The sequence below is a fragment of the Spiroplasma endosymbiont of Aspidapion aeneum genome (genome assembly GCF_964031045.1).
GTDB lineage: Bacteria > Bacillota_I > Bacilli_A > Mycoplasmatales > Mycoplasmataceae.
This window is the reverse complement of sequence record NZ_OZ034994.1, coordinates 1,095,758-1,153,428: the sequence shown is the minus strand read 5'-3', so window position 1 is coordinate 1,153,428 and position 57,671 is coordinate 1,095,758. Positions and strand designations below refer to the sequence as shown.

Here is a 57,671-nt window from a genome sequence, read left to right as displayed (position 1 = left end):
ATAAGGATTTTTGTATTAGTTATAGTGGTATTTCTAATTGAATTAAGGTTTCTAAGAAAATGTTTCTATTAAAATAATTAGAAAAATTGCCAATGAAAGCCCAAATGTTTTTAAAACCACATTCAGAATAAGAAAAAAACATAATTTATCAAAAAAACATAACAAATTTGTTAATGACGATTTAGTAAAAATGATTTATAACACACCAAATGTAATTAGTTTTGATGGAACAAACATAAAGATTTTCTTAAAGGATAAAAACTCATCTAAAAAATTAAATTGTTTAATATCTTATATATGAAAAAACCAGAAAGTTCTTGCTTCTAAATTTGATAAGAATGAAAATAGTAATAATGTAATTAAGGTTTTTGAAAATATATCAACATTCGCAAAAACAATAATAAAAAATTAATAATTCAACCAGATCGCGTTAGCGATTTTGCAAATGAAAATATTTTTAACTTTGTAAAGTGTAATAAACAAATCACACATTTAATGTCTAAAAAGGGGTTCAAACACAATTCTCCAGCAAAAAGTTATATGGTTGAATAAAACAAAAATTCATAAAATCATTATTTGGAGATAAATTTAAAAACCTTAATCGTTTCTTAAATAGATTTGAAAAGTCCATAAAACATTGAAATTTCATGAAAGAAATAAATTATAATATAAGTAGTAAAAATAAAAAAAACAGGTGTAATTCAGTACACTGAATATACTTTGTCAAGTATACAAAATGTTTTTTATAAATTTAATGTCATTTCTTCTTGGAAATGGCATTTTATTTTGGAAAGGTAAATATCTGCTGGGGTATGTCCATTGCTTTTGATAGTTATTCTTTAACGTATATATTCATCAACAATCATACAAACATCTGAAAATGTTTTTTGATATAAAACATGTTTATACTCAGTTTTTAATTGAGAAAAAAATGTTTCTGCTGCAGCCTTATCAATAGAGTTACCCGGTCTTGATAATGAGATAAATAAGTTTTCTCTTTTAGAAAATCGTCTAATTCAAATTGAAGTATATTGATAACCATTATCACTATGAATGATTTTTGGTTTACTTTTATCGTGATATTGTTGAGCTTCTTTTCACGTATCCATATAAAGTTTGTTATCGTTTCTTTCAGATACTTTGTATCCAACAATAAATCCAGTTTTTACACCCTTTAAAATACTCAAGTATGCAAATTTATTACTATATTTTATATAGGTAACATCAGTTACTCACAATTCATTTTTTTGGTAAAGGTCTCATTGACTATTAACAATATTAGTATAGCCACTATTACGTTTTTTAATCTCAATTGATTTTTTAAATCTTTTTTAATTCTTATCTTTGATTTTAGGCCTAGAATTCTCATATATCTTGCTATTTTAGACTGACTAATTTGAATTGTTCTATTTAAAATGAATTTTATTCGTGGAGAACCATACAAACCATTGTGATAATTAAAAATAATCTGTATTTTTTTAGCCAAGCTTAAATCAAAATCTATTTGATACTTTCTTTTTCCATTTTTGATCCAGCGATAATAAGAAGCTATTGTTATTTTTACGATTTTGCACAATTCATAAATTTTATGTATAGTTTTATATTTTTCAATAAATTCATATTTATTGAAAAATATTTTTTTTTGGTGTAAGTTTCTCATCATCTCATCAAACTTTTTTAATATCTCAAGCTCCAACTCTTTCTTTTTAAGTTGTTTATTTAATCTAGCAATTTCAATGTCTTTTGGATCTTTAATAGTTGTTAATTTTATCCCCATGTTTTTAAATTTACCAGTATTATTTTCTAATGCTTTTTCTCCATAAATTTCATAATTCAAACACCATCTTCTCACAGTGTGATATGAGACATCATTTTTCTCAGCTAAAACTCTAAATGTTAAACCCTGATCAAAGTGCTGCTTGACAATTATTAATTTTTGTTCCTTTTTTAGAATATTTGACTTGTTTTCTTTTAAATTTGCCATAATAAAAATCTCCTACATATACAATAATTTTATCTCAAAACTAAACCAATTTTTAGAAATTGCTTTTTGTTTTTTTATTATTGTATACATAAGAGATTATATTCACATTTAAAAAAATTTATTTTTCTTTTAAATAATAAAAAATTCTATTTATGAACAAAATTTATTTTTTGTCCAACCAATAGAATTTTCATAAAATTATATTATTTTAAATCAATTGAAGCGCCTAAATCCATCAGTGATTTTTTCATCGTTTCAGCTTCTTCTACTTTTACATTTTCTTTTAATGTAGCTGGCAATGTTCCATCAACTAATTTTTTAGCATCCATTAATCCTAATCCAGTAATTTCTTTTACAGCCTTAATAACCGCTACCTTATTCCCTCCAGGGTTTGTTAATAAAACACTAACCTCTGATGGTCCGGCAGCAGCATCTGCAACTCCTGTTTGTGCTGCGACAGCTGCGACAGCAACAACTCCAAAATGGTCCTCTATCGCTTTAACCAAATCATTTAGTTCTGTTAATTTCATTTCCTCTAATGCCTTGATAATATCATCTTTTGATAATGCCATAGTATATCTCCTTCTTTATTTTTATTGTGTGCCCTTCATACTTATTGTTTTACATTAGTCTGTTTTTGATTTTGCAACTTCCTTCATTACAAGCATTAGCTGACGTAATGGGTAAACGAGAGCCGATGCAAACATTGAGTACAATTCATCTCTTCCAGGAAGATTGGCGATTTCATTTATTTCATCCGTTCCCATTATACGACCCTCAAAAATTCCCGCTTTTAATAATAGATCTGGATTTTTTTTGGCAAAATCTGCAACTAATTTTGGTGCAGTTATCCCATCTTCCTCTGAAAATAAGAATATGTTCTGATCTGTTAAATAGTCATGAAGCCCCTCAATTTTTAGTTCATTTATTGCCCTTTCAAATAATGAATCTTTATAAACCTTAATATAAACATTTTTCTCACGAGCATAATTTCTTAAACTATCTATTTGTTGTACAGAAAGATTGGTATATTTAGCTATAACAACTCCCTGACTTTTTTCTATTCTATTTCTAATATCTTTTACAATCTCTGCTTTTTTAGCATGAGAAGGTCTTGTATTGGTCATCTATTTCCTCCTTTTAATAATAAGTGCAAAAACAAATAAAACCTTGGGTGTTTAACCAAGGTTTAGATCAAAAATAAATTACAATAAAATATAATCTATAAATATTCATCCCTCGGCAACAAATTAAGGTATTTCCTGTTGCTTTCTTAAGTATGATAGCATTATTATTATACCCGCTTTAAATTTAAAATGCAATAAATAAATGTAAAATAATTTGATAATAAATTTTTATTGTAATAAAATATAGTATAATTAATTTTAGAGTTTATGAAAAATATTGAGAAAAAAGAAGTAAATTACAATAATTCAAATAGAACTTGGCATGTGGCCCAAAGATTTTTTACATCTCTAGAAAAATTAGGGAATAAGAGACATTTTAAAGCAATGCGCTTAACATTCACAACATTAGTGCCAATTTTAATAATTGGTAGTATTTCAACGTTACTTTCGCAATTGTTATTTGGTTCTTCGCCAAAAGAAAGATTTTCATTAATTGGATTAATATGCAGAATATGTGGTAATTCGTGAGATGATGTTGATTTGCTTATATCCAACCAAAATACAAAATGATATAAAATACAGCATATACTAACGTCGGTGTTTAGCATTATAAACACAGCAACAATAGGTATAATTTCAATTTATTTTGTTTTTTTATATGGGTATTATATATCAGAACTAAAAGGTAAACACAAAACTACTAATACAGTTATGATAGGGTTTGTATCATTATCAAGTTTTGTTATTTCAATCATGGGACGGCTTAATTTTTTTATGGGTGTAAACGGATTATTTTCGGCACTAATAACCGGAGTTATTAGTGTTGAATTATTTGGCTACCTAACCTCTAAACAAATTTTTACATTTAATTCTACAGATAATGACAATCTATTATTTAAATATCTATCATATCTTATCCCAATGGCGATAACATTATTGATTATTTCCGGAATCAATTTGATTTTTTTAGGTATAGCTATGGCATGACCAGAGACATTTCAAATACGTAGTTCATCATATGGAAGTAATAAATTTGATATATGAGATTATTATGATAAAAAAATAGATGTAGATAATTTTTTGGACTATGCAGCAAATAAATACAATTTACAACTTGAGGACCTAACTATATTGCCAAAGAACAATTCTCAAGCATGAAAAAATATTATAAATAATTTTGGAACTAACAATGAATCAATCTCTGCGTGATTAAATGACTTTGATAAATTTTCCACACCTACCGGTAAGAAAATATTTGCCCTTTATATATTTGATCAAAAAAAACCAGAGTTATTGGGTTCGGGTGACCTTTCGTTGTTAAATATAGATATAAATAATATAAGTATAATTTATAATATTTTTACAAATATTAAGTCAGGCAATGATGAATTATACATATCTATTACTAACACAATAACTTCTATCCCACCTTCGTGTTTTGGTTTATCAGCTTCAATATTTTATGTTTTCAACCATTCATTATCTTTTATTAGTGAATTTAATGGAAATTTTGGTTTGGCATTTACTTATATTATATTAATCTCATTGTTTTGATTTTTTGGAATACACGGCTCTAATGTCACTGCTTCAATTTTTGAAACAATATGATGGAATAGTTTAATAAATAATACTAATCAAGGAAATATTGGAAACTCATTAAATACTAAAGACAATAATAATTTAAAGATATTTACAAAACCATTTTTTGATTCATATGTAAACATTGGGGGTGTGGGTTGCACATTATGTTTGCTTATTTGTCTCCTAGCATTTTCAAAAAGAAAAGATGTTAAGCGGATATCTAAATATAGCATTGTTCCATCCGCTTTTAACATTAATGAAACAGTAGTTTTTGGGGTCCCAATCGTTTTAAATGGGGTATTCTTTATACCGTTTATAACTGCCCCAATATTTGCTATGATAGTGGGTTATGTTGTAGTTGGGCCCCTTCATCTTGTAAATGTTGCATATACTTCAGCACCTTGATCAATGCCTTGATTACTTCAAGCTTTTGTTGTAACGGGTGATTACCGCTCAATTATTTTAAGCATAGTAATATTTATAATTGCCATTTTTATATGATTGCCATTTGTTCTGTTAGACAATAAACTTTATTTAGAAAATTTAAAGGAAACAAACCCAGAAGAATATAATCAAATGATGAGATTAATGAACGACTATGAATATAGACAACAATTTTATGAAGAAAAGTTGTTACAACAATTACTTGAAAAAGAGAAAGCAAGACAAGACAAGGAAAGAGTAAAATTTCGGCAAAGAATGAAGAAAAATAAACAAGAACACAAGCGTTTTATTAAGAAAGCAAGGTCATCCGTTACCATAAAAGAAGAAGGGTTAGAAATTACCACCGACTCTGACAACCCCCACCGGTAATAAAAAAAGCAATGTATAGGCTTTTTGAATACAATCTCTTATGTATACAATAATAAAAAAACAAAAAGCAATTTCTAAAAATTGGTTTAGTTTTGAGATAAAATTATTGTATGTGTAGGAGATTTTTTATTATGGCAAATTTAAAAGGGAACAAGCAAATATTATAAAAAAGGAACAAAAATTAATAATTGTCAAGCAACACTTTGATCAGGGTTTAACATTTAGAGTTTTAGCTGAGAAAAATGATGTCTCATATCACGCTGTGAGAAGATGGTGTTTGGATTATGAAATTTATGGAGAAAAAGCATTAGAAAATAATACTGGTAAATTTAAAAACATGAGGATAAAATTAACAACTATTAAAGGTCCAAAAGACATTGAAATTGCTAGATTAAATAAACAACTTAAAAAGAAAGAGTTGAAGCTTGAGATATTAAAAAAGTTTGATGAGATGATGAGAAACTTACACCAAAAAAAATATTTTTCAATAAATATAAATTTATTGAAAAATATAAAAATATACATAAAATTTATGAATTGTGCAAAATTGTAAAAATAACAAGAGCTTCTTATTATCGCTGGATTAAAAATGGAAAAAGAGAGTGTCAAATAGATTTTGATTTAAGCTTGGCTAAAAAAATACAGATTATTTTTAATTATCACAATGGTTTGTATGGTTCTCCACAAATAAAATTAATTTTAAATAGAACAATGCAAATTAGTCAGTCTAAAATAGCAAGATATATGAGAATTCTAGGCCTAAAATCAAAGATAAGAGTCAAAAAAAGATTTGAAAAACCAATTGAGATTAAAAAACGTAATAGTGGTTATACTAAGATTGTTAATAGCCAATGAGATCTTTACCAAAAAAATGAATTGTGAGTAACTGATGTTACTTATATAAAATATAGTAATAAATTTGTATACCTTAGTATTTTAAAGGGTGTAAAAACTGGATTTATTGTTGGATACAAAGGATTTGAAAGAAATGATAACAAACTTTATATGGATACATGAAAGGCAGCTCAACATATCACGATAATAGTAAACCAAAAATAATTCATAGTGATAATGGTTATTAATATACTTCAATTTAGATTGGGATATTTTTTTAAAAAACCTATTTATCTTATTATCAAGACTAGGCAACTTTATTGATTAAGCTAATTCAAGAACATTTTTTCTCAATCAAAAACTGAGCTAAACAAGTATTATATAAAAAAACATTTTTGGACTTTGTGTTTGTTGATGAATATATATTATTATAATCGTGAAAGAATAAGCATCAAAAGTAATTAAATACCAAGTATACCTTTATAATTACAAAAAAAATGCCATTTTTGAAAGGAAATGACATTAAATTTATAAAAAAACTTTTTGTATACTTGACAAGCTTATTCAAAAGTATAATCTATGCTTCTTTATTAAAAAAATATTAACTTAATAATTATGGTAATAATAAAAATTGTATAGCATATTAAAAAACTAAATGCTATTATTTTATTTTTAAACTCTGGTTTATACCCGTTTATTGAATTAGATAGTTTGAAACAAAATCATATAATAAAAGGAATTAGAATTAATACTGCCAAAAAAATAATTAATATGTTTCACATTTATTTTTAAAAGATTTTTATTAAATCTTCAGCTTTCCTATACATACTAAATTCCTCGGTTATTTCATAAGTTTCTTGAAACTCGCGTATATTGGTCAAAACACCATTAACTCTAAACTGACTAGGTGAATGAGGATCAGATTTAATTTGTGATAAAAGAGCATCCTTTTTAGAGATAACTCTTTCTGCCTCCGCAAAATATTCAAAAAACATTTTATAATTTAGATTATTCTTTTGTTTCTTAGCAACACGAAGCGCAGCGGTTAAACCAACTAAATCTGCTATATTTTCACCAAGTGTTAATCTTCCATTTACTTTTGAACCGTGTATCTCATAATTTGAAAATTGCTGTACTAACTTTTCTGAAAGTTCAGCATATTTTTTATAATCATTTTTATCTCACCATTTTGAAAGATTGCCTTTTTCATCATATTCACACCCTTGGTCATCGAATGCATGAGATATTTCATGACCAATAACAGAACCAATAGCGGCATATTTTTTTTCTATATCAAATTCATCAGAATAGAATGGAGGCTGCAGTATGCCAGCTGGGAAACAAATTTCGTTAGAACTTGGATTGTAATACGCATTTACAGTCTGAGCATTCATAAACCATTTTGCTTTATCAACGGGTTTATTTAAATCCTTAATTGCTTTATCAAATTGTCATTTAGAAACTGACAAAATAGTATTAAATATTGTTCCACCATCCTTAATTGATTTTATTTCTAATTCAGAGTAATCTTTTCAAACATCTGGGAAACCGATTTTAATTGTCAATTTATCTAATTTAGTATTTGCTTTTTCCTTTGCCTTTGAGCTCATTCAATTATTATTATTCATCATTTCCTTATAGTCTTCGATAATAAGATTTGTCATCTTTAATACTTCATCTTTTTTTTCTTGTGAAAATCATTCTTTTACAAAGATCTTTCCAATCACATCACCTAGTAGCGATTCTGTAATATCATAAGCTGAATCTCTTTTCTTTTTAGGTTTTTTAATGCCAGTAAAAACTTTAGAAAACTCAAAATTAATTTTTCCAACCTTATGCAACCCGTACATACCGGCAATATCAACAAGAAGCATTGATATTAAATAGTTTTTAATTTGTTTAAAGGAAAAATTTTTCAATGTTTTATCTAAGTTATTAAAATATTTAATTTCTGCAATAGAAACAACTTTTTGATTATCAATACCCAAAGTTTTAAATATTTTATTTCACTCAAAAATAGAGGATATATTTTTTATATCCTTAGTTTTTACAACGTTATATGTAACATAGGGATCTCGATATTCTTCGTTTTTTAATATATTTTCCGCCAAGGCTTTTTCAATCGCATGTGTATCTGAAACCCTTTCAGGAGTGTATAACCCAAATACAGACAACATATCTTTTAAGTATTTAAAATATGCAGTTCGTATTTTTTTTGTTTGTTCATCATCATCAAAATAGTAATCTCTGTTTGACATTAATAAACCATCAGATTCAAGATAAACAATATTTTTATTACTATCTTTTGCATCTGGGTATACTCCAAATGATATCAAGAACCCTTGGTAAAGGTTTTTAAAGTAGTGAATATATACATCTGTTAGTTCTTCCATGCTTTTTAAATCAAGAATTTTACTTAAATCTAACATAACACTATTAACTATTTTATTTTTTTTTGGTTTACTCTTCAGAACCAAATCGAAAAAATTATATACTTTATTAAATTCAACATCACTATAGATCCTATCTTTGCTAAATATTAATTTCTTTAACTTTTTTTTATTTTCATCGCTCAATTGATAATAACTTGCTCATCGTGAATGACCCTTTGGTATTTTTGCCTTCTTGAAATAATTATAATTTACATGATTATAAAAATCATCCAACATATTAGGTTTTATTTTATTCATTTATCCTCCGTTTTTATTAGAAACATGGGAAACATCTATTATCTTTAAAATAATTATTTTTTGATAAATTATTATAATATTATTTAAAGTATTTGGTTTTAATTGTATTTTATTATTTTTTATAATAGAAGATTCCCATTAAGAATATTATATTGTAAAAACATGTTGTAGTGCGATATTATTACATTAAAACCACAACAATATTGTAATATATGCGTTATATATAGTATGAATAGAAACTATTTGAAATTTTTATTAAAAAATAGGCAAAAGTGCTTGACTTAGTCATTATTTTTGTCTAAAATCTATATACATATTGCTTTGTATTTTGAGGGGGAAAATAAATGAAAATAAAAAAAATTGGGCATAATAAGGTTATACGTCATGATTATGCAAAGGTTTCAAGTGACCTGAGGCTTCCCAATTTAATTGACATACAATTAAACACATTTGATTGATTTAAGAAAAAAGGGATTCAAGAAGTGTTTGATGAGATATTTCCAATTGCTACAAATGATGAAAATTTAATTCTAAGCCTTGATGACTGAGAGTTCAGGGAACCAAGAATATCTGCTGAAAAGGCAAAAACTGAATCTAAGGTTTTTGATGCTCCAATATATTCAAATATATCATTGTCTATAAATTTGGAAAACCACCAAATATTTAAGGAAAATTTTGAAGGTATTACAGATTCAAAGAAAATTGTAAAGGCTTATTTGGTTGAACAAGTTGGAGATGAGGTTAAATTTAAATCTGAGGATAAAAATTCGTTGAGATATGAATATACTAGTAAAATTACAGGAGCAAAACCTGAATTAATTGAAATTAAAATTATTGATGAGACTGCTGAATATATTAATGTAAGCGCCTATCTTCATAAACAAGGTGAAGTTTTTTTTGGTGACATACCCATGATGACAAAACGAGGGACCTTTATTATAAATGGAAGTGAAAAAGTTGTTGTTTCTCAATTGGTTAGATCACCAGGGAGTTATTTTAAACATGAAATTGATAGAAAAACAAGAGAAAATAAATACCATGCTGACATAATTCCATCAAGAGGAACATGGTTAGAATTTGAGATAGATGTTAAGAAAATATCTGAAACAAAACCATCTACATGATTTGGAGTTAAAATAGATAAATCCAAAAAAGTTAACTTCACAAAATTTTTAACAGCTCTCGGATTTAAAAGCGGTGATGTAATAAAATTATTCAATAATAATAAGAACGTTATTGACTCATACACACAAGATAATTTATCAGGGGATTTTGATAAAGATTTTTCATCTACAATAACAGATCTATATAAAAAAATTAGACAAGATGAAACAGCCACAGCTGAAGGGGCGTATCGCTATATTGCTGCCTTATTTTTTGATAAAAGAAAATATGACTTGACAAATGCTGGTAGATTTAAATTAAATCAAAAACTTGCCATGAGAGACAGAATTATTGGAAGAATATTGGCTGAAACTATTAAGGATGTCAACGGAAAGGTATTATTTAAGAAAGGTTCAGAAATTACAAAAGATAATTTTCCCATTTTAGATGAAGCATTAAAAGCTGGAGCAATGGTTCATAAAATAAGCAATAGTGTAACTATCTTAGATAAAGATTACCCAGGTGAAGAGACCAAAGTTCATAAAATTTTAGTCTACTCTGATAATTTAAACAAAACTGATGAAAGCATAATTCCAATTATATCAATTTGCCACGGTATAACAGAACAACACCTTACTAATAGCGATATTTTTGCAACCATATCTTATGCTATGAATTTAGTTGATGGGATTGGTGAAGAAGACGATATAGATCACCTTGGAAATAGACGTGTTAGAACTGTGGGAGAATTATTGCAAAATCAATTGCGAATTGGAATGATTAGAATTGAAAAAAATGCTAAAGAAAAATTAACTACCTCTTCCCCTTTCAAAATGAGGTTATCAAATATAATTAATAATAAACCACTAACAGCTGTAATTGGTGAATTTTTTAACCTTTCACAATTATCACAATTTATGGACCAAACAAATCCATTAGCTGAATTAACAAATAAAAGACGTATCACAGCTCTTGGTCCTGGGGGATTAAGTAGAGATAGAGCGGCTCTTGACGTCCGTGACGTCCATCCGAGTCACTATGGTAGAATTTGTCCAATTGAGACACCGGAGGGACCTAACATTGGTCTAATTTCCAATCTTTCTACATATGCTGAAGTTAATGAATATGGTTTTATAGTCACTCCTTATCGTAAGGTTAAAAAAGGTAGAGTTATAGAAAACGAGTATGAGAAATTAACTGCAGACCAAGAAAAATATTTTGTTGTTGCGCAGGCAAATATTAATATTGCTGAGGATGGTACAATACTAGACAAAAATATTGTAGCTCGTTTTAAAGGCGGAGACATTATTGTCTCTCCGGAAGAAGTTGACTATGTTGACGTTTCTCCAAAACAAATCGTTTCTATAGCAACCTCTTGTATCCCATTTTTAGAAAACGACGACGCAAATAGAGCGTTAATGGGTGCAAATATGCAACGACAAGCTGTGCCGTTAATAAACCCTGATTCACCAATTGTTGGAACAGGGGTAGAATATGAGGCTGCAAGAGATTCTGGACAAGCAATAATTTCAGGATGAGACGGAACAATCGAATATGTAGATGCAAAAAAAATAGTTATAAATACTAAAAAAGATGGTAAAAAAACAGAACATTTAAATATTTTTGAAAGATCAAATAGTGGTACAAGTTTAACTCATATACCGATTGTTAAAATAGGTGACAGCGTCAAAAAGGGACAAATTCTTGCAGATGGTCCTTCAATGGACAAAGGTGAATTGGCTCTTGGTCAAAATGTTGTAGTAGCTTTTACAACTTGAAATGGGTACAACTATGAGGATGCAATTATTGTTTCTGAAAGAATAGTTGTTGAAGATGTATTTACTTCAATTAATATTGATGAATATACATTAGAGGTTAGGCAAACAAAACAAGGTGTTGAGGAAGTGACTCGTGAAGTTCCAAATGTTTCAGAAACTGTTAAAAAGAATTTAGATGAACAAGGAATTGTCGCTATCGGTAGTGAGGTTAAAGTTGGAGACATATTAATAGGAAAGGTAACGCCAAAATCACAAACTCAAAAATCCGCTGAAGATAAACTATTACAAGCTATTTTTGGTGAAAAATCTAAAAACTTAAAGGACAATTCTTTGCGTGTTCCTAACGGTGGTGATGGTATTGTTCAATCAATTAAAAGATTTGCCAAAAAAGATGGATTTGATTTGCCCTCTGATATTTTAGAAATAATAAAAGTTTATGTTGTTCAAAAAAGAAAAATTCAAGAAGGAGATAAAATGGCTGGACGCCATGGAAATAAGGGTGTCATATCTAAAATACTCCCAATTGAAGATATGCCACATACAAAAGATGGAACACCGGTTGACATATTATTAAATCCACAAGGTGTACCTTCACGTATGAATATTGGTCAAGTTTTAGAAATCCACTTAGGTATGGCTGCTAAAAAATTGGGTATTAAGGTATCAACTCCTGTTTTTGAGGGTGTGGATGAGCAAGAATTGTTAGATATTATGAGCGAAGCTGGAATGTCTGATTATGGTAAAGTTGAATTAATAGACGGACAAACAGGTGAGTCATTTGACAAACCTATTGCCGTTGGTGTGATGTACATGCTTAAACTTTCTCATATGGTTGATGACAAAATACATGCGAGAAATGTTGGTCCATATTCATTAATTACTCAACAACCATTAGGTGGTAAGGCTCAAAATGGGGGTCAAAGATTTGGTGAAATGGAAGTTTGAGCATTGGAAGCATATGGTGCAGCATACACTTTGAGAGAGATATTAACAATAAAATCAGACGATATCAAAGGTAGAATTAAAACATATGAATCAATAGTTAGGTCTAAACCAATACCTAAGCCAGGAATTCCAGAATCATTTAAAGTTCTTACAAGAGAAATAATGGGCCTTGGGTTTGACGTTAATATGATTTACAATGATGGAACAAAAATGCCTATAAAAAGATATGAAGATAGTGACGAATTTGTAGATTTTGAATATTTTGAAGGAGATGAATCAGAAGTATTTGGTGAGTCAACTCCAAGTGATATTTCAGATGATTATTTAGATGATTTATCATTATTAATCAATACTGATGAAATGGATATATCATATATTGATGATGACGATGATAATAATGATTAATAGGAATGAGGGAAAATGGAAAATATAATTAATAAATTGAGAGCAAAACCAGGCATAAAAATTGAATTAGCATCATCTGATACAATTCGTTCATGGTCTAATGGTCCAGTGACTAAACCCGAAACAATAAACTATAAAACATTAAAATCTGAGAAAGATGGTTTATTTGATGAGAAGATATTTGGACCAACAAAAAATTATGAGTGTTATTGTGGTAAATACAAAAAGGTAAAAAACAAAGGTAAAATTTGTGAAAATTGTGGTGTTAAAATAACTGAATCTATTGTTAGAAGAGAAAATATGGGTCATATTGAATTAGCAGAACCTGTAACTCATATTTGAATGCTTAAAGTTTCTCCATCAAGAATTGCAACAACTCTCGGTTTAAAAACAAAGGAAGCTGAAGAAGTAATTTACTTTGTTAGCCATATTGTTTTAACACCGGGAACAACTAAACATCTTTACAAGGGTATGGTACTTGACTTGGGTAAGGTAAAAACCTCTTTGAAAACGAGGGAGGTTTTAGCAAAAACATTAAATGATATTCTTAAAGGTGTGGATACAGTTGAAAAGGTGGATGAAGCCTCTTATAATTATAGAAGAATAAAATCAATGATTGAATTACTTAAAAACCCAACAACTCCATTTTCAATGGATGAAGCTAGTGATATTATTTCTAAATATACAGGAGCTAAATTTGGTATTGGGGCAAGAGCATTAGAAGCCTTGTTAAAGGAGGTTAATATTGATGAAGAAATTGAAAAACTAAAAACTCAGATCGATGAAAGCAAGTCAACAAATGAACGTATAAAAATGATGAAAAGGTTGGAAATTTTAGATGCATTTAAAACCTCAAACGCAAAACCTGAGTGAATGGTTCTTCATACATTGCCAGTTATCCCCCCAGATATTAGACCTATTATCCAATTAGATGGTGGGAGATTTACAACAAGTGAGATTAACGACCTATATCGTAGAATAATAATTAGAAACGAAAGATTAAAAAAAGTTATCAAAATGAAAGCTCCAAGCATTATAGTTAACAATGAGAAAAGAATGTTACAAGAAGCTGTTGATGCATTATTTGATAACGATAGAAAAGCTAGACCAGTTACTGGAAAAGATAAAAGAGCACTTAAATCATTAACTTCTACATTAAAAGGAAAACAGGGGAGATTTAGACAAAATCTATTAGGAAAAAGAGTGGATTACTCTGGTAGAAGTGTTATTGCAATAGGGCCAGATCTAAAAATGTACCAAGCAGGTATACCACGTGATATGGCAATTATTTTGTTTAAGCCTTTTGTTATTCAAAGATTACAAGAAAAAAATCTTGCAGATAATGTTAAGGTTGCAGAAAAAATGATTTCTCATTTAGATGAAAAAATATGAGATGTATTAGAGGAGGTGATTAAAGATCGCCCAATTCTTTTAAATAGGGCTCCAACACTCCATAGATTAGGAATTCAAGCATTTGAGGCAAAATTGGTTAAAGGTAAGGCGATAAGATTACATCCATTAGTTACAACAGCGTTTAATGCAGATTTTGATGGTGATCAAATGGCTGTTCATTTACCTTTGTCAAATGAAGCTGTAGCAGAATCTAGGGCGCTAATGTTAGGATCAAAAGCTATTTTGGGTCCAAAAGATGGTAAGCCTATAGTTACACCTACACAAGATATGATCCTAGGAAATTATTATTTAACATCCGAAGAAAAAGGCTTGCCTGGTGAAGGCATGATATTTGCAACTCAAGATGAGGCAATACTGGCATACGAATCTGGTTCTGTTAATTTAAATTGTATTGTTGGAATCTTAATTTCTGCATTTGAGAATAAATATTTTAAGGATGAGGATAAAAATAAATTTTTAATCACAACTATTGGTAAAATAATTTTTAATAAAATGTTTATTGAGTTATTTCCATACATTAACAACTATGAAGTTTTAAACGCTGAGAACAATTATAATAAATTTATTGTTGATTCTAATATAGATATAAGGGAGTTTATTAAGAATGATTATGATGTACAACACCCAATAAGAAAAAAAGAGCTATCATTAATAATTGAAAGATTCTTCAAAACATATGGGGCAAATAAAACAGCACAAATGTTAGATAATATGAAAGATCTAGGATTTAAATTTTCATCTAAATCTGGGACAACAATTTCTGCGGGTGATGCTGTTGTTTATAGTGAAAAATATGAAAGCTTTAGGGAAGCTGATATAAAAATTAAAAAAATTTCTGAATTTTTTGATAACGGTATGTTAACCGCTGTTGAGAAAAAAAGAAGAGTGATTAATATTTGGTCAGATGTTAAAGATAAAATTCAAGTTAGATTAGAATCTAAACTTAGAGAAGATCCTAAAAATCCAATATTTGTTATGGCCGATTCTGGTGCAAGGGGTAATGTTTCAAACTTTACTCAGTTAGTGGGTATGCGTGGACTTATGAATGACCCTAAAGGTGATATTAAGGAAATACCAATTAAATCATCTTTTAGAGAAGGTTTAACAGTTTCGGAGTATTTTATTTCAACACACGGTGCAAGAAAAGGTATGGCGGATATCGCACTTAAGACTGCTGATTCGGGTTATCTAACAAGAAGATTAGTTGATGTTTCACAAGAAATAATTGTTGATATTGAAGATTGTGAATCATCAAAAGGGTTCATAGTTTCTGATATTATTGAAACAAAGCATAACAATATTATTGTTCCTATAAAAGATAGAATTTATGGAAGATTTGCATTTGATGATGTTGTTGATAAAGACGGAAAAGTTTATGTAAAAAGAAATGAAATAATATCTTTTGAGATAGCTGGTGAGATAGCTGCCTCAGAAATTAAAAAAGTAAATATTAGAAGTGTGCTTACATGTGAATCCCGTAGAGGTGTTTGTCAAAAATGTTATGGAATTAATCTAGCAGTTGGTGATATTGTTTCTATTGGTGAGCCTGTAGGTGTTATAGCGGCCCAATCTATTGGTGAACCTGGAACTCAATTAACTATGAGGAACTTCCATACAGGTGGTGTTGCTGGAGGTTCAGATATTACCCAAGGTCTACCCCGCATTAAGGAGTTATTAGATATTACAACACCAAAAGGGTCAATTTCACTTATCTCCCAAATTGAAGGTACCGTTAGCGAAATAAAAGATGATGATGGTATTTATAAAATAATAGTTAAATCTGAATTAGATATGCGAGAATATAAGTCTCACTATGGTGCGATTTTACGTGTAGCAAAAGGAGATAAAGTTGAGCGTGGTCAAAAATTAACCGAAGGTTCAATAGATATTAAAGAACTTTTAGAGATTGGTAAAATTGAAACAGTTCAAAATTATATTTTAAAAGAAGTACAAAAAGTTTATCGTCTACAAGGTATTGAGATTTCCGAAAAATACATAGAAATCATTATTAAGCAAATGCTTAATAAAGTAATAGTTACATACCCTGGTCAATCAAACTTATTACCTGGAGAAGTTATTTATGAAAAACAATATAAAGATATTGTAAAACAATGTATGGATGAAGACAAAAAACCCCCATTGGCAAAGAGAACAATTTATGGAATTAAGAAAGCACCATCAGAATCATCTTCATGGCTTTCATCTGCTTCTTTTCAAGATACCGCAAGAGTGCTCGTTAAGGCAATTATAAAAGGGAAAGTTGATAAGTTGGAAGGCTTAAAAGAAAATATTATGCTAGGAAATCTTATCCCTGCTGGAACCGGATTATCACAGCCTGACGAAATTATACAAAGAGGAATAGATGCACTTAAAGATGAATATTAATATATTTATTTAAAATAGTGTAATATTTATAAGATGATAAAATAATTATAAATGCTTATTATACATTAATAATTAATTTCTATTACATATGTTGTTATAGCATAAAAATATTAATTACTATATTAAGTCTCAAATATTTTAATTAATTACCAATGAGTAATATAGTGTGTTTCACCTAAATGTATTTTGTTAGCTATGCAATGTGTTTTTTTGCAAGTTTATTAGGAATAAGGAAAGCTAAGTGCGCTGAATACACTTAGTTTTTTTTAATAATATATTATATTCTTTCTTAATTAAATTTCAATGTTTTATTAACTTTTTACTCTATTTAATAAATAATTAAAACTTTTCAATTTGACTCAATTACGCTTTTAAATATTTATTATATTATTATGCCGAAGTATTTGTAGACTTTGAATATGTAATTTGTCCACTATACCTTGCAAAATTAAAAATAATTATGCTCAGAAAATGTCATTGTGATCTAATTTAATTATTAATTTATGTTTCTTGCAGATATTAATATATTTTAAGAACCTTAATTACACTAAGATATTTTAATTCTTATCAAACATACAAAAAATCTTTTTTTTCTATATATAAGATATTAGACAATTAAATTTTTCCTTATAATTTTTTATGTTCTGAAAAAATTATAAATAGTTAAATTAAGCTCAATTAGATTTGTTATTTTATAATTCATTTTTGCTAAATCATCTTTAACAAATTAGTTGTTTTTTTGATAGAAAGTTTCTGTTTATTACTTCAGCTTTTTAATCAGTTTAAAGGATAAGTTTTTCTTGTTGAAAATTATTACTTCAATCGGAAATATTACCACAACTTATACAAATCTCATATTTTTTAATAAATTTGTAAATTTCTTTTGATTGCAAAAAATTTCTTACTAATATATATAATGGAAAAATTGAAAATAAATGATGGTTATTAAATATTTATATAGGAAATAGAAGATTAAATTTTACTTTAAATTAATAATATGTTATTCTACTAATTTCAAAATTTTAATTAAAAAATCTGTATTTAAATTGAAACTTTATACAAATATATTTGGGAACAAAAGTAATTTTTATAAATTTTTAATTTTGTATATTAATTTCATTTTTCAAATACTTTATTTTTTTAATAATAAGTTATTTAGATATGCTATATATAATTATTTTTTAGCCTTTATTTTGTTTTTAATTCTTTTAAATCAATAACGTTTTTTATTTATTTTTATAATTTTATTCTCGTCACATTTACCTAATCTTTAGAATAACAACACTGTCATTTCTTCATTATATATACCAATTGTGGTTTGGAAGATATATTCAGCTCTTTTGCTATTTTTTCTACACTTTCTATATTTTTAAATCTTTTTGCAAGAAATTTTAATATTCTTATCAGAATGTAGTTTTATATTTTTTTATAATAAACTAAGGATTTTGACTTTTATTACATTTAGCTATTTGTATTCTAGACTTCTTAGTGATATATTCTATATAACCTCATAAAAAAAGTAAAATTGCATCATTTATTATTCATAACCAACATATTTTTTTAAAAAAGTGTATTATATTTATGAAAGGAAGAGAAATGTTATTAGATTTTGAAAATAAATATTTAGAAGAAATAAAAGGTTTTGACACATTGAATGAAATTTGCCAACAAGGGATAGTCTTTATAGAAATAGTAAGGTTATTTGATAAGATTAAATACAAGATAAATAAGTTTATGAAGAAAATATGAGCCAATAAGAAAAGTTTTAAGATAATATTTACAGGAGTTGGTTCTTCTGAATTTATAGGTAATTCTATTGTTAACACACTTATTCAGCAAGGTTATAACGCCCGGAGCATATCGAGCACAGATATTATTCCGTATATTGAAGAATACATTGATCCAAAAGAGAAATTGTTATTAATATCATTTTCAAAAAGTGGAAATTCGCCCGAAATTATAGAAACATATAATATTGTAAATAATTTTGTTTTAGATTGTAGACATCTAATATTTACATGTAATTCAAAAGGAAAACTGTGAATTGAAGGTCGTAAGAATAAAAATACATTTGTATTTACGCTTCCCAGCAGATCTGATGATAAATCTTTTGTAAAGACATCGAGTTTTACCGGTATGATATTATCTGCATTGTTATTTTTTAGGGTTGATGAACCTGAAGAGTATAGAAAAATTGTTACCGATTTGGCAAAATGTGTTAATAATAATATTAGGGAAAATTACGAGAGGATAAAATATCTAGCAAATTTATCAATCGAGAGAATTGTGTATTTAGGTGCTTCTAATTTAAAAGGAATAGCACAAAAATCACATTTAATGATTTTAGAATTGACCGGTGGTAATATAGAAACTTTTTATAATTCACCATTAGGATTCCGTCGCATGGCAAAATATATATTGAATGAGGGAACAATGGTGTTTGTTTATTTAAGTGTTGAACCAAATAAAAGAAAATATGATATTGATTTATTAAAGGAACTTTACACACAAAAAAAATGTGATAAAATAATAGTTTTGGATTGTATAAATGAAAAAAAAATAGAATCATTCTGTGATGAGTATTTTTCATTAGAGAGTGAATATGAAGATTTTATTCAAATAAATTATATTGTACTAACACAATTATTTGCTTTTTATAAAGCGATAAATGTGGGCAAATCACCAGATAATTCATGCCAAGTAGATGGGTTAATAGAGTAGTACAGGGAGTTATTGTAATAGTGATAAAATGAGCAAATTCACATATTTTTAGAGATGTAATTGTTTTATTATTATTTGTTTTTATGATTTTATACTATAAAGAATCATAAAAACTAATGCTAAGAATGAGTGACTCTAAGTAAACCGATAATTAAAAAAAATAATTTTTCTTTAATTAGAGGAGAACTACAATGGGTAAGAGATATAGTGTAAATGTAAAAAAGATGGCATTACAAAGATTTAAAAAAGGAGAAAATGTTAGAAAAATAGCCAATGAACTAAATATTGTTTCAGGTTCACAATTAATATATATTTGAGAAAAAAATGAAAAATTTTGTTATTCTAAAAGTATTGATAAGTGTAAAGCAATGAATGAGATGTCAAAAAAAATAACAAAAGAATATATGACAACTGAATTGAAGACAAATCTAAAAGAAATTAAGGAACTTAAGAAAAAAAACGCATTATTGCAAAAACAACATGAAAATGATTTGATTGAAAAATTACTTATTCAAGGAGAAATTGAAGTTCTAAAAAAGTCTCTTCTTTCTTGCGCAGCAACAATGATAATCAATTTGATGAGGATGGTAAGAATGATAAATTAGAAGTATTAAAACCAAAATATATAAACATTATGCTAGTTCTCAAATTTATATGTTTGAGGCAATGTATGGCATTGGTACAAATAAATTGATTAAATATTTTACCATTACAAAAAACACATACAAAAAATTTAAGGTAAAATGAAATCTTAAATCGCCAATTGAGATCTATAAAAAATGTTTGGATATTCCTTCTATACCAAATTATGTTAATATTAGTTATTCAAAGGCTCTAGACTATATTTTTGAATTTAAGGCAATAAACAAGGGGATTGTAACCAGTGCTCAAGATATTCATAACTGAATATTACTTGAAAAAGGTGAAAATGTATCAATTAAAATGATAAGAAGAGTTGCTAAAGAAAATCCCAATATTTTTAAAACAGTATCCAGATCAAAAAAACGAAATTATTTTTCATCAAATCACAATCAATATGTCAGAGATGACCATGTCAAGAATAACTATAAAACCCCAAATGTTGTCGGGATTGATGGTACATATTTTAGATTCTATTTAAAAGGTAAAAAGAATATTATTTCATGTTCGTTTTAGCCAACAGAAAATTCTGCTAATGTTTTAAAAGTTATAAAAAAAATTAACAATTCTGCTAAGAATGAAAATAAAAAAATAATTATTCAATCAGATCGTGGAACTGCGTTTGCAAATAAATCTATTTATGATTATGTTGATAGCTCAGACAATATATTTCACTCAATGTCTAATAGTGGTTTTAAACACAATTTTCCGACAGAGAGCTTAAATGGTTTGGTTAAACAAAAGTTTTTCAAATCATTCGGTAGAATATTTAGAAATATGAAACATTTTTACAATTGTTTCCAAAAAATTGTTAAAAATTGAAATTTAATAAAGGAAATAAATTATAATTCAAAAAGAAAGTAGAATAGTTATTAGATTAACTAGTCTACTTAGAGTCTTTTTTCTACTATTAAAAAAAATAATATACCTTAAAGTAATGGAATTGAAAATAAAAAGAAAAATATTCAAAATTAATTATTAATTAATATGGTATACTTAATTTGAGGTAACTATGATTTACACTATTACACTTAACCCAGCAATTGATGTTACCATTGAGACAAATGGTTTTTCAATTAATGAAACAAATTATTATACAAATTCATATTCATTTATTGGGGGAAAGGGAATAAATGTTGCATTTATTTTAAACCAACTAGAAGCTGAAGTTTATGCCACAGGTTTTTTAGGCAAAGACAACAGTGATTTTTTTGTGAATAAGTTTAAAGAATTTAATATCAATAACAATTTTATTATAATTGACGGTTTGACAAGAACAAATTTTAAAATAAAGAATTTATCAAGAAAAGAAGAAACTGAATTGAATGGTCTTGGCTTTATTGTTAATAAAAACAATATTAATGAAATAATTTTACAATTATCAAATAAACTTTTAAAGGGGGATATTTTAATAGCCGCTGGCTCTTTGCCAAGAAATACAGATACCTCTATTTACCAAAGGATAGGAGATTTATGTCTACAAAAAGAAGTGGTATTTATACTAGATACTTCACATATTCAAATGATTAAAGCCCTAAAAGCTAAACCATATTTAATAAAACCCAATATACAAGAGATATGTGAGATACTTGGAAAAAAATTTGAAAACAGAGAGTATTCACTTAATGAAGTTAAATTACTAGTTGAAGATTTAAAAAAACTTGGCGCTCGGAATATACTGTTAAGTATGGGGGCCAAGGGATCGATATTTTTTACAGAAGATAATAAAATTTATAAAACAGGCATAGCTAAAGGAGATTTGATTAATTCTGTGGGCTCTGGCGATAGCATGGTTGCTGGCTTTGCTTATGGGTTATACAAAGGAATGAGCATTAAAGAAAGGCTCATGTATGCATCGGCATGTGGGGGAGCCACTGCATTTTCGGAATGGTTGGCTTACAAAAAAGATATAATAAAATATTTGAACACTATAGAAATAAAAGAGGCAGAATAATATGGAATTAAAAGATTTATTTAAAAATGGTATATGTGTTTTTGATCAAATATTCGAAACAAAGGAAGAATTATTTTACTATTTATCAAAAAAACTTTTGGATAATAATTATATTGAATCTGAAAAAGAATTTTTAAAAGCTATTAAAAAAAGAGAAGAAAGCGGATCAACTGCGATGGAAATGGGAATTGCCATGCCACACGCATTATCTAAAACTGTTAAGGAGACTGTGATAGCATTTGCATCACTAAAGAAACCAATAAATTCATGGAGAACAGTAGCGGATGATAAACCTGTGGATTTAGTATTTATGATTGCAACAAATGGTGAAAATGGTGGAGAAGAACACTTAAAGGCTTTGTCCTCATTATCATCCGTATTAATAAAAAAGGAAAATGTTGATAAAATAAGATTATCAAAAAACTATGAAGGTCTTATTAAAGTTTTGGCAAGCAAATCTAAAAAAAATAATGAAAAAATAATTTCTAATAATGGATTTTATGATGTTGTTGGTGTAACCGCATGTGCAACCGGGATAGCTCACACATATCTAGCCCAGGAAAAATTGGAAGAATATGCAAAAGAATTGGGATTAACAGTCAAAATAGAAACTCAAGGAAGACGTGGAACAGAAAACAGATTAAATCAAGATGATATAGATAATGCAAAAATAATAATTCTTGCCCATGAAAAGTCAATATCTAATAGTGGGAGATTTTCTGGTAAGGAGTTAATTGATACAACTTCTCAAGAGGCAATTTATAAGGGTAAGGATCTTATTATGAATTTTAATAATCATCCAAAAAAAATAACCTATAAATCTAGAGCCTCAGATAATGAGGACGATGTTGAATTTTCATTTAAAAAATTTAAAGATATTAAGGGTAATTTATTAGCCGGTGTATCTAGAATGTTGCCATTTGTTGTTGGGGGTGGTATAATCCTAGGTATTGCATTTTTATGTGATATGGGAACAACTGGAGATGGCACATTTGGTACTCATAGACAAGTGTCTGCTTGATTTGCTGCAATTGGTAAAACTGGCTTAAGTATGATGGTACCAATATTGGCTGGTTTTATCGCTTATGCTTTGGTTGGAATACAAGGATTAATGCCTGGAATGATAGCTGGTTTATTTTCATCTTCAATTATGCCATTTGCATATGGTTCTCCTGGGGGATGGTCTAATATGTGGGATATAATCCCTGGAGTTACTCATGTAGAATCTGGATTTGTTGGTGGAATATTCGGTGGTTACATAGCTGGATTATATGTAATGCTATTAACTCGATGATTCTCCAATTTTTCAAAGGCTTTTACAGGTGCTAGAGACATTGTCTTTATTCCTGTTGTATCATTATTAGCTATATCTGTAACAATGTTTATTATTAATATTCCTTTAGGATATTTAATGGGGTCTATTTCAAAAGGTCTTCAATGAATGGCAAATAAAAAACTATTACCTATAGTAGCTGCTATTATTGGATTAATGATGTGTTTTGACATGGGTGGTCCAATTAACAAAATAGCATATACTTTAGGAACTCTATCTGTTGGAAAAACGCTAATAACAGACCAGTCATCTGGTATTTATGAAGATCAAACCATTATAATGGCAGCGTCATTATTCGCGGGAATGATGCCTCCACTCATGATTGCAATAAGCACATTAATATTTCCAAATGTTTGGTCTACAAAAGAACGTGACGCTGCCAAAGCAAATTGAATAATGGGTTGTTGTTTTATCACAGAGGGGGCAATTCCATTCATGATTAATGACGCCAAAAGGGTTGGAATATGTTCTATGATTGGAGGACTTTTCATAGGCATATTTGTAGGTTTTTTTGGAATTAAAGTTGGAGCCCCCCATGGAGGAATACTTGTGTTTGCACTTATTTCATTAGGAAAATCTGGAGTAGTAGACCTTGGTATAACAGGATCTGGAGTCCAACTGGGTGTTGGAATTGCCTTATCATTGTTAATCTTGTTCGGAATGGCAACTATTAGTGGAACAATTTTAGGGATTTGACGAAAAATTGATATTAAAAATGGAAAATTAATTGTACCAGGCTTAGAATTAAAAGATAAAACTCCAAAATTAAAAATTAAAATTGATAATAATGAAGAAATAAGAAAATTAAATAAATAATAACTATTACATAAATTTTTGTATAGATTAATGTGACTTATCTCAGATTTTTACTAAGATTAAAATAATTTAAGTATACCGGAGGATTCAAATCTCCGGTTTTTATAAATAAGATAATGATAAAAAATTTTAAAGGTTAAAAAGAAATAAATAATAGAGGAACTAAATATGTGCTACAAACATCAATTTGAGATGTAAGAAATAAAAGATAAAATTTAATATTCTATAATAAGGCATCTTTGGAAAGGATAATTTTATTGTAAAAAAATTAAAAATTATTGTTAAATAACAAAAATTAAAATCACAGAGTAAATAATTAGGAAGCAAAAAACAAGGCTTAAAAAGACAAAAAAAACTATAAATAGATAGCTTATTATTATAAAAAACATTAAGTGTGATAAATTTCAACCCCCTAAAAATTATTGTGATAATAATTTTATGATATAAAGAATAAAATGGTGACAAAATCATAAATTTATAATATTACTAGAGTTTACAAATATGTACATATGTAAGAAATTTCATTTTAAAGATAGCCTATCTAAAAATAATTTTTTGTTTTAATATTATTTGGATTTTATATTATCGGAAAATATTTATAAGCAATGAGATATTTTTTTTGACGTTTTTATTAAAAATAAGTACTCTTGCTAATTATAATATATTTCTATTTAAATCAATGTTTTTGAATAAGAAAATGTTTTAGAACAAATAAGAAAAATTACAAGAGTAAATCTAAATATTTTTAAATATAAAGTAAGAAAAGAAAAAAATATTTTTATCAAAAAAACAAAAATATATTAAGGACGAGAGCATAAGGGAAGCTAAGTGTACTGGAGGATAAAACCTCCAGTTTTTTATAAAGGAGAAAATAATGAAAAATAAGCATTATGATAAAAATATTAAAAAAATTGTGGTAGAAAGATTTAAAAATGGTGAAAGTGCAAAAATGTTAGCAGATGAACTAAATATATATTCTGGTCCTCAGCTGGTATATATTTGAGCAAAAAAAGAAAAATTTTGTTATCCTAAAGATAAGGTAAATTGTAAGGAGAATAAAATTATGGCAAAAAAATTAAAAGATGTTGTTGATCAAGGACAATTAAAATTAAAGAATAAAGAAATAAAAGAATTAAAAAAGGAAAATGAAAGACTAAAAAAACAAGCAGACAAAGCATGACTAGATAACTTATTATTAAAAGGAAAATATGAAGTATTGGAAAAGTCCATGCCTTCTTCACAACCACGGTGATGATGAATTTGATGAGGATGAGTAAGAAGGATAAAATTAATATACAAAAATCAAGAATTTATAAACATTACTCATGTTCACAAATATATTTATATGTAGCAAATTTTAATTTAAACACAAATTATTTGATTAAATATTTCAATATTAGTAGAACAAACTACTACAGATTTAAATCAAAATTTAATCTTCTTTCCCCTGTAGGTATATTTAAGAAAAATTTTCCAATTCCAGCATTACCATTATATTTTAGCAAGAAATATTTGCGACAAAGAGTTATTTTAACGAATTTATTAGAGAATATAAGGATTTTTGTATTAGTTATAATGGTATTTCTAATTGAATTAATGTTTATAAACAAGAAAATGTTTCTATTAAAATGATTAGAAAAATTGCCAATGAAAACCCAAATGTCTTTAAAACCGCTTTAAGAAAAAGAAAGAAACATAATTTATCAAAAAAACATAACAAATTTGTTAATGATGATTTAGTAAAAATGAATTATAAAACACCAAATGTAATTGGTGTTGATGGAACAAACATGAAGATTTTCTTAGAAGATAAAAACTCATATAAAAAATTAAATTGTTTAATATCTTATATATGGGAAAACAAAAAAGTTCTTGCTTATAAATTTGATAAGAATGAAAATAGTAATAGTGTAATTAATGTTTTTGAAAATATATTAACATTCGCAAATAATAATAAAAAATTAATAATTCAATCAGATCGCGGCAGCGCTTTTGCAAATGAAAATATTTTTAACTTTGTAAAGTCTAACAAACAAACTACATATTCAATGTCTGAAAAAGGGTTTAAACACAATTTTCCAACAGAAAGCTTAAATGGTTGAATAAAACAAAAATTCATAAAATCATTTGGAGACAAATTTAAAAATCTTAATCATTTCTTAAATACATTTGAAAAGTTCATAAAACATTGAAATTTCATGAAAGAAATAAATTATAATATAATTAGTAAAAAGAAAAAAACTAGGTGTAATTCAGTACACTTAGCTTCCCTTATGCTTTAATAAATGAAGTTGAAAAATTTATAAAACATTGAAATTTCTCGAGGAAAATAAATTATAATATTATTAATTAAAAGAATGAAATTTGGTTAGAATTTAACACACATAACCTCCATTATTCTTTAGCTTGCTAAAATTATTATATTAAAAAATTAATTACTTGTAATATTTTTGGCGAAAAAATGAAAGGAAATTATTATGGATATAAATACAAAAGATCTAAGTTATCAAGAGTATGGATATTTTTCTGGAATTAAGACAATTGCAGACCTTTTACAAAATAAAGGTACAAGACATTTCTTTTTTGGCTTAATTTCTGGTGTTTGAATAGGTTTCTCATATTCTGTTGCACTTGTAGCATCATCTACTATAGAAAATCCAAGCCTTCAAAGTTTGGTATTAGGTATGATTTTTCCAACTGTTATTTGATTGATATTTTTTATAGGTGGACAATTTTTTACAGCTTATACTGCAATACTACCATACCTCTATAGAGGGATTTTAAATAAAAGAGAGGCGTTGGTTGGTCTTATGTGTGTTTATGTTGGAAATGTTCTAGGAAGTATTATTTTTTCTTTTATATTTGCTCTTGCTGCTTGCCTCACAAATATTACTGGAGATGGTTTGGGGCTAAATGCTACTGGTCAATTTATTTACAATACAGGTGTAAAAAAAATATATTACATCGGAATTATAAATGAGAACTTAAAAGGGGTAGGTGTTTGAAATGGGCTTACTAGTAGCTCAATATTAAAAACAATAGCTATTTGTTTCTTTTCAGGAATATTATGTAATTCATTAGTTTCTTTAACAATAATTGGTGGTAAGTCAACTAAAGGTAGTGTCTGGCCTATGATGATGATGTGGTTCATTTTAATATTTACATTTGTTACTGTAGGATATCAACACAGTGTTGCTAACTGAGCAATAATAGGCTATATTATGATGATGTGACTATTCCACTTCCACACAACAGCAGGGGTTGATGTATCGTTATCTCTATCAATGCTAATGATTGTTTTTAATATAATTCCTTGCTTTCTGGGTAATTTAGTTGGTGCGTCTTTGATGGGGGAAATGCTAATATCTATAAATAGAGAAAAATGAAAGGAATTTATTGTAACTCTCAAAAACGCTAAAGAATAAAATAGACTAATTGGCAGGAATGCTTAAAACTTAGCTTTTATAGTGAAGAAAATAATAAGAGAACATTATCACAAAATATTAAAAAAATGATGAAAATGAAAAATAAAAGATCAACTAAATTATATTCTATATCTAAATTGGTGTATATATCTGAGCAAAGAAAGATAAATTTTAAGAAGAAAAAAATTATGGTAAAAAGATTAGAAGACTTTTTCAATTAAAACAATTAAAATTACAAAATAGAAGAATAAAATAATTACAATTTGAATTTGAAATGTAAAAATACAAGTTGATAAATTGTGATTAAATATTATTATTAAAAGTAAAATGTTAAGTATTAGAAAGGTTCAAAACTCCTTAAAGCCACACGATGATGAATTTAAAAAGTGTGGTTAAAAAAGAAAAAATTAATATACAAAAATCAAAAATTTATAAAGTTACTTTTGTTTCCGAATATATTTATATGTAGCAAATTTCAACTTAATCACAAATTATCTAAAAATGATTTTATAGTTTCAATATTAACCATATTTTAGTGAGAGAAAGGATATTATAAACTTCTATAAAAATAATACCCTATTTTATTTACTTATAATCATATATTATCCATTTTATAAATAAATTCCCAATAATAATGGAAATTATTGTCACCAATGTTGGTATTCTTACTCTAATTTTGGTATAATTAAATTGTAAGTAATTGTTAAAAAATTATGTTTTTAAAAGTCTTGAGCTTATAAAGACTAGGATAAGTTTAATTTTTTATAATAAAAGATATTTACATCTTTTATTTTTTTTGCAAATTATTATTAAAGAGGGGTGTAGAATGGGATTAATTATTTTAGATCATCCGCTTATTACGGATAAATTAACCAGAATGAGAAAAGTGGAGACAAATTCTAAAGATTTTAGGGAGAATTTAAATGAAATAAGTCAATTAATGGTGTATGAAATCTTTAGAGATGTAGAAACAATTGATATAAAAATCAAAACTCCAGTTGGAAAAACAGTTGGAAAAAAAATTAAAAAACCAGTTGTCTTAGTTCCAATCATTAGAGCTGGTTTAGGAATGATACATGGTATTGTTAGTCTATTGCCCAGCTGTAAAATTGCACATATAGGTCTTTATCGCAATGAAGAAACTCTACAACCGGTTAAATACTATGCAAAAGCTCCAGACGACATTGCAAGATGTACAGTTGTCGTTGTAGATCCAATGTTGGCAACTGGTGGAAGCGCTTCAGCTGCAATAGATATCGTAAAAGAATGAGGTGTCAAGGATATTAAATTCGTTTGTCTAGTGGCTGTTCCTGAGGGTGTAAAACTACTCGCTAATAATCACCCTGAAATAGATGTCTATGTCGGTGCCCTAGATGAAAAATTGAATGAAAAGGGATATATTGTTCCAGGACTTGGAGATGCCGGTGATAGAATTTACGGTACAAAATAATTTTTATATTTTAAACACAACAATTAAAAATTATCTAATTAATATAAAAAAATTAAATAATATCTCTAAATAGAATATAAATAGATTTAAAAAAGAGTACTATATTATTAGTAAGAGCAATTGCGTATGGAAAAGATTAATAAAATATTGATTGTTATTTTGGCATTTAGTTGTATTATAATATTTTCAATTACTTCTTGTCTATACATTGTTAATGTAATAAATAAATACCTACTAATTGGGTGTTTATTTGGTATACTTGCAAGTTGAATATATGCTCTTATACATTTGTATTCAACAAAATTGATTTTTAAAACCGAGAACCCATTTTTACAAATAGGATTTGCAGTTTTAAAAACCGGTGTATTATTTTTTTTTATAATTATTATTTTCTTTGTTTTTCACGAAGATAATGTTATATATGGAGAATTGATTGGAATGGCAACAATAGTTGTTTTTTTAATATCAAGTTCAACATTTGCTCTTACAAAGAAAGGCTAAAATTATGAAAGTACTTAGTGTCGATGTTACCGAAAGTCTTTGAGATATATTACCACAGTTAACATCGATTATATTAACAACTATAATAGTTTGTAGCATATGTGTTGCATATGACATAAAAATTAGAAGACTAAAAAGTAACCACCCAATAGCTGGTTGGTTAGTTCTAGTTAATTTAATAATAAGATTTGTAGAAGATACGATAATTACTTCTGTAGGTCGTAAGAGATTATATTTAACTCCATATATTTTATACATATATGCCTATATATTTACGGCGAGTTTAATTTCAATATTAGGATTTGAATCACTTGCAACATCCTATACCGTTACTCTTTCAATGGCAATGGTAACATTTCTAATGATTTACTTCTATGGAATAAAAATTCAAAAACTTGTATTTTTTAAAAAGTATATTAATCCCGTTGAATTAATAACCCAATTTATTCCCTTGATATCATTATCATTTCGTCTTTTTGGAAATATGGTAGCCGGTTCTGTAATCTTACTCTTGATTTATTCTTTTACAATTGGTATTAATGGAAATGTAGCAACAGGAAAAGGGATCTCGGGAGTTATTGATGAGATTTGAAATACAGATGGAAATAATCCATATGCAGAGTATAAGTACTTCTGGAGCGGATTTGATTTAGGTAGTATAATTGTTTTTCCATTTCTGCATATGTATTTTGATTTATTTGATGGATATCTTCAATCACTTGTTTTTGCAAATCTGACACTTGCATATTGAGGTGAAGAAGTTCACGAAACAGAAGATGCTGAACCATTATATAATGAGTATGGAAAACAAAAACAAACTACAAAAAAAATAAAAAATAAAAGCGCTGCAGTAGCAGCAAATTAGAAACAAGGAGATTAATTATATGTTAGATATTATAACAATGTCAGCTATATTCTATGCAAACTTTGCAGGAGAATTAAATAATTTGCTTCCAGTAATGGCAAGTAAAACTACTATGACTGATTCGGGGCTTGCCCTATTAGGAGCTGGGATAACTGGTGTTGGTATGGTTGGGGCAAGTATTGGTCAAGGAGTAGTTGGTGCAGGTGCATGTATTGCCATTGGTCGTAACCCCGAAGCATCAAAAAAAATAACACAGGTTATGTATATTATGGCTGGGTTTGCTGAATCCGGTGCTATTTATGCCCTACTAATCGGAATACTTTTAATGTTCGTGCTTTCGTAGGTGTTTGCAATGAATTTTTTAATAATAAATATACTATCGGGGATAAAAAGCATAATTGAAATTAAAAAGGATTTATTTCCTAATTTTCCTAATTTTATCGCTCATATAGTTGCTTCAGCTGTTATTGTATTATTTATAGCAAAAAAAGTTTACAAACCTTTTAAACAATATAATCAAAATCAAGCTGATGAAATAAACAAATTGCTTAATCAAGCCACCATGAAAAACATTGATGCTAATAAAGCAAAAATGGATGCAAAACTAGTTTTGGAAGAGGCTAAGATCAAATCACAAGAATTAATGATTGAAGCATCTCAAGCATCTGAAAAACATAAAAGCGTTGAGATGGAAAAGGCAAAGGCGGCAATAGCGATTCTACATGAAAATGCTGGAAAAAGTATTGAAATGGAAAGAGAAAAATTAAAGCAAGATATTGAAAAAGAAATTATTCAAGTAGCGTTTGATGCGTCCAGAAAAATAATAGGTGATAAACTAACTAAACAAGAAAATGAAAAATTGGTAAAACAATTTATAGATAACTTAAGTTAATATGTATGAATTAAGTTATGCTATTAAAAACTGGGCCGAAGCTATATGTTTAATAGCTATTGAAGATAAAAAAGAGAAAGAATACATTGAGTATTCAGAAGTGATATTAACTATATTTAGAAATTATGGAAATGATTTAGAACGAATATTGGTAAAAAGAAAAAGTCATATTGATGAGATGACAATTAAATTTATTGACTCATCGTTTGGTAAGTATATTAAAGAAAAAAAACTTGTTAATGCATTAAAACTTATAATTGACAATAACTTAATACATTTTATAAAAGTGATATTTAAGTCTGTTTTAAAAGATTTGTTATTGCTACAAAATAGAGTTGAGGGAACCGTATTCTCAACTTACGAACTTTCAAAGGTGGATATAAAGAAAATAGAGGATAAGATTTCTAAAAAGATCAATCTTGATGTAAAGTTAATAAATGTAATTGATAAATCATTAATTGGTGGTGTAGCAGTTAAAGTGCAAAACTATTTTATTGATGGAAGTATAAAGGGAATTTCTCACGACCTTAAAAAAAGTGTTAGAACAATTTTAGATAGAAAGTAATAGGGGTTATTCTATGGCAATAAAAATTTCTGAAATTGCAGAAGTGATCAAAAAGAATATAGAGCAATATGGCAGTAAAATAATACAATCTGAACAAGGAACTGTAGGAACCGTTGGTGATGGAGTTGCTGTTGTTTTTGGAATGGATAAAGTGGTTATGAATGAACTTGTCCTATTCTCAAATGATATTTATGGTATTGTTATGAACCTAGAATTGGGTTCTGTTGGTATTGCTGTTTTAGGTGATTCAAAGGATATAAAGCAAGGAGATCCTGTAAAAAGAACTGGACAGGTTATACAGGTTGCAGTTGGTGATGAACTATTAGGCAGAGTTGTTAATGGTATGGGTATTCCAATCGATGGTAAAGGGGATATCAAATCTAAAAAACATTACCCAGTTGAAAGAGTTGCACCCGGTGTTATGTCTAGAAAATCTGTTGATCAACCAATGGAAACAGGAATTCTTTCAATAGATGCCATTGTTCCAATAGGTAAAGGTCAACGTGAATTGATTATCGGAGATAGACAAACAGGAAAAACCGCTATAGCAATCGATGCAATTATAAATCAAAAAGGTAAAAAGGTAAAATGTGTATATGTGGCAATTGGGCAAAAAGAATCAACAGTTGCTCAAATAGTAGAACGTTTAACAAGCCTTGGTTGCATGTCATACACTGTTGTTGTAAGTGCTTGTTCCTCAGAACCCGCACCAATTCAATATATTTCACCATATGCTGGTGTAGCTATAGCGGAATATTGAATGGAAAATGGTGAAGATGTATTAATTGTTTATGATGATTTATCAAAACACGCTGTGGCATATCGTGAATTATCATTACTATTAAGAAGGTCTCCGGGACGTGAGGCATATCCAGGTGATGTGTTTTATCTTCATTCAAGACTCCTTGAAAGAGCGGCTAGAGTTAATCAACAATATGGAGGGGGTTCAATTACCGCTCTACCAATTGTTGAAACTCAGGCCGGAGATATTTCAGCATATATTCCCACCAATGTTATTTCAATTACTGATGGCCAAATATTTTTAACTGAGTCATTATTTAATTCTGGAATAAGACCGGCTTTAGATACTGGTCTATCGGTTTCAAGGGTTGGTTCAACTGCACAAATAAGAGCTGTTAAACAAAAATCTGGATCTTTAAAGTTAGAATTAGCTCAATATTATGAACTTGCAGCTTTTTCGAAGTTTGGAAGTGATTTGGATGAGAATACAAAATCTATTTTAGAAAACGGTAAAAGAATTGTTGAATTATTAAAGCAAAAACAATATACACCAATAAATCAGATTACAATGTCTATAATATTGTATGCAATTCAACTAAAGGTTACCAAATGATTGCCACATGAATTGATGGGTAATTTCAAAGAGGCATTATTAAACCATTTTAACAATGATGGCACTGCCCAGTCATTGTTAAAGCAATTAACTTTAGAGAAATCATATACCGAAGAATTAGACAAATTAATAAAAAAAGAAATTATTATTGTCCTAAAAAAAGAAATTATGAAAATTAGCGGATATAAACCGGAACAGTATGGTTCAATCGAAGAATATAAGAAATTATAAATGGCAAATCTAAGTAATCTTAAAAGTGACATCCAAGATGTTAAAGAAATATTAAAAATAACTGGTGCTATGGAACTGGTTGCAACCGCTAAACTAAAAAAAATAGGAAAAAAAACAGTAAATATATCTAAATATGTCGAAAAAGTTTATGAAGTATTTATTGAAATAATTTCAAACGCTGATAGATCTCCTTATTTAGGATCCGCTGAAAGACATATTGATAAGACGCTTTGAGTAATTGTTGGCTCAAACTTGGGAATGTGTGGTAGTTATAATTCTGGTACCCATAAGAAGTTATCGCAAAATATAAAGGAAAATGATTTGATATATGCTATAGGTTCTAAGGTGGTTTCATACTGCAATTCAAATAAATACAAAATATGGGATAGCTATTTAAATTTAGATGTTGATTTTACATCAGATATGTCCAAACCAATAGCAAATAAACTATTAGAAGGTTATTTGAATAATGATTTTCAATCAATTAAAATAATATATCAGCATTTTATCAACAATATGACAACTGAACCAAAAATAACAAATGTGTTTCCGATAGCAAAAAGTAAGAAGGAATCACAAGGAGGAAATATGATTTATGAATTTGAACCATCCGCAGATGAAATATTGAATTCCACCGTATCATTATATTTAAACACTTTAATATATGGTGCTTTTATTGAGGGACAACTATCTGAATTTTCTTCTCGTAGAAACGCTATGGAATCTGCAAATAAAAATGGTGATGAAATTAATGAAAAATTGTCACTTGAATATAATAGAAAAAGACAAGAAAAAATTACACAAGAAATTACAGAGATTGTTGCCGGAACAAATGCACAAGGATAACAATAGAGGAGAATATTATAATGGCTAATACAAAAGAAAAACCAATTGGAAAAGTTGTTCAAGTTGTTGGACCAGTTGTCGATGTTAAATTTGACGAACAAACACTTCCAAAACTATATGACTTGCTCCAGATAAAAACAAAGGATATTAAGTTATCAATGGAAGTTGTACAATTCGTTGGAGATGAAATGGTAAGAGCGATTGCTATGGGATCAACAAACGGGTTATACAGAGATATGGAGGTTGTTAATACAATGGGTCCAATAATGGTTCCTGTTGGAGAACAAGTTCTCGGAAGAATGTTTAATGTCCTTGGGGAATCGATCGATGAAATTGATAAAAAAATTGATTATACAAATACAAGAAGTATTCATAAAACAGCGCCAACATATGAAGAATTATCAACTAAATCAGAAATATTAGAAACTGGTATAAAGGTTATTGATCTCATGGTACCATTTGCAAAAGGTGGAAAGATAGGTCTTTTTGGTGGAGCTGGAGTTGGTAAAACTGTTCTTGTTCAAGAATTGATAAATAATATAGCAAAAGCACATGGTGGAATTTCTGTTTTTGCAGGAGTTGGTGAAAGAACAAGAGAGGGAAATGATCTTTATTATGAAATGATTGAGGCAGGTGTTATTGATAAAACATGTTTAGTGTTTGGTCAGATGAATGAACCGCCTGGTTCGCGTATGAGAGTTGCCTTGACAGGATTATCTATTGCTGAATATTTTCGAGACGAAAAGCACCAGGATGTATTGTTATTTATAGATAATATATTTAGGTTTACACAAGCGGGAAGTGAGGTTTCGGCTCTATTGGGACGTATGCCATCGGCGGTTGGGTACCAGCCAACACTTTCAACAGAAATGGGAGTATTACAAGAAAGAATTGCATCAACAAAAAAAGGTTCTATAACTTCTGTTCAAGCTGTTTATGTTCCTGCCGATGATATAACTGACCCCGCTCCTGCAACCACATTTGCTCATCTTGATGCGAAAGTTGTTTTAGATAGGGGGATAGCAGCACTTGGAATTTATCCAGCCATTGACCCCCTTAATAGTGGGTCAAGAATGTTAGACCCACAAATAGTTGGTGAAGAACATTATAATACTGCATTAAAAGCTCAATCTACTTTACAAACATATAAGGGTCTACAATCAATTATAGCTATTCTAGGTATAGATGAATTATCAGAAGAAGATAAATTAACAGTTACAAGAGCAAGAAGAATAAGAAATTTTATGTCTCAGCCCTTTGCTGTTGCTGAAAAATTTTCTGGAAAAAAAGGAAAACTTGTATCCTTATCTGAAACTGTAAGATCTTTCAAGGCCATTTTAGATGGTGAAGTTGACCATATACCAGAAAATATGTTCCTCTATTGTGGATCAATAAACGAAGTTATAAAGGTGTTTGAGGATAGCAAGAAAAATGGATAGTTTTAAACTCACAATCATCACACCACAAGAAACACTAGTTGACCAAGAGGATATACAAAGTATAAATTTAAAAACAATTGCAGGGGAAATGACCGCATTGAAAAATCATGCACCAATATTAACAAGTTTATCACCTGGAAAATTACATTTTACTAATGACGGTTCAAATTTTAAATTTGTTTCCGTTGATAGTGGCATTGTTCAAATTAATAAATTAGGCGTAACAATAATAGCTAATTTTGCTGAATTTTCTAAATAATATATTATAAAAGAACAAATTAATAATCAATAAAAATTAGTTATAGAAAACTAAATATAATCTCTTATGTATACAATAATAAAAAAACAAAAAGCAATTTCTAAAAATTGGTTTAGTTTTGAGATAAAATTATTGTATATGTAGGAGATTTTTATTATGGCAAATTTAAAAGGAAACAAGTCAAATATTCTAAAAAAGGAACAAAAATTAATAATTGTCAAGCAGCACTTTGACTAGGGTTTAAAATTTAGAATTTTAGCTGAGAAAAATGATGTCTCATATAACGCTGTGAGAAGATGGTTTGGATTATGAAATTTATGGAAAAAAGCATTAGAAAATAATACCGGTAAATTTAAAAACAAGGGGATAAAATTAACAACTATTAAAGATCTAAAAGACATTGAAATCGCTAGATTAAATAAACAACGTAAAAAGAAAGAGTTCGAACTTGAATTTTAAAAAAGTTTGATGAGATGATGGGAAACTTACACCAAAAAAATATTTTTTAATAAATATGAATTTATTTAAAAATATAAAAATATACATAAAATTTATAATTCTGCAAAATCGTAATAATAACAAGAGCTTCTTATAATCGCTGGATTAAAAATGGAAAAAAAGCATCAAATAGATTTTGATTTAAGCTTGGCTAAAAAAATACAGATTATTTTTAATTATCACGATGGTTTGTATGGTTCTCCACGAATAAAATTCATTTTAAATAGAACAATGCAAATTAGTCAGTCTAAAATAGCAAGATATATGAGAATTTTAGGCCTAAAATCAAGGATAAGAGTCAAAAAAAGATTTAAAAAACCAGTTGAGATTAAAAAATGTAATAGCGGTTATACTAATATTGTTAATAGACATGAGATCTTTATCAAAAAAATGAATTGTGAGTAACTGATGTCACCATATAAAATATAGTAATAAATTTGCATACTTGAGTATTTTAAAGGATGTAAAAACTAAATTTATTGTTGGATAAAGTATCTGAAATAAATGATAACAAACTTTATATGGATACATGAAAGGCGGCCTAACAATATCACGATAATAGTAAACCAGAAATAATTCATAATGATAATGGTCATCAATATACTTCAATTTGAATTAGACGATTTTCTAAAAGAGAAAAATTATTTATCTCATTATCAAGACCGGGTAACTCTATTGACAAGGCTGTAGCAGAAACATTTTTTTCTCAATTAAAAACTGAGTATAAACATGTTCTATATCAAAAAACATTTTCGGATGTTTGTAGGATTGTTGATAAATATATACGTTATTATAACTATGAAAGAATAACTATCAAAAGCAATGAACATACCCTAGCAGATATTTACCTTTCCAAATTTAATGTCATTTCAAAGAGGAAATGACATTAAATTTATAAAAAAACATTTTGTATACTTGACAAAGTATATTCAAGTTATAGAAAACTGATTTTTATTTATTTTTTTGTATCCAATAAAAATTTATATTTGAAACAAGAAAGCCAGAAAATCAAATATACAATCAGTAAGAAGTTAATAAAATTATGTTTGCTGTTTGGAGATAATTTTCTATATCAAGAACATCAAAGCATATTATAATATTATTTATCGTTGTTATTAATAGGATAATTATAGGTATAATTATACCATTTATTAAATCCTCCTTTGTTAATTTATTAGTTAATTTAAATGTGTCGATTAAAGTTGCTATTGTGTACAAAACAATTGTTGATCCCAAAACCATATAGCATAATGAACCCAAAAAACTTCACAGTTTTGCAACTGAATTATATTTATAAATATTACCAACCCCATAAATATTATAAACTCCAAATGAAGCTACTGTTGCGAGAATAAAAACTAATATGTAATATATAATTGCTGGAACCAATAAGAGTTTTTTTTGCCCTATATGCTTATTATTTAAAAACACATATAATGAATGAATGATAATTGAAATTGTTGTTCATAAAATCAATGAGATAAATATAGAAATAAATACTCTTATATTTTCGTTCATATTTTTTACAAATATCTCAAGCATTTGATTTGTAAAAAAGACCATCGCCACAGAAGGGATAATCGCCACAATTGCAATAAAATAAAATCTTAACATCATTAAACTAAATATTTTTCATCCACCTTTTTCTTGTAGATTTATGAATGATATGTAATAATTTATAACATACTTTGAATGAACAGAGGTTATATCGCTAGCTCTTTTTAAATCGTACATAAACTCTTTTTTAACTTTAGGATTTTTGATATGATAAATTTCTAATTCATGAATTTCTTCTAAAGAAGAAATAATATAATCTATTTTTTCGCTATATATATCTATATTGTTAAATCTAGTAATTGTTTGTGTAATTTCATCAATAAAATTTTCAAAAAACACAGGCTTTAAAATCAAAGATTTGTATTTAATAAGTGTTATTTTTGCTCCTTTAGAGTTATTTTTGTCAATTTGATCTTTTAATTCCTTTGCAAATAAAATTGTTGAATCAAAATTATACAATATATTCTGATTTTTATTTTTTAAATATTTATTAATTTCAATTATTTTTGAAAAAAATACTTGTTTGAACAATGGAATAAATGATGCAAAAACACCACCAACCAAAATTAATTTAAATGGTTCTAAGAGAGTTTTAAGTAATGAATTTGGAGCCATAAAACCTCGTAGAATATAAGTGTTAGAATGTGTATTTAAATTTGCTAACACAATTATCTTGCGTATATAATCAATATTTGTTTCCAAGCTATCATTCTTATTAACGTGGGCATCCTTACATATGTTATTTATAATATTAGCTCAGCTTGTAGATGACATTTGCGTACCATTTATATTATATATCGCGTTTCCATCAATTCAAGCAGAGTAACCAAAATATATAATCGTTACCACTAGCAAGACTATTAAATGCTTTACGTTATTCTTCATACATTTATTATATTTAAATTTGTAGAATATTTTGTGTTATTTTGCTTATATTAACTTTTTTAATTAATATATAAGCTTACATATGATAAATGTAAGCTTATTTTTGTTATGTATTAATTGTTAAATCAAATTTTTTAGCCTTTAATTCCTCTATTTTTTCTAAAAACAAAGGTCGAATTTGTTTATCAAGCGCATACATACCATTTTCATTAAGAAAATTAATATATTTTATAAAATTAACATTTAATTTCTTAAAATTAACATTTTCTAATTCAACATCGTTACAAATTGTTGTTAACTTTTTATTCATTATAATTTGATCAATAGCTGAAGATATTTTTGATTTAGCATTACCTGGTAGTTCCTCTATGTTATCTATTATATACTCAACTGAACCATACTCATTTATTAAGGATATAGCTGAAGCATATTTTAGACCTTTTACCCCCCTAATATTATCTGAACTATCACCTAGTAAACTTTTCATATCTGTTATCTGAGGCGGCTCCACACCAAATTCTCTTCTAACATAATCGGGGTCCACTCTTTGGGGAGGTGTTTTCTTATCTTTTTGTACAATAACATTAATATCTTCTGTTACTAATTGAAATAAATCCTTATCATTTGTGAAAACATCAACCTTAAAATTTTCGGAAATTGCCTTTTTTGCAATTGTTGCAATTATGTCCTCACCCTCATATTTCTGTTTATCAAATCATTGGATATTAACCGCTGTTAAAAAGTCTCGCGCAATTTGCATCTGAGGTACCAAATCTAAGGGTGTGTCTTTTCTAGTTGCTTTGTATTTTTCAAATAATTCAGTTCTTCAGCAAGCGCCTGAAATATCAAATGCGACTATTATTGACCAATATTCATTGCTTTTTATCATCTTCAATATCCTTGAAGCAAAAACAAAAACAGAGTTTACCAAATGCCCATCCTTATTTTTTGTTTTAAAACCTTGTTTTAAAGGTCCATAATAACCTCTATGTAATAAATGATATCCATCGATTATAGCAATTTTATTTTTTTTATTTTCCATATTATCTCCTTATTTATTGTAATATTCAACCATAAATAAATTTGAAAACTCTTCTAAAAGATTTGTTTCCATTGGTAATGATATTTCCATTTTACAGTACTTATCAACATATGTCTTTTTAATAATGACAATCTTATTATTTGATAGTATATAATTAACCTTGTTTATATTTTTGATATGAAATTTTATTCTTGCTGTAAGAGTGTTAATTTTATTTTCTAATCGAATATCATTCCCTAATAAATACAAAAAACCTTTTCTATATGCTCTTGATAGAAGAGCTTTACCAAGTTTTTTGCCACCATAGTATCTTTTTACTAAGACAATAACATTTTCAAGGTCCACGGTTTCTATAACGTTGAGTAGTGATTTTCCAGATGTTCCATATGGTTCGCCGTCTTCTTTATATGATAAATATAAATTATCATTTTCGCGATATCTATAAGCGATAACGTTATGGCTAGCCTTATTATCTGTATAATTTGTTATAAAATCTATAAGGTCTACCTTACTTTTTATTTTTTTGACTAATGTAATAAATACTGATTTTTCTATGGTATGCTTAGAAAAATATACGATATCATCGCTTATTATTTTCAAAATTACCACCACTATCAATATAATAATACCAAATTTAATATAAAAAATATGCTTATTTTACAAAAAAATTGATTAATTTATGATACTATATAAAAGCAATAAAGAAAAAAGGAGAAAGATAATATGCCAAGAAAAGACATTCACCCGAAAATTTTCGATGCAAAGTTTATTTGCACTGTTTGTGCAAGTGAATTTTCTGCATTATCTACTAAGTCAGATGAGTTGAGAGTTGATACCTGTGCTAAATGTCATCCATTTTATACTGGTAAACAAAACTTTTCAAACACTGAGGGAAGAGTTGAAAAATTTAAAGAAAAATATGCAAAACAGGCAGCAATAGTAGCAAAGCAAAAAGAATTGAGTGAAATTAAAAAAGCAGAAAATAAAAAGAATGAGAAGCCTAAAAAAGAAAAATCACAAATTATTCTTTAGATAATTGAAAATTGCCAAGAATTATTCTTGTCTTTTTGTATTTCTAAGGAGTAATTTCTTTTTATTATAGGGAGAATTTATGTCATTTAAAACAGATAAGATCATCATTAAAAACAAAAAAATTGAGGAACAACTTGATTTTAATGTCGAAAATAAGGAAATTGTTAATGTTTTTTATAACTACAAATCCGATTCTAAATGACTAATTAAATTTTTAAAGGGAAAAAATAAAACAATCATTTCTGGTGATATTCTTATCAATGATGATGTTGCTCTTGACAAATATTGAATAAAAAAAAGAAATGCATTTATAAAAAAGGAAATATTCACAAAGATATTAAACGCAAAGTACTGAATGTTTTTTTGCTTATTTTTTAACCACGATTTTTATTTATATGTCAAGGAAGATTATATTATAAGAAGATATAAGTATTTAAATTATTTAAAAGCAAATGGTTCACAAACCAGTATCAATTTGCGTGATAGTATTAATAAATTGGTGAGCGAGTTTGTTGATTCTAGCATTAAAATTGAAAAAAAATGACTTCAGGAATATCTAGATTACATTTGTAAGTTTAATAACATACAAATTGATAAACAAAAGTATAAACAAGAATTTAAAAATATTCTAAAAGATTTTTACCAAACAAAAGAGTCTATATTAAACCTTACCATTGAGGAGCGATTTCATCAAAGTGTATGGGATAAGGTTTATCATTTGTTAGATCTAAATTCTAGTTGTATGTGCGAATATAATATAACAAAGTCAAAAAACAAAGATTTTAAAAAAATTAGAAAACACTTAAAATTTAGAGAACAAGAATATGTGGTCAGAGAGGTTCTAAGCTTATTGGACCTAAAAATTAGATTAATTAAAAGAAAAATTTTAAAAACTAAAAGAGAGTTAAAAAACATTAAAATACTATTATCGAATTCATTAAAAAATATAGACAAAAATTTAACAATTAAAAAATTATTTAAAATATTAAGTGACTGAACTATTTTATCAAAGGACCAAAGATATGAATTTACAAAAAAACAAGACAAAATAATAGTTGAAACTTTACAAAGTGAGGGGGATATTTTAAAAGGAAAAGTAATAGAGTTAATTCATTCATACCACAAAGATATAATAGCAGACGATATTACCTACATTGACCAAGAATATTTTAAAATTGAAAAACAAGAACTTAGTAAAAAATATAATACCATTTCTTTAAAAATTTGAGAATGAGTAAATAAACAATGCGATACCTACGGCATAATTATTAATAATTTATCTTTTGATATAAAAGGGATAAATTCTATATTTATGTCACTATTAAAATCTATCTTCTTAAAGAAGAAAAATCTATTTCTTATTAATGTATTAAGCATGCTTAATATAAGGGAAAAAAGATATTTCTTTGATGTTCTAAACAATATTATTCGCTTGAATGATTCAATATCAATTATTATAATTGATAGCAATTTTGAAAATATTTATAATCTTGATAAAGATGTTTATTTAGTTAAAGAGCAAAAGATTTTAAAAATTCAGGGAAAAGAATTACTTTCTAAAAACATTAAGATATTTAAAAATACAAATAATTTAAAAATTATAAAAGAAAATGGTAGTTTATTTATAAATAATCAAAAAATAAAATTTAACCTTGAAGGTTTGTTTGAAGGAGAGAATGACATATTTATAAATCCTTTTGAATTAACAAAGTCTACCGATTCATTTTACAAATTTAATATTAAGGTTAATGATAACAAAAATTGTATTGATCCAAACCTAATTGAAGGTGAAGATGAATTTGGCAACAAGTTTCTATTTTACTCAAAAGATAAATACAAGAAAAATGAAAGAGTTAAACTATATCTTAGACCAAAATCAATTATAATAGAAGAAAATGGCGGTTAGCAATATGAAAACAAACGATTTACTAGATGTATTAATAAAAAAATATAATAATATTGTTATTGCTAAACATGTTTCGCCTGATTGAGATGCTTTTGGAAGTGCTTATGGACTCAAAGAAATTATAATCGATAATTATAAAAATAAGAAGGTTTATGTTGTTGGAGAACAATGCGATGGAATTGTAAGTGATTTTAAAATAAGTGATATTTCAGAATTTTTATTGATAACTGTTGATTTGGCAAATATTGGCAGAATTGATTTCCCCCATTATAGAGATGCAAAATCTATATTTAAGATTGATCACCATCAAGAGGATGATAATTTTGCAGGTGATAATAAATTGGTTGATCATACCGCCATTGCTTGTACGCAGGTTATTACTCTTTGGGCAAAGAAAAACAATTTTACAATTTCTACAAAAGCTGCATATTATCTTTATAAAGGTTTAATAACCGATTCGGGAAGGTTTTTGTTTAAAAATGTTAATGAGGATACTTTTGAAGTAGCTAAGATTCTAATTGGAACCGGAATAAAGATAAATGAAATTTATGATGAACTGTATTTACAACGCCTAAACGTTGTTAAATTTAAACAAAAGATGTTTTCAAAATCTAAATACTTTATGGATAATAAAATTGCATATATTATTTTAAGAAAAAAAAATTTTAAAGGACTTACAGAAGAAAGAGCAAAAACATGTTTAAATACATTGTCATCTATTAAGGAAATTAAAGTATGATTTATTGTACACGTAAAAGAAAACAAAATAATAAAAGTATCAATTCGAAGTAGAGATTATAATGTTAACAAAATCGCAACAAAGTGAAACGGCGGAGGTCATATTTTAGCAAGTGGTTTTGAGATTAAAGCATTGTCTGAAATAAAAATTATATTGTCTGAAATAAGAAAATTATTAAGTGAAGGGGTTTAATGTATGAATACAATAAGAAATTTTAATAGCACAGGTTGAATTGAACTTATTACCGGTTGCATGTTTGCTGGAAAAACTGAAGAGTTTATAAAACGCATTCATAGACATAAATTTGCAAAAAACAAAACAATTGTATTCAAACCATTGATTGATACAAGATACTCAGAAAAACATATTATCTCGCATTCTGGTGCTAAATTGGAATGTATTAATGTTGAAAATTCACATAAAATTTTAGATTATTATCATAAAACTGTTAAAAAGGAACCTGTTAAGGTTGTTGGTATTGATGAGGTTCAATTTCTTGATGAGGGAATAGTTGATGTAATTGAAATGCTGGCAAATCAAGGCGTGATTGTTATTGTTAATGGCTTAGATAAGGATTTTAGGTCCAATCCCTTTAAGAATGTAGATAAGCTTCTAAGTAGTGCAGAAGTTGTTGATAAACTACTTGCCGTTTGTTTTCAATGTGGTGCTGATGCAAATAGAACACAAAGAATAGTTAACGGTGTACCAGCAAAATCTGATGAGCCAACAATTTTAATTTCAGGAAATGAAAAATATGAGGCTCGATGTCGTAAATGTTATATCAGACCAGAATAGTTAGGAGTAAGATATGAATCAAAAAACAAGAGAAGCGCTCGAGTTAGTTAAAAGACGTTGTGAACAAATTGACCAATCATTACTTAATGAAGATGTAATGACTGATATAAAAAAGGTTATGCAATTTAATAAGGAAAGATCTAATCTTACTGGGCTTTATGATGTATATCAAGAATTTTTATTAACAGAAAATAGCATTAATGATGCTAGAGATTTGCTTGAAAATGAAAAAGACCCGGAAATGAGAGAATTTGCTAAAATTCAACTCGAAGAATCAAATCATCGATTAACCGAGATTGAGAAGGAAATTGAGTTGTTATTGGTCCCCAAAGACCCAAATGATGAAAAAAACGTGATTATAGAAATTAGGGGTGCCGCTGGTGGAGATGAGGCAAATATATTTGCGGGTGATTTATATAGAATGTATATGAGATACGCAGAAAAAAATAATTGAAAAATAAAAACGATGGCCGAAAATATTTCTGAGGCTGGAGGTTATAGTTTAGTATCATTTATAATTAAAGGCAATAAGGTTTTTTCAAAAATGAAGTTTGAGGCCGGTGCACATCGAGTTCAAAGAGTACCAAAAACTGAATCTAAAGGGAGAATCCAAACGTCTACCGCTACTGTTGTTGTGCTCCCCGAAGTAAGTGATGTTGAAGTAATTATTAAGCAATCTGATTTGAGAATTGATACATATAGAGCTTCTGGAGCTGGCGGTCAGCATGTTAATACAACAGACTCAGCTGTTAGAGTCACTCATATACCTACAGGAATTGTTTCTTCATCACAAGATGGTAGAAGTCAACACGATAATAAAGATATTGCAATGACAATGTTAAGAGCTAAAATTTATGAGGCAGAACTCGAGAAAAAAAGAGAAGCAGAGAGTAAGTTAAGAAAATCTGCTGGTAGTGGGGATAGAAGTGAAAAAATAAGAACATATAATTTTCCAGATAATCGTGTAACCGATCACAGAATTGGTATGAGCATCAACAAATTAGATAGATTTTTGGAAGGTGATATGGAAGAAATAATTTCTGAGCTTTTAAATAATGAAAAGAAAGAAAAGATAAGTGAACAATTTGATGAGTAGATACCACGAAATTGAGTCTAAATATTTATTAAAATTTAGAAATAGACATGATTTTAATTCTGTTATTTCATTTTTAAATGACAAAATTTTTATCACAAAGGATGATATGATTTTTAATGAGAATGATGAGAGAATAATTTCTCATATATTAAAGAGATATAATAATAATGAACCATTGCCATATATTTTAAGGAGAGTTTTTTTTTATAAATCATACTTCAATATTAAAAAGGGTGTTTTTATACCCAGACAAGATAGTGAGGCAATGATAGAGGATATAATAACAAATAATAAACCAGAAAAGGTTTGTGAATTTTTTTGCGGTAGTGGAGCACTTGGTTTATCAGTACTCAATAATGTTCAATTAAAAAAATTAGAATTAATTGATATTTGTAAAAAAGCTCTTAAATGTGCAAAGAGTAATATTAAAGAAGGTAATGTTTTAGTTTTGCGTGGATATTTTGAAAAGTTAATAATTACCAAGTCTAAAAATTTTGATTTAATTATTTTAAACCCGCCTTATATTGATATTAATGACATTAATGTTTCTCAATCTGTAAAAGAGTGGGAACCACATAAAGCAATATTTTCCAAAGATAACGGTTTATATTATTTCAATATTTTATTTTCTAAAATTAGTGAATGTTTCTCATTAAATAAAAAACTAAAGATTTATTGTGAGTTTGGTTATCGGCAAAAAAACGATATTTCAAAAATGGTTCCGCACGATATAAAGGTTACCTACAAAAAAGATTATCAAAAAAACTGAAGATATTTTATTTTGGAGAGTAAAAATGATTAAAAAAGCAATCTCTAAATTAAAGGCCAATGAAGCAGTAATTATCCCAACAGATACAATTTACGGGATCTCAATGTTATATTCTGATAAAAATATGACACACATTAATAGACTAAAAAAAAGGCGGGAAAATCAAGAGTTAATAGTATTGTTTACAAGATTTAGGCAAATAAAAAATATTGTAGTTATAAATAAATATAGCAAAAAGTTTATAAAATCCAATCATAAAACAACCGTAATTTTAAAAGGAGTAACCAAAAGTAATGTTTCAGTTAGAATTATTAGGGATGGAATTATAAAGAGGATAATAAAAAAAACTGGGCCTATCTATTCATCAAGTGCAAATATATCAAGTCAACCATATCTTGAAGATATAGATTTATTTTATTCTATTGTTGGCAATGATAATGTTTTTTATATAGGAGCATTAAATAGTGTCCCAAGTAAAATTTATGATTACAATAAAAAATCATATTATCGAAATTAATAATCTCAAACAAAATCTAAACATTAAATGTTTAGATTTTTTGTTATTCTGAATAAGAATTTTTATTTTTCCTATATAATAGATAAAATCACTTGTAATATATTTATTATTTGTAATAATAAAAGTAGAAAGGAAGTTATAAATAATTAGATTAGAAGATATTTGTTGAAAAGACATAATAGCTTATAAGTTTAATTTTTAACTACCACATTTTTAATTTAAATAAAAATATTATAGGAAAATATTTTCATATAATAGTTACAATATATTCTTTATTCAAATATCTACTAAGAGTAATATTACTATTTACTATTTATATCGGAGAATTTATTATGTCAAAAAATAATAATCAGATAAATCACATACCAGATATTAATATTTGATGTGAAACTTTAGTTAAATCTCTTGGTGGAAAAGATAATGTTATTTCTGTTGCACATTGTTTGACAAGACTTAGATTTGTTTTAAAAGATAATACACTATTACAAATTGCTGAAATAGACAAATTAGAACTTGTTAAGGGGACATTTAAAGCGTCCGGACAATTTCAAGTCATTATAGGACCAGAGGTTCCAAAAATATATGAAAAATTTGTTGCAATAACCGGGATAAGTTCATCAACGAAAAGTGAGGCAAAACAACAAGCAAATGACCAACATGGTAATTTATTTCTTAGAGGAATGAATTTTCTAGGTGAAATTTTCATTCCAATTATACCCGTACTTGTTGCAGGTGGTATAATATTAGGCTTTAGAAATATTCTTGAGGCTGATTATAACGGATATGTAATTACAAAGCATAGTCAATTTTGTAATGGATTAGATGCGTTTTTATGAATACCAGCACAAGTTTGTTTTTGGTGATTACCAGTGCATATTTGCTGAAGTATTTTTAAAAAAATGGATGGAGACGAGGTTCTTGGGATTGTGATAGGACTTTGTTTATTGGTCCCACCATTAATAAGTACCTTTGATTCATTGGGAAGTAATAATGGTATATGAATATGGGATATTGTGGGTAATCTACAATCAAAAGGTACTGAGGCAGCATTTGACTTCGGATTTATGAAATATCCTTGAAAAATTCAATATACAGCACAAGTAATTCCAGCATTTGCAATTGGAATTATTGGAGTATATATAAATAGATGGATAAAAGATAAATCTCCAGCTTACCTTAGTCAGATATTAGTTCCACTAGTGACAATTATACCAACATATATTTTAGCAATGTTTATTATAGGACCAATTGGCTATGTAATAGCCTCTGCTATCGGATATGCTGTGTCCTGATCATTCACAAATTCTGTTGCAAAATACTTCTTTGCATTTATTATTGGACTTTTATATGCACCAATAGTATTAACTGGAACGCATCATTTATTTAATGCAATCTTTATACAAGACACAATTCAAAATGGTGGTAACTTCTTGTTCATAGGAACGTGTGGACAAGCAATTGCACAAGGTTCTGCTGTACTTGGTTATATAATTTGCAATAAAGATGACCCAAGAGCAAAAGATGTTGGTGTGCCAGCGGTAATTTCTGCCTATTTGGGTGTAACCGAACCTGCAATGTACGGAATTAATTTAAAACATATGTATCCATTTGTGGGAGCGTGTGTAGGTTCAAGTGTAGCCTTAGAAATTGCTGTAATTTCTGGTACTAGTTCTTATAACTCTGGAAATGGAGCTTGACTTGGTATCTTAAATGTTCAGGTGAAATCAAAAATTCCTGGTGTAACAACATGAATTGGAACCGGATATACATGATTTATGATTTCAATGGTGGCAGCCGCGGCAATTTCAATATTCTTAACAATGGCTCTTTCTAAAATTGATTATTTTAAAAAATTCAATTTAGATCTTAAAGCGGCAGAATTATTAAAATAAAATAAAAGGATCTTTTGTGAGTAAACAGACTAATAGAGAAAAAACAAAATTTATATTAGATTCAAGTGTAGCAATTGCTTGGGTATCGTTAATATGTTACATCCTGGTAATTGCATACATTGGAACAGAACATAGATTTTTCTTATGACAATTATTTATAATTGTGGTTTTTCTTCAAGCATTCATATCATCTACTTACACTTGATTTATAAAAACTAAAATTAATATCTATACAAAGAACACATCAAATAAAGAGTACTTATTATTATTTATAATTGTAATTTCAAATGTGCTGACATTAAATTTATTTTTATTGCTTTATGGTATATTTGCATATAAAAAAATTGTACAAAATAGTAGAACAAGAGATATATTGTTTTAGGAATAAGGTGAAATATGAAAACAATTAAAAAAACAGAATTCAATAAAAATTCATATGTAATCGATGAATCAATTTATACACTAACAAATGGGTATATAGGAATGCGCGGAAGCTTTGAGGAAGGAATTGAAAAAAATATTGAGTCTATACCTGGAACTTATATTAATGCATTTTATGAATTAATTGATATTACGTATGCTGCAAAGTACACGGGTTATCCTGATTTATATCAAAGAATGATGCCTGTTGTTGATATACAAAAAATTGAGATTTACATAGACGGCGAAAGATTTATATTTAAAATTGACAATATTTCAAATTATAATATGACATATGACCTTGAGACAGCGGAAATTATTAGGTCATATACTTTCTCATGTTTTAAAAAAAATGATATATCTTTCACATTTAAAAAAATAATCTCATTTAGAAATTATGAAATGTTTTATCAAGATATAAATATTAATACAAATTTTGATAAAAATCATAAAATTAAAATTGAATTTCCGTTACATTACAAGGATATAGAGGGAGATCGAGAAATTCCAAATGATATTTCTTCAAGTTTTTCCCAATTTTTTAATATTGATAATGAAGAATGCAATGCTAATACTCAGTCAATTGTATATAAAACAAAAAAATCTAAATCAAAATATTTGTTCTTTAGTACTGTGGAGGGTTTGGAACAATTAAAAAATATTTCAAGTGATCATTTAATTTATGAAGGTGAAATATCGAAATCACCAATCAAATTTATTAAAAAAAACGTGTTGTATGATGAAAAGTATCAAAAAATAGAATTCAAAAATAAACAAAAAATATTAAATAAAATAAAAACATATTCATATGAGCAACTTAAAAATGACAATAAAAAAATTATAACTGAATTTTGAGATATAGCAGATACCAGGTTAGTGACTGAGGACCCCAAAATAGAGTTATACAATAACTATAATATGTTTCAAGTTTTTGCAAACTCTGGTAAACTTCCTTGAACAAGCACACCCGCAAAAGGATTAAGTGGAGAGGGATATGGAGGTCACTATTTTTGAGATACTGAAATATATTTAATCAATCCACTAAATTTGATTAATCCCAAGTTAGCAAAGCAGTTATTGCTTTTTAGATTTAATACTCTAGCAGCCGCAAAAAAAATAGCCAACACTTTAGGCCACCAGGGTGCAATGTATCCTTGAAGAACAATAAATGGTAATGAAACTAGCACATATTATCCAGCGGGGACAGCACAATATCATATAAATGGAGATATAGTATATGCATTTGTTAATTACTATAAAATAACAAAAGATAATGATTTTCTATTTAAATATGCTTTTGATGTTATTATTGAAACTGCTAAAATGTGACTTGATAAAGTTTCAATAATAAATGGTGTAGGTCATATTAATTCTGTTACCGGACCTGATGAATATCAAATAATAGTAAATGACGATTTTTACACAAATTGTATTGCTAAATACAATTTAGAGTGGGCACATAAGGTATGCAGGTTGTTAGAGAAACATGATGTTGATATGTATTTGAAAAAGAAAAAAGAACTTAATCTTGATGAAAATATAATTAAGGAATTTAAAAATTGTTCAAATAGCATTTGTATATTATACAATAACGAATTAAAGATAAACCCACAACATGACAATTTTCTTAAAAGAAAAGTGGTTAAGTTATCTGATTATGATAATATGAGGCCCCTATTAAGAACGATGCATCCGATAGCAATAAACTCATTACAGATTTGTAAACAAGCTGATGTTGTGCTAGCATATATGATGCACCCGAAAATTGTAAGTAAAGATATAATGATAAAAAGCTTAAGATACTATGAAAATATAGATACAGCAGATTCTTCATTATCAAAATCTATATATTCTATTATGAAGGCTAGACTTTCTATTGATGACTTTGGTATTCAAGATTTTATTAAAAATATTTATTTAGATATTGAGAACACACACAAAAATACACATCGTGGTCTTCATATGGCAAGTATGGGTGGCACAAGAATGTTTATAATTTATGGTCTGTTAGGACTATCGATTGAGGATGATTGAATAGAGATTGACCCAAAGGTAAATGATGTAATTAAAGGTTTTCAAGTAAAAATTTGCTATAGAGATGATGTTTTGGAATTTGATATTACAAATAATAAAATTACTATTAGAAATCTTACAAATAAAAATGATATTTTAATAAAATATAAGGAAAAGGATTATCACATCATATCCGAGGTGAAAATTAATGTCTAAACCAAAATTATTTATATTTGATTGTGATGGAGTCATTTCCGAAACTGCAGAATTACACTATTTAGCATGAAAAAAAATGATGAAAATTTTTAATGTGGATTTACCATTTTTGTATTTAGATAAGTTTAGAGGTGTAAGCAGACCTGAGTGCTTGCAAATATTAAAAAAAGAATTTTCGGAAATAAACTTCGATGTATATAACGACGATTATTTACTTAATTATAAAAATAGCGCATACTTAGAAGAAATAAATAACGGTAAAGCAAAAATTTATTATAATACTATAAACATTATTAAGAAAGCTAGAAAAGATAATATATTAATTGGACTAGCTTCAATTAGTAGAAATTCAAAATTAATTTTAAAAAATGTAAAAATCTTAAAATATTTTGATTATGTGGTTAATCCTAAATTAATAAAGAATTCAAAGCCAGATCCGGAAATATTTCTCAAAGTTGCTTTAGAATTAAATATTTTACCAACTGATTGTATAGCTTTTGAGGATGCTTTAGTTGGTGTTCAATCAATAAAATCAGCAGGTATGTTTTGTGTGGGTATTGGAGATAAAAATTATTTAAATATGGCAGAAATTGTATTCGCCACTCCAGAAAATATGAATTATGACCAAATCATAAATTTATTTAATAATATTAATAAGTAAAATTTTATTTATATAAATTTAGCTTTTCAAAACAAAATTTAGTTAATTCTCTAACAAAATGAAGGGCGCTAATTGTACTGGAGATTTCAATCAGGATACAATTAGTGTTTTTCATTATTTAATTAAAAAATTTAATTTGTTATTAAAATAATAATATTATAAATATCATTTAATATTAGTATTTAATAATTATCGTTTATAAAATAAGTTTTTTTATCTTAGCGTTTTTTATATCACCATCGATAATCATTTGTTTAATATTTAGGATATCAAATCTAAATATGCTCGTAATACAGTAATGTTTATATTTTGCAAGCAACTATATTTTTGAATTTTTTATGGGTGCATTGAAAAAAAATTCAATATATGATATAATAGTAAAAATGAGGTGTAATTATGAATCTTCACTTAAATCCATTTGAAAAGGCTAAGTTAGCAAAAGAGGAAGAAAAACGCAAAGAGATTGAAAAACTTAATGAAGAGGTTCAATTAAAAAAAATGCTAGATAAACTTAAGGAAATAAGTTCGCAAGAAAAGAAAGATAAAATAGGTGCTGGGAGTGCCCAAGTTTTAGCTCGCAGTTCTTTTAACGGACTTCTTAGTGATGATAAAAAAGTCGAAAAGGTAGAGCCCAAACGCTTTGCGGTTCCCAAGGCTTTTATTGATACAAACGAAAACCCTGATTTTTATATAGATGAAAGTAAGGCAAAATGAGATGAGCATGACTATTTAATGAATCAATCCGATGCTGGGTCATTAACTGACGAGCATAATAGAATTGTAGATGAAATAAGAAACGTACAGGCTTCATCTAATTTTGAGGATATGAATGAATTATTTAAAAATAACCCTGTTCAAAAAAAAATAAATGATAATATAGATTATAGAAAACATATGGACCAAGATGATGAAGAAAGCTCTATTTTTTTACAAGGAATCATAGATAGTGAAATTCAAAATAATTTTAAACACGGTAAGGAAGATGAGGATAAGCAAATGGAAGACTTTGGAAGAAAAAAAAACATAAATAACATTGGTGAAGAATTATCTGCTGATGAGGAATTCACAGAATTAACAAGTAATCTTAAAAATGATGAGATTAATATTGATGAAGATACTAATTCAAAACAAAATTTAACAGAGCAATGAGAAGATAGTTTGGGAGAAAGGGTTAATCGAAAATTTAATGACGTAGATTTTAATAACAATAGTTATTTAGAAAGAGAAAAACCCGCATCTATGGATGAACTTTTAAGCATTGCAAAAAAAGAGTCATCTAAAATTGGCGGCAGTGCAAATATTAAAAATTACCAAAATTCATCAGATAATGGATTTGATTATAATAAGCAAGCTTTTGGTAAGTTTGGTGATGATTCGCTATATAATAGTTCTAATGATTTTGTTACTAAAACAATTCAAAAAGATGATATAACTGCTTCGGTAGATGATGTTATGGATTTTTTCTCGGTTAATCCAAATGATATGTCATTCGCTCTTAATATAATTAGGGGCACCGAATTTGGTGAGGAAAAATTAACTACAAGGGAAGGTTTGCTAGAAAAAATAAAAGAAGACCCAAAGTTACAGCAAGTGCTTGGTATAATCGGTAGTAAGCAATATTTGTCACAAGCATATTTTGATCTAAAGAAACAAATATCAAACTCGAATATTATTCATTTAAATATGAGAAAAACTTTTATGTATAGTTCCCCCATATTATTTTTAACAAAACATTTTATAAGTCAACTCCCAGAAATCAATACAGATGATAAAAAAATATTATGAAAAAGATGTGCAAACCTGCTTTCTGCAACTAAATTTTCCGCAACTAAATACTCAGAGGAAATTATTTTTGATAAAGAATTGGCAATAACTGATCCAATTACAAATATTAAAAGAGAATTTACCAAAGTTTTAAATGCTTATGATTTAGGTGAAGAAAGATTTGTTATTATTATTGACGAAATAAGAGGGATTGACGATGAGCAATTTCTAAATTGTATTTCATATCTAACATTAGTATTTGAAAATTTAACAAACTTTAAATTAGTTTTTGAAATAGAAACTACATTTATAAAAATAAATGCCGCTTCAACAAAAATGAAATTAGGATTAGCAATGATAGATTTCTTTACAGCTGAAAATAAGTTACTACTGTCACAACCGAAAAATGATGATTTTTATAGTTCGTTAAATCAAACTTATAATAGACGCCCAAATGTTGGAAGAGATAATGAAATAATTAAATCTCAATTAAAACCGAAATTTTCATTTGAAGATGAAGAAACAAATTATAATCAAGGTTTTATTAATGATTTAGAAATACAAACTAGAAAAAATGACTCAGTTAGCAGTTTAAAACCAAAAACACAGAAAATCGAAGATGTTCTCTCAGATAAAAACGATTTAGATGAGGTATATACAGACTATTACAGTGAGGATTTGGATGATAAAAGTGCAGAGTATTATGATGATACCTATGAGGAAATTGAAAAAAAACAGTCTAAAATTTTAACAAGAACAAGTGATAAATCCTCTGAAATTAAACCAATAAGAACATCTGCTGCTGCCCAAAAACATAATTTCGAAAGCCGAACATTAGATTTTTCTAAAACAAATAAAAAGGTTGATCCAAATGAAGTAAGACACGCCGGGAGGCTAACATTGAATAATTCACAGGAAGGCGAAAACAATAGAAGATTAATGGGTCAAGGAGATGTTAATGAAAACGATTCAAATTCTAATCAAATGATTCGTGATGGAAATGGCTATAAATTTAAAAGAAAAAAATATACATCAAGTTTAGTAAAAGATGTTAATAATTTAGGTCTAGATCAGATAGATAAAATAGCAAGTGGAACAAATGATTTTTTTGATGAAAGAATCGGAACAATAAATATAAAGTCTAATTTGGCAAGAAAAAGAAGTGCGTTAATGAGACAACAAGAAGGAGTTGGAGGACTTGATAAAAAAGCAATAAGAACAGAACATGAAGAGGATTATACAAGATATATTAAAGGGGGAAATAGAAACAGATAGTGGACACAAGGTGATATTATGGGTAAACTTGATTACCGAGGTATGGAAACAAAATTAAAAAAAGATTTAAAAAAAGTTAATATGACCGCAAAGGAGTTAGAAAAAATGAGCTTTGAAAAACCGCATTATGATGAAAAATTATTCAACGTAAGACAAAGAAAAATATTTAAAAAAATGATGAAACTTAGGCTACCGCTTGTTAGGGAACTTGTCAAGATGAGATCTCTCACAAAATATAAAAGTGAAAAGAAGTTAAAAAAGCAAATTAATTTATATAATCAGAAATCACTTAGTGTTAACGAAATGGCAAAGTTTCTGGGAATTTATGAAAATTTTAAAATTGAACCAATAAATTATGATATTCTTATTTCTGATAAAACACAAATAACTGAGTATGTTGAACATAATGATGAAACTGACGTTAATGTTACAAATGATAATAAATCATCTTTATTTAATTTTGATACAGCAACAAAAATAGAAAAAGAAATAACTAAAAATTCTATTGAAGATATGATAGATGGAATGTTAGATAATAAATTAATTAATAAGGAAAATGCAAATGATCTTTCGAACATACCTAATCATGAATCTGGTAATGATAATTTGGTTAATAAAGATACTGATTATGTAGATTTTTTTTCAAACTTATTTGAATCAACTAATGGTAAAAATGATGAAAAAACTAATGTAAGTAGTTCTATTTTATTTGAAGAAAACTCTGTACATAATGATATAAATACAAATAATAAGGGAAGTGTTTTAATTAGTAAAACAGATGATGAAGATACAACACATATTAATAGTGACAAAGTTATAATCGAAGAAGATACATCAAACATTACCAATAAAACACAATCTGTAAGCGAAGAAGATACATCAAACATTACCAATAAAACACAATCTGTAAGCGAAGAAGATACATCAAACATTACCAATAATGATCAAAACATAAATAATGAAAATGAGTCATTCGTTGATGAAAACAAAAACCTTTATGAAAGCAAACATAGTGAAAAAATTGATATTAATGATATAGAGTTGCTGGATATTAAACCTGAAGGCGATAATATTGATCTAGAGGAAATTACAGAAATTATAAATGATGTAAAGGTAAAACAAAATGAAAGAATTCTTCAAGCATCAGAGTTAGAAAATTATGATATTAATGCAACTTATGATATTGAAGTTGAAAAAGTTAGTTCTTATGACGGTGAAAAATCAAATATAAATGACATTAAATTTGGTTTTAAAAATAACGTAGATAATAATGAAGTTATGAATAATGAAATAAAATCTACAAGTATGAGTGACATTGATTCTATGATTGTTTCAACACAAAATATTATCAAAAAAATGAAAAAAGAACCTTATAATAGTTTTGAAGATATTGATAAAAGTGAAAGTGATAAAACATTAGAACTTGAAAGAAAAGTTATGTTATTACAAAGAGAAATAGAATTATTGAAAGAAAAAACAAATTCTTACAAAAATGAAGTCAATACATCGACATCTAATAATTATCTAATTAATAATGAAGCTGATGTAGAAAAAATTAAAAATGAATTTGGAGATATAAATAATAAATTAAAAGAACTTGCATTATATATATCCGATTATCAAATAAATACTAGAGTTAAAAAACAAAATGAAGATGAGGAGCAAAGTGTTTATGATAATTTAATTCAGAAATACTTATACAATAATCATGAGTAACTTATTCACAAAAAGAATCATAAAATATTATTTATTGGCTTCTCATTCTTTTTATTTTTATTACAATTAATTTATAATTTGATAAATACTTATTTTCATATTGTGTAATTATTAATATGTCTAATTTAATTTAAATTCATCAAATATATTTTTAAATTGAGATCTAAACTCTCTTTCAATTAATGAAAACTCAATAGATTCCTCCTTTTCCTTAAAAGCAAATATTGCTGTTTTTTTGTCATTGTTCTTTATAACGATAGGGATTAAAAATGAAAAAATAATTGTTATACCAAGCATTCCTGATATAATTTTTTTTGTTGTACTACCACATTTTATTTTAGCGTATATTTTGGCACTTTCAAGACAATATTTATATTTACCAGACTTATTTTTATGTTTCTTAATATATAATTTAAGATATTCAATAAGGTAATAAAGATCATATGCGCTATAGTTGTCAAAAACATTATGATTTGTTGTATTATATTTCTTAATCTTTTCAACTGGTTCTGGTTTAATTTCTGCTTTA

Annotated in this window: 49 protein-coding genes and 1 other annotated feature (1 of these 50 cut by a window edge); of the genes, 40 read left to right on the top strand and 9 right to left on the bottom strand. The window is 27.4% G+C overall.

All coding sequences use genetic code 4. The features are described 5' to 3' along the window. The first annotated feature begins 190 nt into the window (after positions 1–190). Positions 191–412: a hypothetical protein gene (locus AAHM97_RS05040; RefSeq protein ID WP_342268857.1), complete on the top strand. Its 222-nt coding sequence runs from the start codon at positions 191–193 to the stop codon at positions 410–412. Positions 413–839: 427 nt separating this feature from the next. Here the strand turns inward: AAHM97_RS05040 and AAHM97_RS05035 are convergent, their stop codons facing one another. The 4 genes from AAHM97_RS05035 to rplJ form a co-directional block, all read right to left on the bottom strand. Beyond that, complete coding sequence (locus AAHM97_RS05035) at positions 840–1,238, bottom strand: DDE-type integrase/transposase/recombinase (RefSeq protein ID WP_342268856.1); 399 nt, start codon at positions 1,236–1,238, stop codon at positions 840–842. Then, positions 1,229–1,984: an IS3 family transposase gene (locus AAHM97_RS05030; protein WP_342268855.1), complete on the bottom strand. Its 756-nt coding sequence runs from the start codon at positions 1,982–1,984 to the stop codon at positions 1,229–1,231. Before AAHM97_RS05030 ends, AAHM97_RS05035 begins: the two co-directional genes overlap by 10 nt. 203 nt (positions 1,985–2,187) lie before the next feature. Then, entirely contained in the window at positions 2,188–2,556 is a 369-nt protein-coding gene (gene rplL, locus AAHM97_RS05025) for a 50S ribosomal protein L7/L12 (protein WP_342268854.1), read from the bottom strand. A gap of 54 nt (positions 2,557–2,610) precedes the next feature. Continuing rightward, entirely contained in the window at positions 2,611–3,111 is a 501-nt protein-coding gene (gene rplJ / locus AAHM97_RS05020; RefSeq protein WP_342268853.1) for a 50S ribosomal protein L10, read from the bottom strand. 25 nt (positions 3,112–3,136) lie between these two features. Then, positions 3,137–3,280, bottom strand: a sequence feature (ribosomal protein L10 leader region). Positions 3,281–3,378: 98 nt separating this feature from the next. On the opposite strand from rplJ, the gene AAHM97_RS05015 reads away from it, so the two are divergent. The 3 genes from AAHM97_RS05015 to AAHM97_RS05005 all read left to right on the top strand — a co-directional run bounded on the left by AAHM97_RS05015 (position 3,379) and on the right by AAHM97_RS05005 (position 6,564). Next, complete coding sequence (locus tag AAHM97_RS05015; protein ID WP_342268852.1) at positions 3,379–5,505, top strand: PTS transporter subunit EIIC; 2,127 nt, start codon at positions 3,379–3,381, stop codon at positions 5,503–5,505. A 121-nt stretch (positions 5,506–5,626) separates the two neighbouring features. Continuing rightward, complete coding sequence (locus tag AAHM97_RS05010) at positions 5,627–6,058, top strand: transposase (RefSeq protein ID WP_342269441.1); 432 nt, start codon at positions 5,627–5,629, stop codon at positions 6,056–6,058. Next, the gene (locus AAHM97_RS05005; protein WP_342268851.1) at positions 6,043–6,564 is read left to right on the top strand and encodes an IS3 family transposase; all 522 of its coding nucleotides are present in this window, start codon (positions 6,043–6,045) and stop codon (positions 6,562–6,564) included. Before AAHM97_RS05010 ends, AAHM97_RS05005 begins: the two co-directional genes overlap by 16 nt. A 563-nt stretch (positions 6,565–7,127) precedes the next feature. On the opposite strand, the gene AAHM97_RS05000 is transcribed toward AAHM97_RS05005, so the two are convergent. Continuing rightward, entirely contained in the window at positions 7,128–9,029 is a 1,902-nt protein-coding gene (locus AAHM97_RS05000) for a M13 family metallopeptidase (protein WP_342268850.1), read from the bottom strand. A 344-nt stretch (positions 9,030–9,373) separates the two neighbouring features. On the opposite strand from AAHM97_RS05000, the gene AAHM97_RS04995 reads away from it, so the two are divergent. The 23 genes from AAHM97_RS04995 to AAHM97_RS05365 all read left to right on the top strand — a co-directional run bounded on the left by AAHM97_RS04995 (position 9,374) and on the right by AAHM97_RS05365 (position 37,737). Further along, complete coding sequence (locus AAHM97_RS04995) at positions 9,374–13,261, top strand: DNA-directed RNA polymerase subunit beta (RefSeq protein ID WP_342268849.1); 3,888 nt, start codon at positions 9,374–9,376, stop codon at positions 13,259–13,261. A gap of 27 nt (positions 13,262–13,288) precedes the next feature. Next, on the top strand, positions 13,289–17,059 hold the full coding sequence (gene rpoC, locus AAHM97_RS04990) for a DNA-directed RNA polymerase subunit beta' (protein WP_425288839.1): 3,771 nt from the start codon (positions 13,289–13,291) through the stop codon (positions 17,057–17,059). Between the two features lie 1,581 nt (positions 17,060–18,640). Continuing rightward, entirely contained in the window at positions 18,641–19,780 is a 1,140-nt protein-coding gene (locus tag AAHM97_RS04985; protein ID WP_342268847.1) for a hypothetical protein, read from the top strand. A 191-nt stretch (positions 19,781–19,971) separates the two neighbouring features. Further along, positions 19,972–20,385, top strand: coding sequence for a hypothetical protein (locus tag AAHM97_RS04980; RefSeq protein ID WP_342268846.1), 414 nt, complete (start codon positions 19,972–19,974; stop codon positions 20,383–20,385). Positions 20,386–20,446: 61 nt separating this feature from the next. Continuing rightward, positions 20,447–20,935, top strand: a complete 489-nt coding sequence (locus tag AAHM97_RS04975) for a hypothetical protein (RefSeq protein WP_342268845.1) — start codon at positions 20,447–20,449, stop codon at positions 20,933–20,935. 496 nt (positions 20,936–21,431) lie between these two features. After that, entirely contained in the window at positions 21,432–22,373 is a 942-nt protein-coding gene (pfkB, locus tag AAHM97_RS04970; protein WP_342268844.1) for a 1-phosphofructokinase, read from the top strand. A gap of 1 nt (position 22,374) precedes the next feature. Beyond that, complete coding sequence (locus AAHM97_RS04965) at positions 22,375–24,522, top strand: fructose-specific PTS transporter subunit EIIC (RefSeq protein WP_342268843.1); 2,148 nt, start codon at positions 22,375–22,377, stop codon at positions 24,520–24,522. A gap of 874 nt (positions 24,523–25,396) precedes the next feature. After that, positions 25,397–25,873 carry a hypothetical protein gene (locus tag AAHM97_RS04960; RefSeq protein ID WP_342268842.1) on the top strand — a complete coding sequence of 159 codons (477 nt, stop codon included), beginning with the start codon at positions 25,397–25,399 and terminating at the stop codon, positions 25,871–25,873. 277 nt (positions 25,874–26,150) lie between these two features. Further along, positions 26,151–26,804: a hypothetical protein gene (locus tag AAHM97_RS04955; protein WP_342268841.1), complete on the top strand. Its 654-nt coding sequence runs from the start codon at positions 26,151–26,153 to the stop codon at positions 26,802–26,804. 195 nt (positions 26,805–26,999) lie between these two features. Next, positions 27,000–27,947, top strand: coding sequence for a formate/nitrite transporter family protein (locus AAHM97_RS04950; protein ID WP_342268840.1), 948 nt, complete (start codon positions 27,000–27,002; stop codon positions 27,945–27,947). Positions 27,948–28,773: 826 nt separating this feature from the next. Next, entirely contained in the window at positions 28,774–29,397 is a 624-nt protein-coding gene (gene upp / locus AAHM97_RS04945) for a uracil phosphoribosyltransferase (RefSeq protein WP_342268839.1), read from the top strand. A gap of 126 nt (positions 29,398–29,523) precedes the next feature. Then, positions 29,524–29,898, top strand: coding sequence for a hypothetical protein (locus AAHM97_RS04940; RefSeq protein ID WP_342268838.1), 375 nt, complete (start codon positions 29,524–29,526; stop codon positions 29,896–29,898). 4 nt (positions 29,899–29,902) lie between these two features. Further along, entirely contained in the window at positions 29,903–30,763 is an 861-nt protein-coding gene (locus AAHM97_RS04935) for a FoF1 ATP synthase subunit a (RefSeq protein ID WP_342268837.1), read from the top strand. A gap of 19 nt (positions 30,764–30,782) precedes the next feature. Beyond that, positions 30,783–31,106, top strand: a complete 324-nt coding sequence (locus AAHM97_RS04930; protein ID WP_342268836.1) for a F0F1 ATP synthase subunit C — start codon at positions 30,783–30,785, stop codon at positions 31,104–31,106. Between the two features lie 9 nt (positions 31,107–31,115). Continuing rightward, positions 31,116–31,655 (top strand): ATP synthase F0 subunit B, encoded by a 540-nt coding sequence (locus tag AAHM97_RS04925; RefSeq protein WP_342268835.1) that lies wholly within the window; start codon positions 31,116–31,118, stop codon positions 31,653–31,655. Between the two features lies 1 nt (position 31,656). Next, entirely contained in the window at positions 31,657–32,220 is a 564-nt protein-coding gene (atpH, locus tag AAHM97_RS04920; RefSeq protein WP_342268834.1) for an ATP synthase F1 subunit delta, read from the top strand. 13 nt (positions 32,221–32,233) lie between these two features. Then, positions 32,234–33,805: a F0F1 ATP synthase subunit alpha gene (gene atpA, locus AAHM97_RS04915; RefSeq protein ID WP_342268833.1), complete on the top strand. Its 1,572-nt coding sequence runs from the start codon at positions 32,234–32,236 to the stop codon at positions 33,803–33,805. Next, positions 33,806–34,651 carry an ATP synthase F1 subunit gamma gene (gene atpG, locus AAHM97_RS04910; protein ID WP_342268832.1) on the top strand — a complete coding sequence of 282 codons (846 nt, stop codon included), beginning with the start codon at positions 33,806–33,808 and terminating at the stop codon, positions 34,649–34,651. A gap of 20 nt (positions 34,652–34,671) precedes the next feature. After that, positions 34,672–36,090, top strand: coding sequence for a F0F1 ATP synthase subunit beta (atpD, locus tag AAHM97_RS04905; protein WP_342268831.1), 1,419 nt, complete (start codon positions 34,672–34,674; stop codon positions 36,088–36,090). After that, a complete protein-coding gene (locus AAHM97_RS04900; protein ID WP_342268830.1) occupies positions 36,065–36,349 on the top strand; it encodes a F0F1 ATP synthase subunit epsilon in 285 nt (94 codons plus the stop codon). The genes atpD and AAHM97_RS04900 overlap by 26 nt, the downstream gene beginning before the upstream one ends. 288 nt (positions 36,350–36,637) lie before the next feature. Beyond that, positions 36,638–36,808, top strand: a complete 171-nt coding sequence (locus AAHM97_RS04895) for a hypothetical protein (protein WP_342268829.1) — start codon at positions 36,638–36,640, stop codon at positions 36,806–36,808. 150 nt (positions 36,809–36,958) lie between these two features. Beyond that, the gene (locus AAHM97_RS04890; RefSeq protein WP_342268828.1) at positions 36,959–37,252 is read left to right on the top strand and encodes an IS3 family transposase; all 294 of its coding nucleotides are present in this window, start codon (positions 36,959–36,961) and stop codon (positions 37,250–37,252) included. 167 nt (positions 37,253–37,419) lie between these two features. Continuing rightward, positions 37,420–37,737, top strand: coding sequence for an IS3 family transposase (locus tag AAHM97_RS05365; RefSeq protein WP_425288838.1), 318 nt, complete (start codon positions 37,420–37,422; stop codon positions 37,735–37,737). Between the two features lie 61 nt (positions 37,738–37,798). Here the strand turns inward: AAHM97_RS05365 and AAHM97_RS04885 are convergent, their stop codons facing one another. The 3 genes from AAHM97_RS04885 to AAHM97_RS04875 all read right to left on the bottom strand — a co-directional run bounded on the left by AAHM97_RS04885 (position 37,799) and on the right by AAHM97_RS04875 (position 40,931). Beyond that, complete coding sequence (locus AAHM97_RS04885; RefSeq protein ID WP_342268827.1) at positions 37,799–39,289, bottom strand: hypothetical protein; 1,491 nt, start codon at positions 39,287–39,289, stop codon at positions 37,799–37,801. Between the two features lie 106 nt (positions 39,290–39,395). After that, positions 39,396–40,331: a 5'-3' exonuclease gene (locus AAHM97_RS04880; RefSeq protein ID WP_342268826.1), complete on the bottom strand. Its 936-nt coding sequence runs from the start codon at positions 40,329–40,331 to the stop codon at positions 39,396–39,398. A gap of 9 nt (positions 40,332–40,340) precedes the next feature. After that, a complete protein-coding gene (locus tag AAHM97_RS04875; RefSeq protein WP_342268825.1) occupies positions 40,341–40,931 on the bottom strand; it encodes a YigZ family protein in 591 nt (196 codons plus the stop codon). A gap of 123 nt (positions 40,932–41,054) precedes the next feature. On the opposite strand from AAHM97_RS04875, the gene rpmE reads away from it, so the two are divergent. From rpmE to AAHM97_RS04810, 13 genes are all read left to right on the top strand, one after another. Next, positions 41,055–41,363 (top strand): 50S ribosomal protein L31, encoded by a 309-nt coding sequence (gene rpmE / locus AAHM97_RS04870; protein ID WP_342268824.1) that lies wholly within the window; start codon positions 41,055–41,057, stop codon positions 41,361–41,363. A gap of 79 nt (positions 41,364–41,442) precedes the next feature. Then, a complete protein-coding gene (locus tag AAHM97_RS04865; protein WP_342268823.1) occupies positions 41,443–43,269 on the top strand; it encodes a hypothetical protein in 1,827 nt (608 codons plus the stop codon). Between the two features lie 4 nt (positions 43,270–43,273). Further along, a complete protein-coding gene (locus tag AAHM97_RS04860; RefSeq protein ID WP_342268822.1) occupies positions 43,274–44,200 on the top strand; it encodes a bifunctional oligoribonuclease/PAP phosphatase NrnA in 927 nt (308 codons plus the stop codon). A 3-nt stretch (positions 44,201–44,203) separates the two neighbouring features. After that, positions 44,204–44,803 carry a thymidine kinase gene (locus AAHM97_RS04855; protein WP_342268821.1) on the top strand — a complete coding sequence of 200 codons (600 nt, stop codon included), beginning with the start codon at positions 44,204–44,206 and terminating at the stop codon, positions 44,801–44,803. 13 nt (positions 44,804–44,816) lie between these two features. Further along, positions 44,817–45,899 carry a peptide chain release factor 1 gene (prfA, locus tag AAHM97_RS04850; protein WP_342268820.1) on the top strand — a complete coding sequence of 361 codons (1,083 nt, stop codon included), beginning with the start codon at positions 44,817–44,819 and terminating at the stop codon, positions 45,897–45,899. Further along, the gene (locus AAHM97_RS04845; RefSeq protein WP_342268819.1) at positions 45,892–46,701 is read left to right on the top strand and encodes a HemK family protein methyltransferase; all 810 of its coding nucleotides are present in this window, start codon (positions 45,892–45,894) and stop codon (positions 46,699–46,701) included. Before prfA ends, AAHM97_RS04845 begins: the two co-directional genes overlap by 8 nt. Next, complete coding sequence (locus AAHM97_RS04840) at positions 46,694–47,185, top strand: L-threonylcarbamoyladenylate synthase (RefSeq protein WP_342268818.1); 492 nt, start codon at positions 46,694–46,696, stop codon at positions 47,183–47,185. The genes AAHM97_RS04845 and AAHM97_RS04840 overlap by 8 nt, the downstream gene beginning before the upstream one ends. Positions 47,186–47,517: 332 nt before the next feature. Then, entirely contained in the window at positions 47,518–49,077 is a 1,560-nt protein-coding gene (locus tag AAHM97_RS04835; RefSeq protein ID WP_342268817.1) for a PTS transporter subunit EIIC, read from the top strand. 16 nt (positions 49,078–49,093) lie between these two features. Continuing rightward, positions 49,094–49,459 (top strand): hypothetical protein, encoded by a 366-nt coding sequence (locus AAHM97_RS04830; RefSeq protein WP_342268816.1) that lies wholly within the window; start codon positions 49,094–49,096, stop codon positions 49,457–49,459. Between the two features lie 14 nt (positions 49,460–49,473). After that, positions 49,474–51,726: a glycosyl hydrolase family 65 protein gene (locus AAHM97_RS04825; RefSeq protein WP_342268815.1), complete on the top strand. Its 2,253-nt coding sequence runs from the start codon at positions 49,474–49,476 to the stop codon at positions 51,724–51,726. After that, positions 51,719–52,387, top strand: a complete 669-nt coding sequence (locus tag AAHM97_RS04820) for a beta-phosphoglucomutase family hydrolase (protein WP_342268814.1) — start codon at positions 51,719–51,721, stop codon at positions 52,385–52,387. The genes AAHM97_RS04825 and AAHM97_RS04820 overlap by 8 nt, the downstream gene beginning before the upstream one ends. A 396-nt stretch (positions 52,388–52,783) precedes the next feature. Further along, positions 52,784–55,426, top strand: coding sequence for a hypothetical protein (locus AAHM97_RS04815; RefSeq protein WP_342268813.1), 2,643 nt, complete (start codon positions 52,784–52,786; stop codon positions 55,424–55,426). Between the two features lie 18 nt (positions 55,427–55,444). After that, entirely contained in the window at positions 55,445–57,142 is a 1,698-nt protein-coding gene (locus tag AAHM97_RS04810; RefSeq protein ID WP_342268812.1) for a hypothetical protein, read from the top strand. 120 nt (positions 57,143–57,262) lie between these two features. Here the strand turns inward: AAHM97_RS04810 and AAHM97_RS04805 are convergent, their stop codons facing one another. Further along, positions 57,263–57,671, bottom strand: partial view of a hypothetical protein gene (locus AAHM97_RS04805; RefSeq protein WP_342268811.1) — the 3' portion only. It continues 755 nt past the right edge of the window; the window shows 409 of its 1,164 coding nt (coding positions 756–1,164); the start codon falls outside the window, past its right edge — the gene reads right to left on this strand; it ends in the stop codon at positions 57,263–57,265.